48 protein-coding genes and 1 tRNA gene (1 of these 49 running past the window's edge) are annotated in these 57671 nt (G+C 64.4%); 24 read left to right on the forward strand and 25 right to left on the reverse strand.

The window, feature by feature from the left end; genetic code table 11:
- Nucleotides 1-299 precede the first annotated feature (299 nt).
- From HZB53_09020 to HZB53_09065, 10 genes are all read right to left on the reverse strand, one after another.
- Nucleotides 300-1490: a glycosyltransferase gene (locus tag HZB53_09020; protein ID MBI5877779.1), complete on the reverse strand. Its 1191-nt coding sequence runs from the start codon at nt 1488-1490 to the stop codon at nt 300-302.
- A gap of 54 nt (nt 1491-1544) precedes the next feature.
- Nucleotides 1545-2627: a hypothetical protein gene (locus tag HZB53_09025; GenBank protein MBI5877780.1), complete on the reverse strand. Its 1083-nt coding sequence runs from the start codon at nt 2625-2627 to the stop codon at nt 1545-1547.
- 652 nt (nt 2628-3279) lie between these two features.
- The gene (locus HZB53_09030) at nt 3280-4494 is read right to left on the reverse strand and encodes a glycosyltransferase family 39 protein (GenBank protein ID MBI5877781.1); all 1215 of its coding nucleotides are present in this window, start codon (nt 4492-4494) and stop codon (nt 3280-3282) included.
- Nucleotides 4491-5747 (reverse strand): glycosyltransferase family 39 protein, encoded by a 1257-nt coding sequence (locus HZB53_09035; GenBank protein MBI5877782.1) that lies wholly within the window; start codon nt 5745-5747, stop codon nt 4491-4493. The genes HZB53_09030 and HZB53_09035 overlap by 4 nt, the downstream gene beginning before the upstream one ends.
- 6 nt (nt 5748-5753) lie before the next feature.
- The gene (locus tag HZB53_09040; GenBank protein MBI5877783.1) at nt 5754-6947 is read right to left on the reverse strand and encodes a glycosyltransferase; all 1194 of its coding nucleotides are present in this window, start codon (nt 6945-6947) and stop codon (nt 5754-5756) included.
- A gap of 42 nt (nt 6948-6989) precedes the next feature.
- A complete protein-coding gene (locus tag HZB53_09045; protein MBI5877784.1) occupies nt 6990-8195 on the reverse strand; it encodes a glycosyltransferase in 1206 nt (401 codons plus the stop codon).
- Nucleotides 8196-8226: 31 nt separating this feature from the next.
- A complete protein-coding gene (locus tag HZB53_09050) occupies nt 8227-9144 on the reverse strand; it encodes a glycosyltransferase family 2 protein (protein ID MBI5877785.1) in 918 nt (305 codons plus the stop codon).
- On the reverse strand, nt 9137-10633 hold the full coding sequence (locus tag HZB53_09055) for a hypothetical protein (protein ID MBI5877786.1): 1497 nt from the start codon (nt 10631-10633) through the stop codon (nt 9137-9139). The genes HZB53_09050 and HZB53_09055 overlap by 8 nt, the downstream gene beginning before the upstream one ends.
- Nucleotides 10627-11808 (reverse strand): glycosyltransferase, encoded by a 1182-nt coding sequence (locus tag HZB53_09060; GenBank protein ID MBI5877787.1) that lies wholly within the window; start codon nt 11806-11808, stop codon nt 10627-10629. Before HZB53_09060 ends, HZB53_09055 begins: the two co-directional genes overlap by 7 nt.
- Entirely contained in the window at nt 11805-12545 is a 741-nt protein-coding gene (locus tag HZB53_09065) for an acyltransferase (GenBank protein ID MBI5877788.1), read from the reverse strand. Before HZB53_09065 ends, HZB53_09060 begins: the two co-directional genes overlap by 4 nt.
- Before the next feature lie 866 nt (nt 12546-13411).
- On the opposite strand from HZB53_09065, the gene HZB53_09070 reads away from it, so the two are divergent.
- The 13 genes from HZB53_09070 (at nt 13412) to bcp (ending at nt 25233) form a co-directional block, all read left to right on the forward strand.
- Entirely contained in the window at nt 13412-13786 is a 375-nt protein-coding gene (locus HZB53_09070) for a heme-binding domain-containing protein (GenBank protein ID MBI5877789.1), read from the forward strand.
- Between the two features lie 238 nt (nt 13787-14024).
- Nucleotides 14025-15221 carry an extracellular solute-binding protein gene (locus HZB53_09075; GenBank protein MBI5877790.1) on the forward strand — a complete coding sequence of 399 codons (1197 nt, stop codon included), beginning with the start codon at nt 14025-14027 and terminating at the stop codon, nt 15219-15221.
- A 97-nt stretch (nt 15222-15318) separates the two neighbouring features.
- Entirely contained in the window at nt 15319-16332 is a 1014-nt protein-coding gene (locus HZB53_09080; GenBank protein MBI5877791.1) for a sugar ABC transporter permease, read from the forward strand.
- 112 nt (nt 16333-16444) lie between these two features.
- Complete coding sequence (locus HZB53_09085; GenBank protein MBI5877792.1) at nt 16445-17272, forward strand: carbohydrate ABC transporter permease; 828 nt, start codon at nt 16445-16447, stop codon at nt 17270-17272.
- A 128-nt stretch (nt 17273-17400) separates the two neighbouring features.
- Nucleotides 17401-18183, forward strand: a complete 783-nt coding sequence (locus HZB53_09090) for a hypothetical protein (protein ID MBI5877793.1) — start codon at nt 17401-17403, stop codon at nt 18181-18183.
- 54 nt (nt 18184-18237) lie between these two features.
- A complete protein-coding gene (locus HZB53_09095) occupies nt 18238-18579 on the forward strand; it encodes a hypothetical protein (GenBank protein MBI5877794.1) in 342 nt (113 codons plus the stop codon).
- 27 nt (nt 18580-18606) lie between these two features.
- Nucleotides 18607-18804 carry a hypothetical protein gene (locus tag HZB53_09100; GenBank protein MBI5877795.1) on the forward strand — a complete coding sequence of 66 codons (198 nt, stop codon included), beginning with the start codon at nt 18607-18609 and terminating at the stop codon, nt 18802-18804.
- 404 nt (nt 18805-19208) lie between these two features.
- On the forward strand, nt 19209-20795 hold the full coding sequence (locus HZB53_09105; GenBank protein ID MBI5877796.1) for a hydantoinase B/oxoprolinase family protein: 1587 nt from the start codon (nt 19209-19211) through the stop codon (nt 20793-20795).
- A 78-nt stretch (nt 20796-20873) separates the two neighbouring features.
- On the forward strand, nt 20874-22148 hold the full coding sequence (gene kynU, locus HZB53_09110) for a kynureninase (protein MBI5877797.1): 1275 nt from the start codon (nt 20874-20876) through the stop codon (nt 22146-22148).
- Nucleotides 22149-22257: 109 nt separating this feature from the next.
- Nucleotides 22258-22329 (forward strand) — tRNA-Arg (locus tag HZB53_09115).
- A gap of 158 nt (nt 22330-22487) precedes the next feature.
- Complete coding sequence (locus HZB53_09120; protein MBI5877798.1) at nt 22488-23690, forward strand: MFS transporter; 1203 nt, start codon at nt 22488-22490, stop codon at nt 23688-23690.
- Nucleotides 23691-23746: 56 nt separating this feature from the next.
- Nucleotides 23747-24634 carry a hypothetical protein gene (locus HZB53_09125; protein ID MBI5877799.1) on the forward strand — a complete coding sequence of 296 codons (888 nt, stop codon included), beginning with the start codon at nt 23747-23749 and terminating at the stop codon, nt 24632-24634.
- A 17-nt stretch (nt 24635-24651) separates the two neighbouring features.
- Entirely contained in the window at nt 24652-25233 is a 582-nt protein-coding gene (gene bcp, locus HZB53_09130; GenBank protein MBI5877800.1) for a thioredoxin-dependent thiol peroxidase, read from the forward strand.
- A gap of 68 nt (nt 25234-25301) precedes the next feature.
- On the opposite strand, the gene HZB53_09135 is transcribed toward bcp, so the two are convergent.
- The 4 genes from HZB53_09135 to HZB53_09150 all read right to left on the reverse strand — a co-directional run bounded on the left by HZB53_09135 (nt 25302) and on the right by HZB53_09150 (nt 29709).
- Nucleotides 25302-25883, reverse strand: a complete 582-nt coding sequence (locus HZB53_09135; protein MBI5877801.1) for a GNAT family N-acetyltransferase — start codon at nt 25881-25883, stop codon at nt 25302-25304.
- A 75-nt stretch (nt 25884-25958) separates the two neighbouring features.
- Entirely contained in the window at nt 25959-26231 is a 273-nt protein-coding gene (locus HZB53_09140) for a hypothetical protein (protein MBI5877802.1), read from the reverse strand.
- Nucleotides 26232-26241: 10 nt separating this feature from the next.
- Nucleotides 26242-27711 carry a hypothetical protein gene (locus tag HZB53_09145; GenBank protein MBI5877803.1) on the reverse strand — a complete coding sequence of 490 codons (1470 nt, stop codon included), beginning with the start codon at nt 27709-27711 and terminating at the stop codon, nt 26242-26244.
- A 51-nt stretch (nt 27712-27762) separates the two neighbouring features.
- A complete protein-coding gene (locus HZB53_09150; GenBank protein MBI5877804.1) occupies nt 27763-29709 on the reverse strand; it encodes an O-antigen ligase family protein in 1947 nt (648 codons plus the stop codon).
- Between the two features lie 155 nt (nt 29710-29864).
- On the opposite strand from HZB53_09150, the gene HZB53_09155 reads away from it, so the two are divergent.
- Nucleotides 29865-30659, forward strand: coding sequence for a 2,4-dihydroxyhept-2-ene-1,7-dioic acid aldolase (locus HZB53_09155; protein ID MBI5877805.1), 795 nt, complete (start codon nt 29865-29867; stop codon nt 30657-30659).
- Between the two features lie 42 nt (nt 30660-30701).
- Here HZB53_09155 and HZB53_09160 read toward each other — a convergent pair whose 3' ends face one another.
- The 6 genes from HZB53_09160 to HZB53_09185 all read right to left on the reverse strand — a co-directional run bounded on the left by HZB53_09160 (nt 30702) and on the right by HZB53_09185 (nt 41162).
- Nucleotides 30702-31610, reverse strand: coding sequence for a hypothetical protein (locus HZB53_09160; GenBank protein MBI5877806.1), 909 nt, complete (start codon nt 31608-31610; stop codon nt 30702-30704).
- Entirely contained in the window at nt 31607-32866 is a 1260-nt protein-coding gene (locus HZB53_09165) for a Zn-dependent hydrolase (GenBank protein ID MBI5877807.1), read from the reverse strand. Before HZB53_09165 ends, HZB53_09160 begins: the two co-directional genes overlap by 4 nt.
- Before the next feature lie 123 nt (nt 32867-32989).
- Nucleotides 32990-33409 (reverse strand): DUF3830 family protein, encoded by a 420-nt coding sequence (locus HZB53_09170; GenBank protein ID MBI5877808.1) that lies wholly within the window; start codon nt 33407-33409, stop codon nt 32990-32992.
- 266 nt (nt 33410-33675) lie between these two features.
- Nucleotides 33676-36978, reverse strand: coding sequence for an SUMF1/EgtB/PvdO family nonheme iron enzyme (locus HZB53_09175; GenBank protein ID MBI5877809.1), 3303 nt, complete (start codon nt 36976-36978; stop codon nt 33676-33678).
- Between the two features lie 80 nt (nt 36979-37058).
- On the reverse strand, nt 37059-40133 hold the full coding sequence (locus HZB53_09180; protein MBI5877810.1) for a DUF4981 domain-containing protein: 3075 nt from the start codon (nt 40131-40133) through the stop codon (nt 37059-37061).
- 3 nt (nt 40134-40136) lie between these two features.
- Nucleotides 40137-41162: a UDP-glucose--hexose-1-phosphate uridylyltransferase gene (locus HZB53_09185; protein MBI5877811.1), complete on the reverse strand. Its 1026-nt coding sequence runs from the start codon at nt 41160-41162 to the stop codon at nt 40137-40139.
- 435 nt (nt 41163-41597) lie between these two features.
- On the opposite strand from HZB53_09185, the gene nusA reads away from it, so the two are divergent.
- The 9 genes from nusA to HZB53_09230 all read left to right on the forward strand — a co-directional run bounded on the left by nusA (nt 41598) and on the right by HZB53_09230 (nt 52850).
- Nucleotides 41598-43181, forward strand: a complete 1584-nt coding sequence (gene nusA, locus HZB53_09190) for a transcription termination/antitermination protein NusA (protein MBI5877812.1) — start codon at nt 41598-41600, stop codon at nt 43179-43181.
- Nucleotides 43165-43497 carry a YlxR family protein gene (locus tag HZB53_09195; protein ID MBI5877813.1) on the forward strand — a complete coding sequence of 111 codons (333 nt, stop codon included), beginning with the start codon at nt 43165-43167 and terminating at the stop codon, nt 43495-43497. Before nusA ends, HZB53_09195 begins: the two co-directional genes overlap by 17 nt.
- Nucleotides 43498-43791: 294 nt before the next feature.
- Nucleotides 43792-46527 (forward strand): translation initiation factor IF-2, encoded by a 2736-nt coding sequence (gene infB / locus HZB53_09200; GenBank protein ID MBI5877814.1) that lies wholly within the window; start codon nt 43792-43794, stop codon nt 46525-46527.
- Between the two features lie 24 nt (nt 46528-46551).
- Nucleotides 46552-46911 carry a 30S ribosome-binding factor RbfA gene (gene rbfA, locus HZB53_09205; GenBank protein ID MBI5877815.1) on the forward strand — a complete coding sequence of 120 codons (360 nt, stop codon included), beginning with the start codon at nt 46552-46554 and terminating at the stop codon, nt 46909-46911.
- A gap of 81 nt (nt 46912-46992) precedes the next feature.
- Nucleotides 46993-47976 (forward strand): bifunctional oligoribonuclease/PAP phosphatase NrnA, encoded by a 984-nt coding sequence (locus HZB53_09210; GenBank protein ID MBI5877816.1) that lies wholly within the window; start codon nt 46993-46995, stop codon nt 47974-47976.
- A gap of 7 nt (nt 47977-47983) precedes the next feature.
- Entirely contained in the window at nt 47984-48874 is an 891-nt protein-coding gene (gene truB / locus HZB53_09215; protein MBI5877817.1) for a tRNA pseudouridine(55) synthase TruB, read from the forward strand.
- Between the two features lie 18 nt (nt 48875-48892).
- Nucleotides 48893-50068, forward strand: coding sequence for an archease (locus tag HZB53_09220; GenBank protein MBI5877818.1), 1176 nt, complete (start codon nt 48893-48895; stop codon nt 50066-50068).
- A 7-nt stretch (nt 50069-50075) separates the two neighbouring features.
- Nucleotides 50076-51587 (forward strand): hypothetical protein, encoded by a 1512-nt coding sequence (locus HZB53_09225; GenBank protein MBI5877819.1) that lies wholly within the window; start codon nt 50076-50078, stop codon nt 51585-51587.
- A gap of 603 nt (nt 51588-52190) precedes the next feature.
- Nucleotides 52191-52850 (forward strand): metal-dependent transcriptional regulator, encoded by a 660-nt coding sequence (locus HZB53_09230; GenBank protein MBI5877820.1) that lies wholly within the window; start codon nt 52191-52193, stop codon nt 52848-52850.
- A 57-nt stretch (nt 52851-52907) separates the two neighbouring features.
- Here the strand turns inward: HZB53_09230 and HZB53_09235 are convergent, their stop codons facing one another.
- The 5 genes from HZB53_09235 to HZB53_09255 all read right to left on the reverse strand — a co-directional run bounded on the left by HZB53_09235 (nt 52908) and on the right by HZB53_09255 (nt 57236).
- A complete protein-coding gene (locus HZB53_09235; GenBank protein ID MBI5877821.1) occupies nt 52908-53705 on the reverse strand; it encodes a VWA domain-containing protein in 798 nt (265 codons plus the stop codon).
- Between the two features lie 143 nt (nt 53706-53848).
- Nucleotides 53849-54973: an ATP-binding protein gene (locus HZB53_09240; GenBank protein MBI5877822.1), complete on the reverse strand. Its 1125-nt coding sequence runs from the start codon at nt 54971-54973 to the stop codon at nt 53849-53851.
- 94 nt (nt 54974-55067) lie between these two features.
- A complete protein-coding gene (locus tag HZB53_09245) occupies nt 55068-55922 on the reverse strand; it encodes a deoxyribonuclease IV (GenBank protein MBI5877823.1) in 855 nt (284 codons plus the stop codon).
- A 12-nt stretch (nt 55923-55934) separates the two neighbouring features.
- The gene (locus tag HZB53_09250; protein MBI5877824.1) at nt 55935-56363 is read right to left on the reverse strand and encodes a DUF309 domain-containing protein; all 429 of its coding nucleotides are present in this window, start codon (nt 56361-56363) and stop codon (nt 55935-55937) included.
- Between the two features lie 6 nt (nt 56364-56369).
- Entirely contained in the window at nt 56370-57236 is an 867-nt protein-coding gene (locus HZB53_09255) for an MBL fold metallo-hydrolase (protein MBI5877825.1), read from the reverse strand.
- A 215-nt stretch (nt 57237-57451) separates the two neighbouring features.
- On the opposite strand from HZB53_09255, the gene ffh reads away from it, so the two are divergent.
- Nucleotides 57452-57671, forward strand: partial view of a signal recognition particle protein gene (gene ffh / locus HZB53_09260; GenBank protein ID MBI5877826.1) — the beginning only. It continues 1106 nt past the right edge of the window; only the first 220 of its 1326 coding nucleotides appear in the window; its start codon is at nt 57452-57454; the stop codon falls past the right edge of the window.

Below are 57671 nucleotides of genomic sequence, written 5' to 3' on the forward strand. Positions count from 1 at the left end.
CCGGCTTGCTATGAACTGGCCGCTTGGTGCTTATCACGCAAGCTGGCTCGACAAGAAAGCGGCGTTGCCCTCCCCCCGACCCCCTCCCAACAAAGTTGGGAGGGGGCGGGATTCTAAGGGGAGGTGCGCGGCGGCTGCGCCGCCGCGCACCTCCCCGTTAGCTTTTCCCCTGCTCCCCCGCGCGCGCGGGGGAGCAGGGGCCAGGGGATGAGGGGGCAACCTGGTGGCCGACTCCAAAATGAGAATTGCTGCACGCGGACACAGGCCCACACTTGGCTCAGTACGAGCCATCTCCGCGATTATCGCCCGGCCACACACTCCGCGTAGATCGCTTCGAGTGCAGCGATGCTGGCGTACCAGTTGTGCGCGCGCTCCACGTAGGCGCGGCCGGCCTCGCCAATACGGCGCGCCTGAGCATCGTCGGCCAGCAGGCGTAGCACGGCCCGCGCGAACTCCGCCGGCGTGTCGGCGCGCAGGACTTCCGCGCCGTCACTCGCCGCCACGGCGCCGAGTCCGCGCCCGGTGCTCACCACAGGCGTCGCGCACGCCATCGCTTCCAGCACTTTGTTCTGCACCCCTGCGCCGTAGACCACCGGGCAAACAGCCACGGTCGCTTGAGACAGATAGGTCGCCATATCCGGCACGGCGCCGGTCACCGTGATGCGCTCATCGGCGGCGAGTCGCAGCACGGCGGGAGGCGGCGACTGACCGACAATCCAGAGCCGGGTTTGCGGCCGTTCCGCCCAGATCAGCGGCAGAATCTCGCGCACAAAGTGCAAGGCCGCGGTGATATTGGCGTGGTAACTCATCTTGCCGGACAGCACGATGGTATCGCGCTGGCGCGGTTGCCCCGCCGCCGGCGTCACAAGCACTACGCCGTTAGGCACCACCCGAACGGGCGACGGCGCCAGCCCGCTGGCGAGGGCGTCCAGTGCGCGCTTGTCGGCATCCGACGTGACCAGCACGCGGTGAAAGCGAGTGACTAACGCCGCCTCGAAGCGGCGGGTGCGGCCAAGCTCCAGCGTGGTCATCAGACGGCCGCGCCATGTCAGGCTGTACTGCTGCGCTTGCGCAAACAATGCGCTGATGCAATCAACGCTGTCCCACACGGTGGGCAGCCGGGGGGCCAGGGCCAGCGCATAACGCGCACCGCGCAGATGCTCGACGTGCGCGACATCGAACGACCGGCTCTCCACCAACCGGACCAACTGTGCCGCCAGGTGCGGGTGCCACGCGAACGATGCCTGCAGGGGCGCACGGCCAAACACCGCGCGCGCCACGTTGCGCGCAATGCGCGTGCGCGTCAGCCGTTCGGCATGCAGTTCGATGCCCGCGGCGGCCAGCCAGCCGAGCGACTCGTGATCGGCGGCATCCTGCCAGATCGTCGCCAGCGTGACGCGGTGGCCCGCCTGCGCCAGCCCGCACAGGAAGTTGTAGGGTCGCGTGCGGATGACCGTCGGCGCGTACGGTGTGACAAAAAGAATGCGCATTTATGTTTCGACGCAACAGACAGAAGTTGAGGTCTTTATGATGTGAACAAAGGTCTAGTTTTCTGACAACCGAACAACCTGAACACCAGCACGACCGCCAGTTACAGGCCATTCCGAAGTCCGATAGACAACCTCGCCCGACATACATCTCTTGATTTGATAAGCACGACATTGGCTTAGACTATCAGTCCAAGTAATAAGGTAATCGATATGTTCATCATCAACATATTCGTTGATTCTTCCCATACGTTCATATTCATTGAAGAATCGGTAATCGTTCATTAATCCGTCGAGATTTATTATTGGTCGTTCAGAGAAATACGCCCACAAACCTGTATCCCATGCACCAATCCGCGCACTCGCCGGGATATCAGACTGGACCCATCTAGCCAGTTTTACGCCCTCCGTATTCCATGTTGACGTCGTGCTGGTCACCGATAGCTGGTTACTCGTATAAATCACGCCCGCTCCAACAAAAGCGATAACGCATAGCCCGATTCGAAGCAACTGGGGATTCTCTGTGTCCTGCTTGATACCACCGTGTTGCGGTCGTCCCAATACCCACGCAACGACGAGTACGCCAATCAAAATCTGCGGAACCAAGTACCAAGGCGTCCAGGGTACAGTTCGTCGCAGCAACGTAACGTAAAGGCCTGTCTGGATTACGGTAAAAGCAAGTAACGCAACCTCCACCCAAGTGATGCTAGGCACAATTGCTACTCGCCTCATTTCAAGGTGGCCTGAATGCGCCACATCTCGGACAACGAGCGTAAGCGCCGCAACCAATGGAATCCACCATACTAAAATCGCAAGGTTCGGCGAGCCGTTGGGTAACAGAACACTGGTCAAATGCCATTTCATCGTGCCTAGCACTGTACGCAGTGCTCCCAATACATTTGAAAGCATGCGAGCAGACAGGAATCCACCGTCTTGGTTAATTGCTACAATGCCTTGCGACATCTTGACAGTTCCACTGATCTGGAAAGGATACCCGAGAAGGTTGAAGTTAAAAGCCAGATACGCCCCAAAGCCAGCCAGCGTAATGCCGGCTGTAATAAGGGCTGCGCGTGTTATATCCGGTCGGCGCTCACTCCATCCTCGATAAAAGATCAACGCGACCAGTAGTCCAACAAGCATTATCGAATCAGTACGAGACCACGCGGTACACAATGCGACCAACCCTAAGAACAGCGAATTCTGAATGGTTACCCTGGAGCCCAGGTATGTTCGTCGGGCTACCCACAGCAATGTCACCAAGCACACGAAGTATATTACGTTCTCCATCCCGAGTAGAACCCACGTCAAGAATAAACTGGCGTTGAGGCACCAAAACACTTGGGCGGCGAACGCAGATGCTAATCCAAGTAAATCTTTGACATAATAGAAAAGAATCACGCCCGCGAGCGCGCTAAGCAAGGCGTTTAGCGCAAAGGTCGTATACAGTAGGCTCACAGAATCATGTGCAAACGAGGCCGCAACAACTAGTACCATCTGCCACAAGGGATGAAACCCCGTGGTCGCATGGATACCATCGAACGACACACGTCCATTGGTTACTACCGTTCGCGCAACGACTAGATAGTAGTAGGCGTCATCAGCGAAATAGAGGGTCAGCACTTGCATTGGCAAGCACGCTATTACCGCGATGCTGAGCACGAATCCCATCGCAGGTATTAGACAGCCAGTCTTCCAAGAGCTAGACATCATGTGGTTTGAATCCAATCCCGTCGCAATTGCGTAGCCGTAACGCTTGCTTCGTGCCGGTAGAAAGGCGCTTCAGGGCCATTATCTAGAGTCGAATGAATCTGCGTAGCGAAAGCCCGACAAACACCATCAACAGCGCATCGCTCGGCAGGCGATAGCGCGGCGCAGCCCAGGTGGCCAGATGCAACACAGTGTCAAACCCAATGTAAAGATACAACGGCAGGCATGCGCGCCAATTCTTGCGCGACAGCCACAGACCCAGCAGCATGAACGGCAGGTAAAGCGCGAACGAAAACAGTCGCGCCGCATTGCTGATCGGCGAGGACTGGTCAGACGGCACCAGCCAGAAATAGTCCTTGGTGCGATTGAGCGACAACAGCACAAACCGGCCGGGGTCGGCTGCGATCTCATTTAGCCCTTCGCGAAACAGGGCGCGATCGATGGCCGGCTCGCTCAACCCCACGAGCGCGGCCGGAATCGGCGGCGCCGCGCTGGGGTCGAAGTTCGTGCCGTGGATTGGATGATTCGACGCGTAGAACCAGTACCCGCCGTTGGAGTTCAACAGCAGAAAATCGTCATAGGCCAGGTAGTTGCGCACGGTCCACGGCAGGATCATGAGCGCCACGATCACCGCAGCCACAGCAGCGCCGCGCACCAGGTCGCGCGTTAGCCAGGCTGTACGCGGGATACGGGCGCGCCCATCCCAGGCCAGCCAGAGCACGAGCACCGGCGCGAAAAGTATCAACGTCTGCCGGAAGAGCGCGCCCAGCCCGAGCGACAGCCCCAGCCAAACCCACCCGCGCATCGACGGCCGCTCGCGCAACTGAAGCACCGCCAGCAGCGCAGACAACAGGCACATAACATAGAACGTCTGCGTCATCAGCGCGGCATTGAAGAAGATCCAGTACGCGTACAGCGCAAACGCCGCGGCGGCAGCCAGCCCGGTGCGGCGGTCGAACAGCGTCGTGCCGAGGCGATACAGGAGCCAGGCGATGCCGCCGGACAGCAGCGCCTGAATCAGACGCGCCGCCAACGGATGATGCCCGGTGACGGCATACACGGCCGTCAAGTAAAGTGTGTATGCGAACGACCAGTGCGACGTTGGCTCGTTGGCTTTGGTGAACGGATACCAATCCTGGGCGAAGCTATATCCGTGCCCGTCGAGCAGTCTAAGCGCCAGCGTGTCGTAGGATATCTGGTCGTGTGCGCCCGACAGCGGTGCCGCGTTGTCGCCAAGGTACACGGCAGCACCGAGCCGCAGGGCCACAGTAAGCGCGATTACCAAAACCAGTTTTCTCATGATCGATCCGACAGGCTCGCAATTCGGTCTCGGCCTGATCGATTGGGCCACGCCGCACAGGCAAAGATGACCAATGCCGGCGCGACGGGCAGTGCAATGCGACTGCCGCCATAGAAGACGACTGCCATCAGCAGGTACCAGGTGAACAGGCTGGCCAACATGACCGCGCGGAGATTGTCGCGCAACCGCACAAAGCCAGCCAGGGCGGCCACCAGGAATGCGGCAAAGGGAATGTTGATGATCGTCGCCAACGTGCCTGTGTTTCCGCCCGTCTCCCGTTCCAGCGGGGCGATGAACTTGGCGATCTTGCGGGGCACGAGCGCCAGCGCCGCCATCGGCTCAGCCTTTATCCAGTCGAGGGACCGCCGCATGAGCGCGCGGTCAGACTCGACTTCGCTGAGTCCTTCCACGGGATAGACCCAGGCCGATCCGCCATCGGCGCGCGGGTTATTTCCGGCGTACAGGTTCGATCCGCCGCTAGTCGTCAGCAACACCCACGAGCCAAGCTGGATCGTATTACGCACAGCCCACGGCAGCGCCACAGCCAGCGCGATGATCTGCACCGCCATGATCACCCGAAGCCGCCTTGCAGGCCAACGAATCAGCAAAGCCAGGATGAAAAGCAGCGCCGGCCACAACGCCACTTCGGGCCGAATCATCACGGCCACTCCAAGCACCGCGCCGCCTGCGGCTGCGGCCTTCCACGCCGGATAGGCCATGGCGCGCCCGGCCAGCGCCAGCGCAAGCCACAGCACCGTGATGAACAGCGTCTCTGAATACAGCCAGCCGGTCATATAGACGAGCGTCGGATACAGCGCCGTGCTGAGCGCCGCGACGAGCGCACGCTTGGGGCCGGCGAGGTCGCGGGCAATCCGATACACTGGCAGACAGAGCGCCGCGCCGATGGCCGCCTGAACCAGGCGCACGCCGAGCAGCGCTTGACCGATCGTCACGTAGAGCGCGGCCAGAAACAGCGGGTACCCCGGCATGCGATAGGCGGTCGGGGTCGCGCCATCCCACGTGTAGCCGAGCCCGCGCACGAGGTGCACCGCCAGCGCATGATGGTCAACGGCGTCGCCGTGGTATGCGTTGCCGGCCAGGATTGGATCGAAGCGATCGGCGCTCAGGGCCCACGCGCCACGCACGACGAACGCCAGCAGACAGATGGCGGTCAGCGCGCCGTGCGCAGCCAACCAAGTCATGAGCCGGGCAGCCCACGCGCCGCCCGCCGGCGTACCGTTCGCGATCGTCATCACCTGTCAATCGAGTTTGGATTCAGCACGCCGCGCCGTACGCACCCAATCAACCGGCCCGCCCAGGCGCGCGCGCAAACTCAGCCACGTCCGCCAGACAATGAACACGGGACCGAGCAGCATGACCAGATAGGCGCGCGCCGGTGCGCGCTCCAGCGCGAGGCCCCAGAGCGGATACGCGACCAGCACGGCCAGCACAATCCCCCAGAGCAGCGACAGCACCGGCGAAACCATGTTGCCCGCCAGCACGTGCGCTGCAAATACGATGGCTGCCAGCAGCGTCAGCGTGGAATACGACGGCAGCACCGCCTGCGCCGCGCCATCGAGCAGCGCGCTATCGCGCCGCCGCAGCCCTTCGCGCAGCATCTGCATGGCATTCTGGCGGCTGGCCGTGTAGGCGCCGCGCAACCAGCGCGAACGCTGCGCGCGCGCCGCCGCCCACGACACCGGCGCCTCCCCGTAACCGATTGCGCCCGGTTCGTACGCGATGCAAATGCCGTCCAGCAGCAGGCGCTGCCTGAATTTGTAGTCTTCCGTCAGATCCGTGCCCCACCCCAGCCGCTTCAACACATTCGCCCGATAGCAAATGGAGTCACCCATGTTCTTGGCCGACCAGCCCAACACCACGCGTCCGTGATTCTGGATTCGGTTGTCAATCATAAACATTGCCCACGTCAGCGCAGCGAACCATGAGTCGTTGGGGTTCACAATGCGATGGCAACCCTGAATGACTTCAGCACCCTGAGCCAGACGTGCGTCCATCACCGACAGGAACGCCGGATCCACGCGTGTGTCCGCATCGAAAACAACAACCGCATCGTAGCCGGGGGCACTCGCAAACAACCGCTCGAACTGCCAGGCGAGCGCGGCGCCTTTCCCGTGCCGCTCGCCGTCTGTGCGTTCCCAGCATATCGCGCCGGCTATGCGCGCTTCCCCGACGGTCTGGTCTGCACAGTGATCCGCAATCACATGAATATCAAAACGGTCCGGCTGATAGGTCTGCTGCCGCAATTGTCGCACGGTCGCGCCGATAACCGCGGCTTCGTTGTGCGCCGGTACCACCACCGCAAAGCGCGCGCTGCAACTCTGGGAAGGAGTTGTAGTAATCGACTTAGCCGAGGCTACTGCCAAAGTCAACAGGTACGCCAGGCACAGCAACACAACAACCAGTGTGCCCGCCGATAGAGCATTAATCAGCATGCCATCGTCATCCGTTGGGCCTCGAGCCGAAATGCCTGCGGCTCAGTTCGACGCGACACGCTGCAACGCCTTCGCATAGGCGGCCTCGACCGCGGGCAAGGCCACCTGCCAATCGTATTTGGCTTGCACAAGCGCGCGCCCGGCGCTCGCCAGACGGATGCGCAGAGCGGGATCGGCCAGCAGGCGCACAACCTGGGCGGCAAATTCACGGGCATCGTCGGCAATCAGCAAATGGATGTCGTGAACCGCCTCGATGCCTTCGACGCCCATCGTGGTGCTGACGACCGGGATTCCGCGCGAAAGCGCTTCCAAGATGCGCACGCGCATACCGCTCGCAGCGCGCACGGGAACGACCATCACCGCAGCGCGCGACAGCCAGAGGTCTACATCCGGCACATATCCCGTCACGGTAATGCCATCGCGCCCATTCATGCTCACCAGGTCATGCGGCGGACGCGCGCCTATGAGCGTCAAGTCGGCATCCGGCTGCTCACGCCGCACCAGGGGGTAGACATCACGAGCAAACCAGCGCACTCCATCCGCATTGGGCGGGTAGAAGAGCGTGCTGGCCGAAACGATGCTCTTCGCTTCTGGTCGCAGGGTGAGCGGCGGCTGTGCGCCGCAATCGATGGCGATTGGAATCACCGTAATCGACTCCGCGCGCGCGCCCGCCTGCACGAGCTTGGCTTGATCCACTGCGCTGACGGCAAGCACGCCGTCAACCGCGCGGCAAAGCATTCCTTCATAGCGCTGCAATCGGCGCGCCTCCAGGGCGAGCGCAGGACGCACGAGTGGGAAGGCGGTCGTGCGGGCGCGCTCGACAATGGCCCAAACCGCATTGTGCGCATCGAATATGCGGTTGCCGGAGCGCGCCCCCAGTGCATACTGCCCCATCGTCAACTGGTCGGCGTGAACGATGTCGAATGACTGTTCGCTGGTCAGGCGTTGGACGAGATCGTGCATGGCTTGCTTGCTGTCGCGTTCAACGAGGAACGGCGTCCCGCGTGCCAGTGCGCGCAGATAGTCGCGCGCATCGACAAGGCGACTGCGGCGCATCGGCACGGGATAGACGGCGTGGCAGAACTCACGCAGCACGTCCAATCCCTTTTCCTCGCCAGGACGCACGAACGTAGCCAAAGTCACCTGATGCCCACGCGAGGCGAGGTAGCGCAGCACATGATACGTCTTGATGCGCGGCCCCGAATCCGGGGGGTACGGCACGATCTGGGAGAGAAGCAGAACTCGCAAGGGAAGTGACGCCATGACTTGGCGGCCCCTGTCAGACCGGCTCTATGCCAGGCGCCAGCGACATGCGCAAGATGTCCAAGTTCGACCGCAGTTCAGCCGCCGCCCGCACCCGCGTGCGCGGGGCAATCGACACAAGCGCCCAGAAGAGGAGCTTGGCCGCGCTCACCACCGCAAAGAACAGGCGCAAGAGCAGCGTCTGAAACACGCCAAGGTGCTTGTGAAAATAGAGCATGTACCCGCGGTAGACTAGCCGCCGCCGCTTCCATGGTGTCAGACTCCGACCGCCAAAGTGAATGGTCTTTACATCCGGATCATAGCAGATTTGCCAGCCATGCTTGTGCAACCTGTACTGCAAATCGGATTCGTCCGAGTAGATGAAGAATCCTTCGTCAACCAGCCCGACCTGGTCGAGCGCATCGCGTCGGAACAGCATGAACGCCGTGCTGAGCCAGTCCACCGCACGCTCCGGGCCATTAGGGCCGAAAGACGGGTATTCCGGACGAATCAACTGACCTAGTTTTGTGGTCAGCAGTAGTACAATGCCAAACGACGCGAACGGGTAGTGGCTGCTCTGAAAGCTGCCGTCCGGATTCAACAACTGGCCGCCCACGCCACCGGCCTGCGGATGCGCGTCGAGGAACTGGACGACACGGTCAATTGAGTTTGGCAGCACCAGCGTGTCGTTGTTGAGCAGCAACACGTATTTGCCGGACGTGGCCCGAATCCCGAGGTTGTTGCCGCCAGCAATGCCCCGGTTCGTCTCGCTCCGGATCATCGTTATCTCTGGATAGCCGGCGGTCAGGCGCGCCACGCTGTCATCAGTCGATGCGTTGTCAACGACGATGATCTCCGTGTCCACGTTCGGTGCGTTGGCGCGCAGCGAGTCGAGGCACTGCGCGGTATACGCGGGCGTGTTGAAATTGACAATGACAATGGAAAGCTCAGGCATCGGTTTGATCCGGCGCGGGTTGGACGCCATCGATGGAAACCCCAAAGCGGCCCAGACTCACGAGGGTGCCCAGCATCAGCCACGTATACACACTCTGCCTGAAACCCGCCGTGCCCAGGTTGTACACAAACGGCACCAGCCACTCGGCCGACGCCACCGACACAACCGCCATCGCGAACAGGCTGGCAAGCGCGCCCCCGGCGTGCGCCCGTGCAAAGCCTGCGGGCGCAGATTGCGTGGCGCGCCAGCCAACCACCACGATCACGATCAGCAGCCACACAAAAACCAGCGTGCCCAGCAAGCCTGTTTGGGCAAACAGGTCGGCAAAAAAGTTGTGCGACGGCGGCGCATAGTACACGCTGGCGTCGCCGGTGCCGACGTAGCTATTCCCGGTGAGCGGACGCGAAAGCGAAACGAAGTCTGGATTGAACCAGTTCCACTTATAGGTCACCGGACCGAGACCCAGCAACACGTGCCAGACGGAGTCAACCGTCATACGGACCACGTCGAGCCAGATATACGGGCGGAGCAGCGATCCAACACTATCCTTGAAAGCCAGGAAATCGTCCACGCGCGCCCGATTAAACCAGACGAAAATGGCTCCGGCCAGCGTGGCAAATACTGCCAGTCGCCGCGAGCGCAACCACAAGAGTACAGGCAGTGCAACAAGCACCGGCAGCCAACCGCCGGCATAGGTATAGCGAAACGTGAGAAATGTCCCGGCGCCCCACGCCGCCAGCAGCAGCCAGCCCAGCAGTCGCGCACCGTCACTCAGGCGCGTGTTCAGAATGAGTTGTCCGAGCAGCAGGACGGCGCCGATGGACATGGGCGTCGCCGGCGCCAGCGGGCCCATACTTACGAAACCCAGATTGCCGGCCACGACGGCCAGCATGGACATGCCTATGGTCGCCGCCACGCACACACGCAGCGACCGCTCGGTCCATTTCACGCTGGCGGTGAGCAGCAGTGCAACGAATGTCAAAAGGTACAGCGCCACCTGTGTGCCTTGCACCAGCAACGCATTGCCCGGCAGCAGCACGCGCACATCGATCAGCACCAGGTTGGCCGCCCACGACCCGCCGAGAATCAGCAGAAACAGCCCAATCGGGCGGTTCAGGCGCGCGTCGCCGAGCGGCGCGGTACGCCGGCCGATCAGCCACTGCAGTATCCACGCCAGCGCGATCGTTGGCAGCACCAGCATCACGGTCGTGATGTTGGTCTGCGTGCCCGTGCCAAGCGGAATCTCGACAAGCCCGGCGGTCGCGATCAGCAGCACGAGCGCCAGGCGCAGATTGACCACCGCCAGGCCAAACGCCGACAGAATGCCGAAGCCGGCCAACAGTGGCGCGACCGACTGCATGGTGATGCCGCCCACATCGCTGAACTGCGGCGAGCGCAGTCCGATCACGGCGCTGACAAGCACCACTACGAGCGCGACCAGGATGCTTGATAGCGAGGCAGAGCGCGTCGAAAGCCAATTCCCTAGCATTGAGCAACCTGTTCCAGCAGCGACAGAAATTTCGGCGCAATGACCGACCAGTCGTATGTCCCCTCAACCAGTCGCCGCGCGTTCGCGGCCAGTCGATCGCGCAGTTCCTCGTCACGCAACAACCGCACAACCTGGGCGGCAAACTGCTCCGGCGTATCGCCAATCAGCAGATGCTCGCCATCGCGCACCTCAAGCCCTTCGGCGCCCTTGCTGGTCGACACAACCGGCGTACCGAGCACCATCGCCTCCAGAATCTTCAGGCGCGTGCCACCGCCCACCTGAAGCGGCGCAATGCAGACCGCAGCCTCAGCGACGGCCGGCTTGACATCGGCTAGATAGCCGGTGAACAGAACACGCTGAGCAGGCGGCACGCGGTTGCGCGTCGCGTCATCCGTGCGCCCGGTAATCCAAAGTTCGGCGCGCGGCTCCGCTTGCAACACCGCAGGCCAGACTTCGCGCAGGAAATAGTCAACGGCCTGGAAATTGGCGCCGAACGAGAGCGCCCCGTTGAAGATCAACCGATACGGATTCTTGACCGCATTCGCATGGTCAACGGCGGCGCTCACAACATTCGGCACAACGGCGACCGGGCAGCGCCGGGCGTTTCCGAGCATCAGATTGGCGCGCTCCAACTCAGAGGCGACCGTGCACGCGTTGAAGTGCCTCATCAGGCCGGCGATGTAATTCCGCGTCTTCATCCAGGACAGCCAGGCGCGCGCGCGCGGGGGACCAGCGCGCGCCAACGCGACGGCGCCGCGCAGCGGGCCAGTTTCGATCTCTTCAAGCAGTTTTGGAGTGGCCGTGTATCGCAAAGCGTAACGCGCATTGTCATAGTGGCAGACGATCAACAGGTCATAGCGGCCCGTCCGCACTTCAGCGTCAAAGCAGCGCGCCATCTCGGGGCTGTGACCCAGCACGATCGATCGCGGTAGCGGGCTGAGAAGCGCCCGCAGGTTGGCGAGTCGGGACGGCGCCGGGCGCGTGCGTTGCACAATACCGGCAACATGGGCATAGGGCGTCAAACCCGCCTCGTCGATGTTGTCCCCGGTGTCTGCAAACGAAAGCAGCGTAACCTCGTGACGGCTTGCCGCCGCACGCACCAGATTGAACACGCGAATCTTGTTGCCGGTGTCTTGCGGCGACGGGAACCACGACGCCAGCCACAGAATCCTCATACCGAAGGACCTCGATGGCGAATCACGCGTGCCGGCACGCCCGCCGCCACGGCCAACTCCGGGATGTCGCCCGTAACCACGGCGCCCGCCGCGATGACGGCACCGCGGCCGATGTGGGAACCGTCCATGATCATCGCGCCGGTCCCGATCCAAACATCGTTTCCAATTTGAATGCCGCGATATGTTTCCGGCTGCAACCGGATGGGCGTGTCCGGGTCGCTGAATCCGTGATTGTGCGACATGATCGCCACATGCGGTCCGACGAGCGCATCGTCACCGATTACGAGACCACCGTCGCCGTGCAGTATCGAGTACGGCCCCACATAACCGTTACGCCCCATAGTGATGCGCCCGACCGGGCCGGCGTGGGACGCATCGGCGATCAGAAGCACCCTTGGCCCAATCCGGCAGCCGTCCGCCAGCGTGATGCCCAGTCCGGGTTGCGCCTCAAGGATGCAGCCGGCATGCACGTGCACCTCATCGCCCAGCCGTATCCGGCCGGCTCCGCGAATGCCCACACTCGGATGAACGTAGACGTGCTTGCCCGCTGTGCCAAGCCGGAACCAGAGCAAGAGGGCGCGTCGATAGAGGGGCCGAACCCACGATTTCAGCACAGATTCATTCCCTGCCATGTGATGCCCCATTACCTCACAGCCCAGTATTATTCCGGAGTGATCGTGTCCCGTCAAGATTGTCATGATGCGAAGCCCATGCCCGGCGGGCATGCGTAGTTGCATGACAGCCGCGTGGTCGCGGGCGTGCCCCGGCGGGCCACCGGGCACCCGCAAGGGGTGCCCCTACGATCGTCATTCTCGGAATGACAGGCCAATGGAACAATGGAACATTCTCGAGTCGCATCGGTAGTGCGTGATACGCTCACAGCGCCCCGATATGCGCCAAGCCCGATCGGATCGTTCTATTATGCTTGTGCTTGCGCCAAATCCGAAATACGGCGCGATTGGCGCGCGAATCGACATGTGTGCCAACATGCCCCAAAACGCAGCGTTGACGGGCGCTCGCCGGTGTCGGCCTGCGCGTGCAGCAATTCTCATTTTGGAGTCGGCCGCCAGGTTGCCTCCTCATCCCCTGGCCCCTGCTCCCCCGCGCGCGCGGGCGAGCAGGGGAAAAGCTAACGGGGAGGGCAACGCCGCTTTCTTGTCGAGCCAGCATGCGTGACAAGCACCAGGGGGGCCAGTTCATAGCAAGCCGGCAATGGAAAGTACCCGCCCAAGGCCAAAATGAGAATCGCTGCTGCGCGTGCTGGCGATTGCGGCCTGCCGGGTCGCTGGGGTATAATCAGGTTGGATAGGTCTGCAGGCTGGCAAGAAACGAATGGATTGCCGCCGCTGGACGCACTGCTCGGTCTTTCACCTTTGCAGTGCGGCTCCGGCCATGCTATCCATGTTCGCCCCCGCGGCGTTATCCGGCGCAGCTGTTGATGCCGCCGCCGCGCCAGGCTTCAGGTGCATAAAGTCGCGCGGCTGTGCTGCGCGTGTGCATACCCAACCGGCATCCAAAGAGGTCGTCAACCGTGTCACGCACGTCACGGCTCGCCGTCATCGGACTCCTGACCGCCGCTTGCGGCGTGTCGCTAATACTGGCCATGGGTGCTACGCCTGCAAATCCGCCCGTCAAGACCGAGCCACCGTGGGACAGCCCGCAGACACGCACGCAGTTCATGCGCTCCTGCGGCGACTGCCACAGCAACGAGACCGTCTGGCCCTGGTACAGCCGCGTCCCACCCGCGTCGATTCTGGTCGCGCGCGACGTACGCGAAGGACGCCAGAAGCTCAACGCCTCCGAGTGGGACACGCGGCCGCAGGACACGCGCGAACTGTCTGAAGTGATGCAACAAGGCGAGATGCCGCCGGCCATGTATGTGGTGATACATCCGGATGCCGTGCTTTCGAATGCCGACCGGCAGGCATTGCTCAAGGGGTTGACCGCGACGTTCGGCGTTGGACACGGCGGACGGTAGCCCGACCGGATACCGCCCTATCGCGCAGGGCGCGCGCAAACCATCGCGGTTTTGGAACGCCGGCAGGCCTGAACCGGCCAGGGATGCCGCCGGCACCAGCCGTACCGCAAAGCGGCGCAACGATCCAATCACACAGAAAGGAGGAAGCTGCGCACCACACTCAAACTGGTCTCTCACACCTGTTTAGCGTGTCAGGCCTCGTGACACTGCTTTAGTGCTTTAAGGAGGATTCCCAGTCATGAAACGTATTACGATTCTTGTACTTGTGGCGGCCATCCTGCTGATAGCGGCTTGCGGTCCGACATCAACGCCGGCGGCCACTCAGGCTCCAGCCGCCGGCGGAACCGTCAGCGGCGCCATCACGATCTGGAACGGCTACCACTCCGGCGATAATGAGGAGAAGGCGCTCAATCAGCTCCTCGACGGCGCCAAGAAGCAGTTCCCCGATGCCAAAATCACGGTGCTCGAAGTGCCGTTCGAGCAGTTGTTCGCCAAGTTCGAGACCGAAGCCGGCTCCGGCGGCGGCCCCGACATGTTCATCGCCCCGAATGACAGCCTGGGCACCGAAGTGCGCGGCAACCTGCTGGCCCCGCTCGACGACATGCTCAAGGGCAAGCTCGACAGCTTCTCGAAACTGTCGATTGAGGGCGTGACGGTGGGCGGCAAGATCTACGCCGTGCCGATGATCCCGAAGGCGCTGGCGATGTACTACAACAAGACGACGGTGACCGCCGCGCCCAAGACGACGGACGAACTGCTGGCGGCGGTCAAGAGCGGCAAGAAGGTCGGCGTCCCGAACAGCGCTTATCACACGTTCGGGTGGTGGCGCGCCTTTGGCGGCAGCTTGATGGACGCCAGCGGCAAGTGCGTTGCCGACACGAACGGCACAGCGGATGCGTTCACGTACGTGCTCTCGCTGAAGACCGCAGGCGCGCAGATCCGCGCCGACGGCGACCTGGACACGCTGTACCGCGCAGGCAACCTCGATATTTACTTCAACGGCCCGTGGGTGTTGGGCGGCAACGAGGACGCGCTCGGCAAGGACAAGGTCGGCGTGGCGCCGATGCCGAAGGGACCCAAGGGCGATGCCGGCCCGCTGACCGGTATTGACGGCTGGTATGTCAACGCCAACAGCAAGAACAAAGGCGGCGCGGTCGCGCTAGCGCTTTACCTGGCCAGCAAGGATGCACAGACGGTGTATGCCAATGTGGCCGGCGACCCGGCGGCGCGCACCGATGTCACGCCGAGCAACGCCAACGTGAAGGCGTTTGCCGACGCCGCGAACGCCGGCTTTGCCCGACCGCAGACGGCGGAGTTCGGCAACTTCTGGACGCCATTCGGCGATGCGGCGACGAAGATCTTCGAAGGCAAGAGCACGCCTGCCGACGCGATCAAGAGCGCTTGCGACGCCATGAACAAGGCGAACAAGAAGTAGCACGCAGTGCGACTGCAAGCCGGGGCCGGCCGGATACGCGGCCGGCCCCGCGCCCGTCATGTCGCTCGTCCCAATTTGCCGGCCCAAGGACAATCTCATGGCGACCATGCCCATTGCACGCCCCGAGACGCCCAATGCGAAGCGCCAGCACAGCAACTCGCGACTGGCCAACCCGTATGTCTACTTGATTCCCGCCATGCTGATCATGTCGGTGATGACATACTACCCGATGGCATACGGGCTGTGGATGTCGTTCACGGACTACGCCCTCAAAAACCTGCGCATCGATTCGCCGCCCCCGAATTTCGTCGGTCTGCAGAACTTCATCGACATTGCCACCGGCGCGCTGACCATTCCGAATTTCGACTTCGCGTATACCGTCGCCTTCAATTTGTTTTGGACATTTTCCAACGTCACGGTGCACGTCATCATCGGCGTCCTGATTGCCGTGCTGCTCAATGCGCGCGGGCTGTGGTTTCGCGGCGTGTACCGCGCCATCTTCGTGCTGCCGATCGTGATCCCGACGCTCGTCGTCGCGAACGTCTGGCGCAACATGTTCGATCCGGACTTCGGCGCGATCAACCAGGGGCTGGCGGCGTTGGGTGGACTGATCGGTATGCCGGCATCGGCCTTCCATATCCGCTGGATCGAATCGCTGGACCCGCCGATTCCGTTTCTGCCTTTGCCCCTGGCCTATTTTGCGCTCCTCATCACCAACGTGTGGCTAGGCTGGCCGTTCATGACGATCGTCGCGACCGGCGCGCTGCAGAGCATTCCGCGCGACTACTATGAAGCGGCGTCGATGGATGGCGCCTCGCCAACGCAGCAGTTCTTCGGTATTACGGTCCCGCTCCTGCGCCCCGCGATGGTGCCGGCGATCGTGTACGGCATCACGTTGACATTCAACCTGTTCAACCTGATATACTTCGTCTCCGGCGGCGGCCCGTTGCGCCAGACCGAAATCCTGGTGACCACGGCGTTCCGCCTCGTCAATCAGGAGCGACTGTACGGCATTGCCGCCGCCTTCGCCGTGTATACGGCGATCATCCTGCTCGTCATCACGCTGATTACCAATCGCGTCTCGCGCGCAACGGAGAGCTACGATGCCTAAGCCGATGCAACGCATGCTCCGGTGGTTGGACCGCCTGGTCGCACCGGAAGAGGAAACGCACATCGTCGGCCAGAAGACGACGCTGGCCAAGCAGCTTGTCTACCAGGCGCTCTTGGTGCTTATTACGCTGAGCGTATTGTTTCCGATCCTGTGGGTCGTCAGCATGTCGTTCGATCCGCGCGCGGACATCATGCGCCCGACGACGCTGAACCTGGTCCCGCCGGGCTTTTCGCTGAAGGCGTATCTCGACATCATTGAAAAGCCATCGGCCAACCCGGTCAGCCTGCCCGTGCTGACGATGAACAGCGTCTTGCTGGCGGGCGGATCGGCGCTGGCGTCGGTCATGATCGCCGTCTTCGCCGGATACGCCTTCTCGCGTTTCCGCTTTGCCGGACGGCAGACGCTGATGATCGCCGTGCTGGCCGTCTTGATCCTCCCGACGGTGGCCACGCTGGCCCCTCTGTTCGTGCTGCTGAACCGAGTCGTGATCGGCGACTTCAATCTGCGCAATTCGCTGCCCGGCGTCGGCCTGGCTTTGCTGTCCAGCTTGCTGCCGTTCGCGATCTGGAACTTAAAGGGCTACATCGACACCATCCCGAAGGAACTGGAAGAGGCCGCGCTGATCGACGGCGCATCACCGAACCAGACGTTCTTTTACATCATGCTGCCTCTATCGACGCCTGCCATTGCGATCACAGCATTCCTGGGGTTCCTGTCGGGCTGGACCGAGTTCTCCATTTCGTGGCAGTTCTTAACCGACCCGCAGAACTTCACGCTCGCGATGACGCTTTACAACATGACCGGCCAGTATGCCAGCTCGACACCGTGGTCGCACTTCTCCGCGATGTCGGTGATCATCGCCCTGCCTGTTTCGCTGGTCTATCTCGCCTTGCAGAAATATATGAGCGGCGGGCTGACGATCGGCGGCGTCAAGGGCTGAAAGCGGCGTTTGGTTGCCCGGGGTCCTGCGGCACGGCAGCCTTGGTGCTGCCGGCCCGGCAACGGTGCATCGCTGGCAGAACGCCGCAATGGCTCCGCGTGCCAAACGCGCGGAGCACGGAGGTACCTGTGCACAACCATACCCTCCTCGCGCTCCGTGTCGCCGGAGTGCTCCTGCTGCTTGTGCTGGGCGGCGCCTGCGCGCCGACGCCACCAGCCGCAACCCCCACGTCGCCGGCGCCGACCGCCGTGCCGCCCACGGCGATTCCTACGGTTGCGCCCACCAGTACGCGTGCGCCGACCAGCCTGCCGCCGACGGCGATTCCCACCAGCGCGCCCGTGTTCACACCCCCGCCGCCAATCACCGGTGTCGGCAAGCCGCCGGATGGCAAATATCTGTTCGTCGAGATCGTCTATTCCACCGACGGGAGTGGAAAACTGCCGCAGTTGATGATCGACTTCCCGGCGTACCGCTTCGATATTCAAACGGGCACACTGTCTCCATTCTCAACGTACGATGCGCGGAAGTTCCAACTCCTGCCGACTGACTGGGGCTTCATCGGCCGCACCAGTTGGCGGCGCGGCGCGGCGGGCGGCGGCGGCGCCGGCACCATCACCGTCGTACCCGGCATGCTCGTGACGTTCACGGTGCCGATCCCGCTCGGCACGGCGAACGCCGATGGCATGGACCAGACGCGCGGCGCACCAGGCCAATTGCTGGCCGTTGCGGCCGACGGAACCGCTGAATTGACGATCGACGGCGAGCGCGTGGTGCTAGCGCCGGGCCGCGAGTGGACGCGCACGGCCGAGTTCGATCTGGCGGTCAAGACTTACAACGGTCGCTACAAGTTGACCGCGCTGGTGCGCAACAACGGCTGGCTGGAACGCGCGAAACTGCGCACGCAACCGTAGAAGGCGATGCCTGTGGCTGCCCCTCCAACATTTCTGATTGGTCGCGAACGAACGATGCGGACGATTCCGTTCGCGACGCTGGAGCGCCATCTCGCGCAGTCTTCGCTGCCACCGGGTGAGCGCATCGCCTGGATGACCGCCGACCACCGGCGCGTCCGCGAATACGTCGTGAGCGAACTGCTGCACGCAGGCATCCCGCTGTCGCTGCAGGCGATTGCAAGCGCGCTGGCCCTGCCGCCCGATCGCGTATCCGACCTGCTGAGCGACCTTGAGCGGCGGCTGACCTTCCTCGTGCGCGATGCGCACGGCGCGGTCGAGTGGGCCTTCCCGGTCACTACCGCGCAGACACCGCATCGGCTGACCTTCGACAGCGGCGAGCGGCTGTACGGCGCTTGAGCGGAAGACGCCGTCGTGGCGCCCTTCGTGCAAGGGCAACTGTGGCGAAGGTTTCTCCGAGCGACGATCGAGTCGGCGTGTGCACACTGCGGCCAGCCGCTCACGCTGGAGGTGGACAGCGCCGTGCATGCCGTATGCCGCACCGCCGGGGCGGCCCCGCTGGTATTCATGCCCGACGTGGACTGGGCCTCGTTCGCGGAACCGACCATCCTCGACGCCTACTGACGGCAGACCGTCTTCTTCTGGTCAGAAGAGCATGCGCGCGAACATCGCGCAGCGGTCGGCGGGCCGACGGGGACATACCTCACGCTGGCGCAGATGCAGATCGTGGGACCCGTGGGGCAATCCAGCCTGTTTGGTTTTTCATACAGCAACGCGCAGAAGTAGCCGGCACGCTCGACCACTGCACGGTACACAGGATTTCAACACAAAGTCACAAAGGCACAAAGCAAAACCTCGCAGGTGTGCTTGGTGTCTTTGGGCTTTGTGTTTGATCCGATCAATCGTCAGGGCTTGCCAGGTGCCGAGTCGGTTGTTTCTGAAACCCGCTTTTCGACGCCGCACCCGTATCCACACCGAACGCCACGCGCCGTTTGCCACCGCGCACGCACCTGTGCCATAATCACAGCATGTCCGTCAACGTCGATCCTGTCACGCTGGAGATTTTCCGGCATCTGTTCGCATCCGCCGCCGAGGAGATGGGCGTCACGCTGCGGCGTACCGCGTACTCGCCGAACATCAAGGAGCGCCTCGACTTTTCGTGCGCGGCCTTCGACGGCGCCGGCCGCCTGCTGGCGCAGGCCGACCATATCCCGGCGCATCTCGGCGCCATGCCGGGCTCGGTCGAAGCGGTGCTCGCGCGCTTCGACAGCTGGTCCGACGGCGATATCGTCATCCTGAACGACCCGTACGCCGGCGGCAATCACCTGCCCGACATCACGATGGTGTCGCCGGTGTTCATCGTGGAGGCGGGCAGCCAGCCGGCATTCTTCGTCGCTTCGCGCGCGCACCACGCCGACGTGGGCGGCATGTCGCCCGGCTCGATGCCGCTGTCGGTTGAGTTGATACAGGAAGGGATCATCATCCCGCCGGTCAAGCTGTACGAGGCCGGACGGCTCAACGCCCCGCTGCTCGATATGGTCTGCCGCAACGTCCGCACGCCCGACGAGCGGCGCGGCGACCTCAACGCGCAGATGGCCGCGCACCGCATCGGCGCGCGCCGCCTGCAGGAGATCGTCAGCCGCTACGGCTTCGCGCAGGCGCAGGCCTACGGTGCAGCGCTGATCGCCTACGCGGAGCGCATCACGCGCCAGACGATCGCCGCCATCCCCGACGGAACGTACGCGTTTGCCGATTACCTGGACGACCCGAATGGGACGGGCGCGCCGGTGAAGATCGCCGTGACGATCACTGTGCACGGCGACGGTATGACCGTGGACTTTGCCGGCACCGCGCCGGAGATGTACGGGTCGCTGAACGCCGTGCCGCAGATCGCGCATTCGGCGGTCCGCTACTGCGTGCGGTCGCTGATCGAGGAGGACGTGCCGACGAATCACGGCACATTCGCGCCGGTCAAGATCATCTGCCCGTTCGGCAGCGTGCTCAACCCGCATTACGGCCGCGCCGTCGCCGGCGGCAACGTCGAAACGTCGCAGCGCATTGTGGACACGGTGCTTGGCGCGCTGGCGCAGGCGCTGCCCGACCGCGTGCCCGCCGCGTCGCAGGGCTCGATGAACAACCTGACCATGGGCGGCGATGATCCGTTCCGCAACAAGCCGTACGCCTACTATGAGACGATGGGCGGCGGCATGGGTGCGGCCGCGCAGGGCAACGGCCTGAGCGGCGTGCACGTCCACATGAGCAATACGCTCAACACGCCGATCGAGGCGTTGGAGATGGCGTTCCCGTTCCGGCTGACCCGCTACGCGCTGCGTAAAGACAGCAGCGGCGACGGCCGGCATCGCGGCGGCGAGGGTCTGGTGCGCGAGGTTGAGTTCCTGGCCCCGGCGACGGTAACGATGCTGAGCGAGCGGCGGCGGCTGGCGCCGTACGGCGCACAGGGCGGCCAGCCCGGCGGCATCGGGCGCAATACGCTGCGGCACGCCGACGGCACGACCGAAGACCTCGGCGGCAAGTTCTCGCGCCGCCTCGACGCCGGCGATGTGTTGACGATTGAAACCCCCGGCGGCGGCGGGTACGGGGCGCCGCTAACCTAACCACCCGGTCGCAGAGCCGAAATCAAATGGCACGATCTTGTTAGCCCGATGAATCACTCACCGACGGAGATCCAATTCATGGTCAACCACTTCCAGCCAGGCGCCGCGTTCGCGCACCAGATGGACGACAGCGATCCGCTCAAATCGTTCCGGGACGAGTTTGTCATCAGCGACCCCGACCTGATCTACCTGGACGGCAACTCGCTCGGCCGAATGCCGAAAGCCACCGCTGAGCGTATACGCACCGTCGTCGATCAGGAATGGGGCGACGGCCTCATTCGTGGCTGGAACGCCGGCTGGTGGAGCGCGCCGGCGCGCATCGGCGCCAAGATCGCGCAGATCGTCGGCGCGAAACCGCACGAGATCATCGTCTGCGACTCGACCTCGGTCGATCTCTTCAAGCTGGCCATCTCGGCGCTGCGCGCGCAGGAAGGCCGCACCCGTGTCGTCAGCGACGTGTTCAACTTCCCGTCTGACCTGTATATCCTGCAGGGCGCGATCGACCTGCTCGGCAACAAGCATACGCTCTCGCTGGTCGGCACGCGCGACACGATTACGCCCGATCTCGGCGAACTCGCCGATCTGCTCGACAGCCAGACCGCGCTCGTCGAGCTCTCGCACGTCGTCTTCAAGTCCGGCTACCTGTATGACATGAAGGCGGTCACCGAGCAGATCCACGCGGCCGGCGCGCTCGTCATCTGGGACCTGTGCCACTCGGTCGGCGCGGTGCCGGTGGAATTGAACGCCTGCCACGCCGATCTGGCGATCGGCTGCACCTACAAATATCTGAACGCCGGGCCCGGCGCGAACGCCTTCCTGTACGTGCGCGAAGACCTTCAAGAAAAGTTGCGCTCGCCGATCTGGGGCTGGCTGGGCCAGCGCGATCCGTTCGCCTTCGATCTGCAGTACAAATCGGCCGACGGCATGGCACGCTTCCTGGCCGGCTCAGTCAACGTGCTCTCGACATCAGCGGTGGAGCCAGCCGTGGACATGATCGAGCGGGCCGGCATGGCGCGCATCCGCGTCAAGTCGATCATGCTGACGGAGTACATGACCTACCTGTACGACCAGCACCTCGCCGCGCGCGGGTTCACGTTCGGATCGCCGCGCGAGGCGAGCCGGCGCGGATCGCACATCTCGATTCGCCACCCGGAAGCGTATCGCATCTGCCGCGCGATGACCGACGTGCTGAACGTCATACCCGATTTCCGCGCGCCGGACAATATCCGTATCGGCCTGGTGCCGCTCTACACGACTTTCGGCGATATCCACGAGGCGGTCATGCGCATCTGCCGCATCATGGACGAGCGGATCTATGAGCGCTTCGGCGCCGAGCGCGCCGCGGTGACCTAGACACTGCCGAAGGCCGTCTCGAAACGGCCAATATGACACCGACACAATCGTCGTAGCGCCCGCCGAGATTTCGGGCGCGCCAGTGAATGTGCTATACTCCTTTGTGCTTGCCCCCGTAGCTCAGTGGATAGAGCAGCGGCCTCCGGAGCCGTGTGCGGGCGTTCGAGTCGCCCCGGGGGCACAGTTGTCTTCTCCGCCGGTTCCCTTCATTGCCTTGTTCGTGCTGGAGTGAGGTTCTGTGCCTTCTTGCATGCATAGCGTGCGATTTGCACTTGCGCCGCGCTTGTTCTCGCGCTAAACTCTCTCTTCGGGGTGTGCCGCCAGGCAGCCCCGACCGCCATGAAAACCTCTCTTCGCGCCGACCCGCTCATTCTGCCGGTCTACGCACCCTCACTTCTGCTGTCGTTCGCGCGCGGATTGCTGGTCCCAGTGCTTCCGCTTTACGCGCGCGCCTTCGAGAACAACTACGAGCTCGTCGGCATCGCGCTGGCGGCGCAGAGCCTCGGCATGCTGGCCGGCGACGTGCCGTCCGGCGTCGTCATGGCCCGGCTCGGTCGCCGCCGCGCGATGATTCTCGCGGTGATCGTGATCGCATCCATGGGGTTCGCCACCGCCGCGGCGCAATCGCTCTGGCAACTGGTCATCTTCGGGGTGCTCGGCGGCCTTGGCGACGCGCTGTGGAACGTCTCGCGCCACGCGTACATCAGTGAGGCGGCGGCGGTGGATCGCCGCGGCCGCGCCATCGCGGTGTACGGCGGCATCATGCGCTCCGGTCGGTTCGTCGGTCCCGCGATTGGCGGCGTGGTCGCGGCCGTGTTCGGACTGCGCGCGCCGTTTGTGCTGTGCGCCGTGCTGTGCGCATTGACCGGCATCTTCCCCCTGCTGTTCGTCAGCGCGTCGCGGTCGGCGGCGGTCACGCGCGGCGGCATCGGCGGGCACGCGCGACACGTGCGCGGCCTGCTCACCGGGCACGCCGGCGTGTGGGCGACGGCGGGCACCGGCCAGTTGCTTGCTCAGATGGTGCGCTCCGGCCGCGATGTAATCGTCACGCTGTACGCTGCCGACATCCTCGGCCTGAGCGTCGACCGGATCGGTCTGATCGCCAGCATGGGCTCGCTCTTCGACGTGCTGATGTTCATCCCGGCCGGCATCATCATGGACCGCTGGGGTCGCAAGTGGGCTTACGTGCCCAGCATTGGCATCCTGGCGCTCGGCATCGCGCTCGTTCCGTTTACCGTCGATTTCGTCACGCTGATGATTGTCAATATCATCATCGGTTTTGGTAACGGAATCGGCTCCGGCACCATGATGACGCTTGGCGCCGATCTGGCCCCGCGCCAGTCGGTCGGGGAGTTTCTCGGCATCTGGAACCTGATCGGCGACGTGGGGGGGAGCGCCGGCCCGCTCGCCATCGGCGCGGTGGCCGGCTCGCTGAGCCTGGTGCCGGCCATCTTCGTGATCGCCGGCGTCGGCGCCGCTGGGTCGGTCATCCTCGGCTGGCTGGTGCCGGAGACCTTGCGCGTGCGGCGCGCCCTAACATGACTTTCGACAAGGCCGGCGCTGGCCGGCTGCCATTCAACCATTCACGGGAGGGACTGATGAATCAATCGCCGGTCGCCGGTCTGCGGGTTGTCTCGTTCAACGTGCTGCCCCCGATGTACAATATCGTGTCGCGCTGGGCCGAGATGTCCGGCGCCAAACTCGTGCTCGTCGTTACCACTCCCGGGCCCGCATCACGACCGATGCCGTCGTTCCGCGAGGTGGCCGCGTTGGCCGGCAACGATAAGCGCGAGGTGCTCGTCACAACCCGCCTGCGGACCGTGGCGACGCCGCTCATCCGCGAATTGCAGCCCGACATTATTCTCTCAGCCTCGTTCCCGTATCTGCTGCCGCCGGAAGTCCTGTCGCTGGCGAAAATCGCGGCGGTCAACATGCACCCGACGCCGCTCCCCCACTACCGCGGGCCGAACCCGATGCGGCTGTTCTACGACGGTTTCCCGACCATCGGCGCAACCCTGCACTACACCGCTGCCGAGTTCGATACCGGCGCGATTCTCGCCCAACACACCGCGCCCGCGCCGCAGCCGCTGACGCAGGAGGCGATCCTCTCCATCTGGCCCGGGCTGATGATGAAATGCTTGATGGAGGGCGTCGCCAAGGCCGCGATGCGCGCGCCGGGCATGCCGCAGGACGACAGCAAGGCATCCTATGCAGCGCAATTCACCGAGGAAGACAAGTGGATGAACTGGTCGGAGTCTGGTGCGGTGCTTCAGCGCAAGGTTACGGCACTGAACTTGACCGGGCAGCCGTCGGCGAAAGCCAATATCAACGGCCAGCCGCACAGCCTGCTGAAGATTGAACCGCTGGCCGGCGATAGCCGGATCGCCGCGCCCGGCACCGTCATCGAGAGCGGTGCCGAGTCACTCGTCGTGGCCGTCGGTGATGGCGTCGCGCGCGTGTTCGCGAAGCCGCTGGCCAGCGCGTAGCACGGACGGAGCAACGTATGATCAAGATAGGAGATCGCATACCGGCGTTCAGCCTGCTGACGGATGACGGTCGGGTCGTGTCGCGCGAGTCGCTGCGCGGCCAGCGCGTCGTGCTCTACTTCTATCCAAAAGACGACACGCCGGGCTGCACCGTCGAGGCGTGCACGTTTCGCGACAACCTGCCCGCATTCGATGCGCTGGGCGTGCCAGTTTACGGCATCAGTCCCGACGACGCGCGCGCCCATGGGCGTTTCAAGGGCAAGCACGGGTTGAACTTCACACTGCTATCCGATCCCGACCGGCAGTTGATCGAGGGCGCCGGCCTATGGGTCGAGAAGAGCATGTACGGCCGCCAGTACATGGGCGTCCAGCGCAGCACGCTGGTTGTCGCGCCCGACGGGCGCGTCGAACACGTCTGGGAGAAGGTGAAGCCGGAGGCGCATGCAGCCGAGGTGCTGGCGCACCTGCAGGGCGGCGAGCCCGCGCCCGCCGCGCCGAAACCGGCAGCACGCAAGAAGCCGGTCGCCGGCGAGACTCCGAAATCCAAAAAGCCCGCCGCGCGCAAGCCGGTGAGCAAGACGCCAAAGACCAAACAGTAGAAAACCAAGGCCCCGCAACACGACATGGTTGCGGGGTCTTGCTCTTGACGTTGCGGTCGCGCGCCGCCTCAGCCTTTGAACTCCTCGCGCAGCATGCCGAACACGAACGTGTCGCGCAACTGGCCGTTCGTCTCCCGACCATTATGGCGCAGGGTGGCTTCCAGTGTATATCCGGCGCGGCGCGCGACCGCCGCGCTGCGCACGTTGGCTGTCGAGCAACGAATCTCCATGCGTTCGGCGGCCAGCACCTCGAACGCGAAGCGGGTCACGCCGCGCACTGCCTCCGTCACGTAGCCCTGCCCCTCCAGACTCTGGCGCACCCAGTAGCCGGTCTCGAAGCACGGCACGCTCCAGTCGATTCGGTGCAGCCCGGTGCCGCCGACGAACGCACCGCTATCTCGCCGCCATACAAACAGCAGCAGATCCTCGCGCGTAATCCAGTTCGCGCGCGCGCGGCGCACGACCTCTTCTTCGATCTCGATTGTCGGCGTAGCCATCGCCCACGGCATCCACGGCCGCAGATTGTCGAGGCTCTCCATAACGGCGTCGTACAGCGCCGCGCCGTCGCCCACCTGCGGTGGGCGGATGATCAGACGTTCCGTTTCGATCGTGTCCGGGAAGTCTCGGAGAATCGGTTTCACTATATGCATAGCGTTGGTTCTTAATGATGGTGCGATGGCGTGGAGGGCTGTGCCTCGTGCCACAGCTCTCCTGCGAGACGACGCCTATCGTCTGATGATGGGCAGCGCCTGCATCCAGCCCGGTATGACGCCGCACCAGAATCCGATGCATACCGTACGCGCGGGTGTCTGCGTTGTGCCTACGACCGGCTGCCCGATGGACACGTCGACCGTGGTGGCGCCCGCCACACTGTGCTGGCCGCCGGAGTCATTGACGTACCAGTCGACGCTGGGCCCGCCGCCGCCAGCCTGCGCGATGCCTGTTACGAGCACGCCGAGCAGGATGCCCACGCAAAAAAGTATTGTGAGTCGTCGCATGCCTACCTCCTTAGTGCAGGATAACAAAGACCGGCATCAATCCTGTCTTCGGATCTACCGGCCCGGCGGCCTTGCCGATCAGCGCCGGCGTCATGCCCGACACTTCAGCAGCGCGCGCGACCGTGCCACCGGATGAGACCGCCAGCCAGTCGCCGATGGCCGGAGCACTGGTCGCCGCTCCCACATTGACCATCGCCAGACCACTCGTCACCACACTGACGTAACCGCCGTTGGCCGCTGGGCTGTTCGTCAACTGCAAGTCAAACGACGGCGCACCAGCTACGACTTCTTTCTGCTCGCCACGCAGCGTCTGCCCGACGACGCCAACAACCGCCGAGGCCGTCGTCGTGTCCACCTTACGTACCGAGAGCACCATCTGGTTTGTGCCAGGCACAGTCGACACGCCCGCGATCGCGACCACATCGCCCGGCGCCAGCGACTCCGCCCCGCCATTCACCGCAATCGTGCTGGCGCCCGCCATACTAAAGATACCGCCTGCCGAATAGATTCCACCCGTACCGGGGAAATAGGCATCATAATATCCGGCGAAACTCTGGGCATACAAGCCGCGATAGTTTTCACCGACAAAGATGCCCCCATAACCGTCATACGAGGAACTGCCGCTGCCGCGCCCCGTTACACCGGCTCGCCCCTCGAACACACCGCCATAAGCCGGCCACGTCGCTCCAGTGCTCTTGCCATACACGCCGGCTCCATTGGCGCTCTTGCCGTACACCCCCGGCGCGTACATGTTCGTGTAATACGATCCGGCGTTAGACTGGCCGAAGACGCCAACGCCGCTTGCGCTGTAGAAGTAGCCACCATAGCCGCGCGCATTGGTGATGCCGGTTGACGAGCCGTACACGCCCATGCCATAGGCCGTCGTGCCGTAGACACCCGTGCCATCGGGCACATTGCCCATCACGCCCGAACCGGTCGACGCCACGGCGTAGATTGCGCTACCGCTCGGGTAGTAACCGGCCACGATCACACTCAGGGCCGACCCGTCAAAGCTCAAGGGGTCGCCATAGATCTGCGCGCCGGGTTTGAGGCTGTACGCGTACGGCACCGGGCGCACCTCGTCGCAGTTAATGACAAATGCGCCAACCGTCAGGCGCACATAGAGCGCCTGGCCGTAGGCCGATGTCGATGGCAGGTCAATGGCCACGCTGAACAGGCCGTTGTTCACAGACACTGACGAGATAACCTGATTGTAGATGGAGACTCCAGAGCAGGTGTTATTCGTGAAGAAATCGAATGTGAGGTTGCGATTGCCCGTAACGGGCGCGCCATTCTCCTTGAGCACGCCCTGGTAGTTGATCCGGCCCGGCACCGGGGTTGGCGGGCCGCCCCCTCCGGCCGGTTGCTTATCGCCCACAGGCCCCTGGGCGAGCGCCGTGTTGACCGCCCACACCAGGACCAGCAAGAGTGCGGTGGCGACAATGGATGGCAGGCTGCTGCGAATTCCGTGCTTGGTCATCTTCGTCTCCTCGTGCGAATCCAGCAATAAGCTGCGGCTGCCGGCGCGCATTCAACGCTGTGCGCACGGCAGTTGCGAAAGATATGACCCTCCCCAACGAGCCGCCAATTGATACGCCTGCTGCGCGCGCGGTTCATCACCCGCGTGGCGGTACAGTGCGCCCAGGTAACAGTATGCGACGTAGTCGGTCGCATCCAAATCGACCGCCCGCGCAAATGCCTGCATCGCGATCGGTAGTTGGCCCTGGCGCGCGAGAACAATGCCTATCTGTGTATGCACGCCCGCGATGGTCGGCGCCAGCATTGCCGCGCGGCTCAAGATGGCCGCCGCCATGCCATCGCGCTCCGGGCTGCCGTTCGACCAGATGGCAACCAGCGAGCCCCGTTGGATGATATTACGCACATCGCCGGGATTTTGTTGCCCGGCTGCGTCCAGTTCGGCGTCGGCCTCGGCCACCCGGCCGGCTTCGAGCAGCGCGGCCGCGTGGCCCATGCGATATTCCGGTTCAAGCGGCCACAGCGACACCGCGTTCGCTGCAAACGCCAGCCGCGCGTCGATGGGCGCGCCGCGCTGATGCGACTGCCAGTAAGCGGCATCGGCCAGTACGGGACGAACACAGACGCTCCAGATCAGCCAAAGCCCCAGTGCGGCCGACAGTCCCATCCACAACGTCAGTCGCTTATTGGTCGCCACGGGCAAGGCTGGCGCAGCCTCATCGACGCGTGCCAGGCCGGATGCAAGCGCCAGCACCAGCCAGAATGTCACGGACGATGCCGTCAGATCGAAGGTGAACTGCATGTCGGCTATGTGTGCTGCCACAGCCGCCGCCAGCGCCGTCCATGCCAGCGGGTTCGCGTTCCAGTAACGGTGAAGCAGGATCGTGAATGCGATTAGCACCCATGCGAACGCAAACAGGCCGACGACGCCGGAAGACAGGGCCGCATCGAGCCAGAGATTGTGCGCGCGATCGACGGCGGCCTGCCGTCCCTGGTAATACACCAACTGGGGCGGGTAGACCCGGGCGAACACCGAACGAAACGTTTCCGGCCCGTAGCCGCTGGCCGGCCGCGCCGCCACCAGGGGCATCGCGGCATCCCAGATCGTCAAGCGTGCCGCGGTCGAGCCGCCATCGGCGCGCACCACGGCAGGCCAACTACCGTGCATCGCCAGACCGGCAAGCGGCGTGCCGAACGCAGCCATGAGCACGACAGCCGGCACCGCCAGCGGCGCACGCCGAGGCGCCAGCCATGCCAATATGCCAACGAGCGCGGCGACGGCCAGCCCGAGCCATGCGGCGCGGGCATCGGTGAGCAGCAGCACCAGGAGTTGACCAGCCAGTAGAGGGCGCGGCCACCAGCGTCGCCAGCCAACCGCCCGCTGCAACGATGCCGCGTGCCAAAGTGTCAGCGGCATGACCAGAACGAGGTAGGAGCCGAGCAGATTCGAGCGGCCAATCGTTGCCAGAAGCGCTGAGCGCGAGTCGGTCTGCCAGGGAAGCGGGTCCAGATGTGCGGCCTGAATCAACCCATAGGCTACGACAAGCACGGAGCCGCCGACCAGTGCCGCTCGCAGACGATCAACCGCGTCGGGCGTGCGCATCGATGCCGCTGCCGCGAGAAACACCATGAGGTAGGCCAACAGCGTGATCAGCCCCTGCTGGCGCTCGTAAAGGCCCAGCAGGCTGACACGCGTATCAACCGAGGAGAACGTTGAAAACAGCGCCGCAGCGCCCAATGCCAGCGCGGGTGCAGCGAGCGGCGGCAGTTTGGGAAAGCGTGTCAGACCAGACACCAGGGCGGGCAGGCCGAGCACGATGAGCACAAGCGCGGCGGCGCGTACAAACGCGGCCTTGGGGAGTTCGAACGCGCTGCCACCCCACGGATTGATCAAGACGGGTACGACGATCGCCGTTAGCAGGCAGACACCTTCCGCCAGTTGAGCATGCCGTGAGAACGCTCCCACTGCGGTTGCCGGCCAACCAGGTTGGTGCTCCGTCACGATCTGTGACCTCCGTACAGAGCCATTGTACTCCATTTTGGCGGGATCCGCAGGCGCATGGCCGTCATGCCAGGATCTGTGCCATTTCGGCATTGACAGCGCTCGCGCACGCAGAGTAGAATCAGGGTGCAGACCAATCCCGACAGGAGAACCCTATGCGCCCCAACAAGCTTCGTGAACTGCTCAAAGCCGGCAAGCCGACGCTCGGCACGCATCTGTTCAGCACGTGGCCCACCACGGTCGAGGTCGTCGGCCATTCGGACATGTTCGACTACGTCGAGTTTTGCGCCGAGTACGCGCCGTTCAACCTCTACACTCTCGACGACTTCTGCCGCGCCGCCGAGCTTTACAACCTCGGCGCCATGATCAAGGTGGACCAGGAGCCGCGCGGGTTCATCACCCAGCGCGCAATCGGCTCCGGTTTCCAGTCGGTCCTGTTCGCCGACATCCGTTCGGTGGAGGATGCGCGCGCCGCGGTGCGCTCCGCGCGCCCGGAGACGCCCACCGACGACGGTACCTACGGCGTCGCCATGCGCCGCAATGCGATGATGTCGTACGGCGGCACTGAGGAGTACGTCCAGGCGCTGCGCGATGTGGTCGTGGTCTTCATGATCGAAAAGAAGAGCGCCGTGGATCACCTCGAAGAAATCCTTTCGGTCGGCGGCGTGGACATGGTGCAGTGGGGCCCGGCCGACTACAGCATGTCGAGCGGGCGCATCGGCGGATTTCTGCGCAATGACCCGGAGATCAAGGCCGCGGAGAAACGAGTCATCGAGGCCTGCCTGCGCCTCGGCATCCCGCCACGCGCGGAGATCAACACGCCCGACCAGGCGCAAGCCTACCTCGATATGGGCGTCCGGCACTTCTGCATCGGCTGGGACCTGACGGTATTGTACAGTTGGATGCGCGGTAACGGCGAAGCGATGCGCAAGATTCTGGAAAAGGTATAACACCAAGACCCGAAGGGTCGCAATGACCCTTCGGGGTTGTTGTCACTGCTGCTCGTACGCCTCCATCGGCGTCTGCTGCTGGCCGCCCCAGTCCCAGAACCAGTAGGCCAGCATCTTATATGCGCCCCACCGGCCAAAGACCGCTTCGACCTCTTTGGGGCCGACCGGCTTGCCAGCATAGAAACCTTTGGATACGTTGCTCACCGCTTCGGTGTCCACGCCGATGTAATCGTACCGTCCGAGGATGCCGAGCATCATCGCCGCCGCATACGGACCGATGCCGGGCAACACCAGCAGTGATTTGCGCACCTGCTCGGTCGGCCGAGCGCGGTCGGCCAGCGAGTCGAGATCGATTGCACCCGCAGTCACACCGCGCGCGAGTTGTAGCAGATACGGCGCGCGGTAGCCGATGCCGAGCTTGCGCAGCGTGGTCTCGCGCGAGCGCGCGATCGTCGCAGGAAGCGGAAACGCCTTGCGCGCCGGGTCGGACGCCAGCGGCGCGCCATACCGATCAACCAGCGCCGTCACTAGCCGTTTCGTCCCGCCCCACTGGATGTTGGTCGTCATCATCACCTTGACGATATCCTCCCAGATCGACGGCGAGCGCAAGTAGCGCCCCTGTGCCTTGACGCGGCAGTGCGCCAGTTTCGGCTCGCGATCGGTCAGCGCGTAGAACTCGCTGAAGTCGGCGTCGAGCATCAGCATCCAAGTCGCGCGCGCGGCGATCTCACGCTGGGCAGCCTGCGCCATCCGCCCGGCCGACTCGACCTCAACGCCATCGCCCAACGCGCGCACTTGTAGCGCCACCACCCGCGCGTCGGAAAGCCGATCAACCACGTGCAGCGTCTGCGCCTCCGGGTCGAAGCGCCATGGCGCCAACTGGTACCATCCGTGTGAATGGACAACCGAGTGGAAGTTGAACGGTTGCCGTGCGGACAGTTGCAGCTTCATGCGGTGAACCCCGTGCGCGCCACGCGTTCCGCGGCCAGCCGTGTCGCATGATAGAGCGCCTGCGCCGCCAAGCCGATATCGGACGGCTCGACGTACTCGGCCGGCGAGTGGCTGACGCCGCCGCGGCAGCGCACAAACAGCATGGCCGGTTCGGTGATGCGCGCCATGATCTGCGCGTCGTGCCCTGCCCCGCTCGGCAGGCGCACAGCCGGCGCGCCCGCCATCTCACATGCCGTGGATACCAATTCGATCATGTCCGGCGCGATCGGCACCGGTGCGGCGCGCAGCCGGTCGCTGATGCTGACCATCAGCCCGCGCAACGAGGCGATGCGTTCAATTTCGTGGCGGAGCGACGTCTCGGTCAGGTCCCGCGTTTCGATCTGGATGTCGCGCACGTCGAAGTGCATCGTCACCTCGCCCGCGATCACGTTGCTCACGTTGGGCGACACGGCGATATGTCCAACAGTGGCGACGGCGGTCGGCGAGCAGGCGCGCGCGATCCGCTCGGCGGCGAGGATCATCTGCGCCGCGCCCGCCAGCGCGTCACGCCGCGCCTCGCCCATCGGTGTCGCCCCGGCGTGGTCGGCGCGGCCGCTGATCTGCACGCGCAGGCCAAGCGTCCCGGCGATGCCGGTCACCGCCCCCAACGCCACACCGCGCCCTTCGAGCACCGCTCCCTGCTCGATGTGCAGTTCGAGGTATGCGCCAATCTCGCCAGGCTGGCGTGCCGCGCCCGGCAGACGCGCTGGATCAAGCCCATAGGCGCGCAGCGCGTCGGGGACCGTCACCCCATCGTCATCACCGCGGTCCAGAAACTCCGGGTCGAGCGTGCCGGTCATGTTCCAACTGCCAAAGAAGCCACCTTTGAACCGCGCGCCGTCCTCGTCGGTGAACGAGACGACCTCCAGGGCTGGCAGCAGTTCGACGCCGTCCTCGCGCAGGGCGTGCGCGACCTCGATGCCGGCCAGCACGCCGAGCGCGCCGTCGTAGCGGCCGCCGTTGACGACCGTGTCGATGTGCGAGCCGAGCATGACGCACGGCATTCCCATCGCCAGGCTTTCGCGCCGCCCGATGATGTTGGCCGCCGCGTCCAGGCGCGTGGTAAGCCCCGCCTCCTCCATCCAGCCGCGCACCAGCGTTTCGGCGGCGCGCAGTTCGGGCGTAAACGCCAAACGCGTGACGCCGCCGTCGGCCGTCGCGCCGACTTCGGCGAGGCGCATGACGTGCGCCATCAGGCGATCTAGATTAATTGGCACGCTTCCTCCGGAAGAAATCTCAAATCCCAAATCCCAACCGCATATGCGCTACGTCCCTATGACAATGGAGCAGGATATGGGAGTCGAAGTTTGGGATTTGGGGCTTGGGATTTGTGATTTGCTTTAGCTGTCTTCCAACTCAAATACGATATCCTGCGCCCCTTCCCATAGCACCCGGCGCCCGGCCTCCTTGAGACGATCCTGCCCTGCGACGATCGTCAGAAAGTGGTTGCCCGCCAGTTGGCCGAGCTTGCTGGCGAACTGTGTCGCGCCGTACGGGAATAGGATCTCCGTCTCGCTGTACCCGCCCGGGTAGAACAAAATCTCGCCCGGCGCGGGATAGCTCGTCGCGTTCTCGAACCCGACCCCGAGCTTGAAATCGCCGAGCGGAATCCACGCCGATTCTCCGCTCCAGCGCGCCTGAATCAGCTTGCTCTTGAACGGCAGAATGGCCTTGAACGCGGCGCACGTCTGCGGCGCGGCGGCTTCTTCCATGCGCGCCTTGAATGTCAAATCAGCGACCTGGATACGAATGGTGGTCATCAGTTCTGTTCCTTTTTGGTGATAGCTGGTGGGTGGGTACAATGCGTCGCATCGTGTGCCATGCGCATGAGCATCACGTCACGCGCAGTAGGGGCGCATCGTGATGCGCCCGCCGCATTCGCGCACCATACAACATTTCAGGCCATCGGGGAGACTGCCTGGTTGCCGGCTTGCGCCGGCATGACGTTGTGTCTCGCCGGTATGGGCGCTACGCAACTCGACCAAATGCAGGGCATCGTATGGACGCGATCCCAGCGCAACAGCTTTCAGAGGCGAGAAGAATGGGCGCGCACCACCACCCGCAAGCCGAGGACGTCGTTGTTGAGGTCGGGCAGGGGGTTGTAGCGGTACGCGCAGCGGACGAGCCTCTGATTGTCGCCGAACGACCCGCCGCGAATCACACGCGTCTCCAGGCCGCCAATCTCATTCAACGCATCTGAACGATAGTTATTATAGTCAGCCTGCCATTTTGTCAAGCACCACTCCCACACATTGCCAGACAGTTCTTCACAACCATAGGGGCTCGCGCCGGTCGGAAAGCAGCCGACCGCGCTGGTCGTGCCAATGGCGGTGTCGCTATAGTTCGCCCGGTTGGCATCCGGCGCGTTGCCCCACGGATAGACGCGCGCGCGCTGCGGGTTGGCGGCCATGGCCGGGCGCGTGAAGTCGCCCAATGCGGTCGGCTCGACAAGCCGATGCGCTCCTGCGCTCGGAATCCGATGTCCGCCACGCGCCGCTTTTTCCCATTCCTCTTCGCTTGGCAGTGCGGCCTCCAATCCGCGCGATCGCAACGCCAACGCGTCGGTCAGCCAGCGCGTAAACGCCAGCGCCTCGTACCAGCCGATGCCAACCACCGGGTGGTTCGGCAGATCGTACGGCGTGCCGTAGCCGCGCGGGCCGTCAAACCACTCAAGCTGATCGCGCTTCACTTTGCCTTGGTCGTCCAGCACATACCAACCTTTGCCGGCGCGGCCGTCACGCCAGAGGCCGGCAGCCTCGGCCTCGAACCAGTACGCCCGGTTCGCGTAGCCGCCCGCCGTACAGAATTGCGCGTACTGCGCATTGGTGACCGGGAAGCGGCCAATCCAGTAGTCGTGCGGAATGTCCACGCTGCGGCGCGGGTACTCGTCGCCATAGGACAGTTCGTCTTCGCCTTTGTTGGTACCGCGCTCGAATGGGCCGCTCGGCACCAGGCAGAACGGCATCGCCTCGACAGTCAAGACCTCGCGGCGCAGGTCGCCGAGGCGCGCCAGTGCGCGCCCGGCTTCGGCGCGCTCCTGCGCCGGGAACGACGACGCGGTCAGCGACTCCAACAGGCGCTGCGGCAGGCGCGCCAGAAAGGGTTGGCCGCCCTGCACACGTTCGTCGGCCGCCGAAACGGTGTCCTTCGCCCAATCGTCCGGCTCCACCAGCGAGACGACGTGGCTCGCCCAGAGCGTCTCGCGTCGCGCCGCATTGTTGGCCGGCGCGTCCGGGGGACAGAGATGATATGCCAGGTCACGCAGCACCCACTTCTCGGTATCGTTGCTGAACCGAAAAGCTTCGAGGCCCATGCGCGCCGCTTCGGCCCAGAAGTCGTCATCGGCCTGCGCCTTGGACCGGTAGGTGTGAATGCGTCCCGCATCGCGCGCGTCGGGAAACACCATCTGGCAGCCGGCCAGATATTCCTGAAACTGGCGGTGCGGGAAACTGTAGGTTTGCTCAAGCCGGTCCGTGCTGTCACCGTGGCCAACGAGCAGTCCCGCGAACTGATCGACATAGTCGAGGAATTCGCCCGCCAGCGTGTCGTCGACGATCGTGGACGTTTCGCGCAGGATGCGCACAATCGCGCGACCCGGCAGATCGGCGGGCGCCCGGTCGGCCTCACGGTCGCGCCGCGCAGTGCGGTCGCGCGCCTGTTGCTCGTGCGCAACGTAGGCCACCGCTCGCAAACCTTTCAGCAGCCGGTCATCCTCCTGCAAGAGCTTTTTAAGGGCATCGGAAGCCTTCCGCTGTTTGGTTTCCTGCCAGCGCTTCAACAGCACCTCGATCGCTTTGGCAAAAAGGCGCACGCGCTGCTTGGGGAGCGTCGTCTGGTCCTGATGTACAATCGCCATGATGGTCAAGAGCATCGGATTCTCGGCCAACTCGCGCAGATCGTGGTCGAGCGCGGCGTCGGCCAGATCGCGGCCCCTGGCCTCCGCCTCGGGATCGCTAAAGCGCAGAATCGGCTCGCGCGCCTGGCAGGCATACCAGAGTTGCGCGAAGCGCCTGATCTGGGCCGGGGTGAATGGGGCCAGCGTGTGCGGGCTGAAGCCGGGGAAATGCGCTTCGTCGTAGGAACGGATGCGGCAGGTAATGAGCATGCGCCGCACGTTGGCGTACGCCCCGCGCACGGCCGCCACGGTTTCCCGCACCAGCGGACGCAGTTCGCCCGCCACCTCGTCCCAGCCGTCGAATATCAACCAGACGTCGCCGGCGACCAGCAGATCGTTCAACTCATCGGCGAAACCGGGCGCGCGCAACGCGCTCAATTCGGCGCGCCAGTGATCCCACAGTGCATCGACCAGTCGGCGCTCACGCGTTTCGGCGGACAGGCCGCGCAGGTCGAGCGCCTCCAGCGTCGGCGCCAGCCGGCGCAGCGTGGTCAACACAGGCAGCGGCGCCGACGACAACGCGGCCGGCAGGGGGCATTCGCGCAGACGCACGCCGGCCAGCGTCGCGGTCAGTTGATTGACGAACGCGCTCTTGCCCGCGCCCGGCGCGCCGCGCAGGACGAGCCGCTCTTCGCGCGCGGCGACTTCGAGCGCGGAAAGCCGCGCCTCGCGCTCCATGAGCGCCTGCACGTCGGCCTCGCGTGCGCGTTTCTCGCGCTCCTTCGCCGTCGTCGTGTCGAGGTCGATGTAGACGCGGTCGAGCGTCAGTGGGTGCTTATCATCATCGGCGCCCTCGCGCCCGCCGAGCGGACCGAGGCGCAGGCGGTTGCACTGGTTGCGCAGTTGGACCAGATACTGGCTGATCTTGCTGGCGCGCACTTCGCCATAGGTGACGTGCAGATGCTCGATGAACACGCCACCCTGATTGATGCGCGCGTTGTCGCCGGTGCTGATGATGCCGCTGTTCTGCAGCGCCACCACGGCGCGAGCGGTCGCCTCGATGTGCACGGCGACGCCGGTTTGCTGTGCGTCGGTTCGCAGAGCTTCGACGAAGCGTGTCCGCTCATCCGGCGCGAGCAACTTGGCGGTTTCGGCAATCACCTCGAGTTTGTCCAGCATGGCGTCGAGCGCGGTAAGGATTTCGGGGTCGCGCGTCGCGTCGGCGGCGGCCGCCAGGGCCGATGCATCGCGCGCCTGCTGGGCCATGTTAGCGAGCAGATTGCCGCCGACGACGCCGCCCAGCGTCGTCGCCGCGCCGATCATCTGGGCGGGGTCGCCGGTGCGGAACGCTTCGGCCACCGGGCTGAGCGCCAGCCCGCACAACAGGCCATACGCCGTCACCGGCGTACCGCGCAGCGCCAATTGCGTGCGCACGGACGCGCTGCGGAGCGAGTCGGCGATTTTGCGCTTCCAAAGATCAAGGTCGAATGGCATAGGTCGCCTGGCCGTCAACGGGCCGAAATTACAGGCCCGGATAAATTAATTCGGGATGCCGGGGCACGTTTAACGTGCCCCTACCGCTGCATCGGATCGTCGCGTGCCGCATCGAACGCGCGCAGACGCAGGCTGAACTGCATCGGGCGCGGGTCAATCTGGTAGCATGCCAGCGGCGCCGGACCGCACGCCTCGCTGCCCAGCCCGGCCTGCAGGTAATCCACATGCACAATCGTCTCGTCGCGCCGCACCAGTTCGTGGGCGTGTTTGGCCCGCGTGAAGTCCTCGGGCGTATAGTGATGCGCGCTGAGATTGATCAGCGGCTGCCCCACGACGAGCAAGCCCACGCCGCCCACATCGGTAATCGCCGCCCAGCGCACGTCGGACTTGTTACCGTTCTCCTGCGGCTTGATGTACGGCACATACTGCTCCTGCACCGTCCCCCGGTACACACCGACCCGCACGCTCTCGCGGCGGTCGGGATACGACTCGTGCGGCCCCAGGCCGTACCACGCCACCTGATCGTACCGGCTCGGCAGGCGTAGCTGCACGCCGACACGCGGCAGCGCCGGCAGCGCCGACAGCGGCGTGAATTCTACTTCCAGTCGCACGTCGCCATCGCCACGAATCGTATAACGATAGACACAACGCGCGGCCGGCGGCAGCGCATACCCGGCCAGCACGACGCTGGTCGCAACTTGTACCGCGCCATCCGTCTCATCAATGACAAATGACTCTGTACGATGCTGAAGCCGGTCGAGGCCATGTTTGCGCCACGCGACCGCAATCTGCACGTCGTTGTCCGTCGGCGCGCGCCAGAGATTGAGCCGTGGCCCTTGCGTGAGCAACGGCTGGCCGCGCTGCTCCCACGCGGCCAGCATGCCATGCGAATCAAAGCTTAGCGCAAAACCGTCGCCGACGACATTCGACGTGCGTCGCTCGCGGTCGTGACTTATGGTCAGGTTCGTGTGGTGTGCGGGGATAGTTGATTGCCTACGCGTCACCGACAGCGCGAACTGTGCCCACGCCACCTCATGGCCCCGCCACGCCCATGGTTCGTCACTGGCGAGCGTGAACGAGATGTTCAGCCAGCAGTCGCCGTAGTCCGTTTCAGTCAGTTTGTACGGAACGGTAACTTCGCGGCACTCGCCGGCGGGCACGTCAAGCCCAGCGAGATCGCCCGCTTGCACAACCGCACTATCGCGCATCACGTTCCAGTTCGCGCGCAGGTGCGACAGCGTACGAAATGCATAACGGTTGGTGATCCGCACACGCCCGGAGACCAAATCGAGCGCCTCGACAAGCACTGGCTCGAGTACCTTCTTGTATTCGAGCAATCCCGTATGCGGGATGCGGTCCGGGAAGTTCAGGCCGTCTATGCAGAACGTGCCGTCATTCGGCTCGTCGCCGAAGTCGCCGCCATACGCGAACCACGGCCTGCCGTCGGCGGTCTGCTGCCGGATGCCGTGATCGGCCCACTCCCACACGCAGCCGCCGATCAGGCGCGGGTACGTGCGAATCGCTTCCCAGTATTCCTTGAGATTGCCAGGCCCGTTGCCCATCGCGTGCGCATACTCGCACATGAAGACCGGGCGCTTCTCGCGCGGCGTCTGCGCCAATTCGATCAGCTTGTCCACGCTCGGGTACATCACGCTGACCAGGTCGATGTGCGGCGCATCGGCCGCGCCCTGATAGACCGGCCAGCCGGTCGCGCTCTCCATGTGGATCGGGCGCGTCGGATCGATCCCGACGATCCACTCCGCCATCGCGCGGTGATTGGCCCCGTAGCCGGCCTCGTTGCCCAGCGACCAGATGATGATCGATGGATGGTTCTGATCACGGTACACCATGCGCTCGGCGCGGTCGAGAAACGCCGCGCGCCATTCGGAGCCTTCGTTCAATACATTCGGGCCGTAATTGCCGAGGCCATGCGTCTCCAGGTCGGCCTCGTCAATGACGTACAGCCCGAACCGGTCGCACAGGTCGAGCCAGTACGGGTCGGGCGGGTAGTGCGCGCAGCGCGCCGTGTTGACGTTGTGCTGCTTCATAAGCACAATATCGCGTTCGAGCGCCTCGCGCGGCACGGCGTACCCGGTGTCGGGATGCGTATCGTGGCGGTTGACGCCCTGCAGTTTGACCGGAACGCCGTTGACCAGCAACTGCCCGTCGCGAATCTCCACCTGCCGGAAGCCGACCACGAACCGCAAGGCCTCGGTCACGTTGCCGTCGGCGTCGTGCAGGGTCAGCAGCAGCATGTACAGATTCGGCAACTCGGACGACCAGTGCTGCGGCGATTTGATGATGATGGACGCACCGCGCGCCGCAACGCCCAGCGCGGTCACGGTCACCATTTCGCCCACCGCCATTTCGGCGGCTAACGCACCCTGCGGGTCGAGCAGACGTGCGCGCACGCGCGCCGCGGCCGGCGCGCCCTCATTCGCCAATTCCACGCGCAGCGCCAGCGTGCCATCGCGAATTCCAAGATCGAAATAGGTGCGCACCTGCACGTCGCGAATCCGCAGCGCCGGGCGCGCCAGCAGATAAACGTCACGGAAGATGCCGGACATGCGCCACATATCCTGATCTTCCAAATACGTTCCGTCCGACCACTGGTATACTTTCACGGCCAGCGTGTTCACACCGGCGCGCAGAACCGACGTCAGACGGAACTCGCCCGGCATGTGGCTGCCTTTACTGAAGCCAACGCGCTGACCGTTCACCCACAGCTCGAACGCCGACGCCACCGCCTCGAAGACGATGAATACCGGTTGACCATCCCACTCATCGGGCACGGTGAACTGGCGCCGGTAGACGCCGACCGGGTTCGCGTCAGGCACATACGGCGGGTCCATCGGGATGACGTAGTTGATGTTCGAGTAGACCGGCTTGCCATAGCCCTGCATCTGCCAGCAACCAGGCACCGCGATCTCGGCCCACGCCGACGCGTCAAAGTCGGCGCGCTCGAAACCGGGCGGCACGTCATCCGGCGACTGGCCGTAGTGGAAACGCCAGCGGCCGTTCAGCAACCGGAAGCGCGGCGACGCAGCGCGATCGCCGTCCCGTGCGCCGGATTCATCGGCAAACGGCACAAACGAAGCGCGCGGCGGCTCGCGGTTGATATGCAGGCATGCCGGGTTCTCCCAGTCACGCAGCATGGCTCACGCTCCGCTTGATATGGCGCGCAGGCGCTCGGCGGCGCTTTCCGCCGTCAGATCGCGCTGCGGCGAGCCCAGCATTTCAAAGCCGACCATGAACTTCCGCACCGTGGCCGAGCGCAACAGCGGCGGGTAGTAGTGCGCGTGCAGGTGCGCCTCGGCGTGCGCGTGCCCGTCGAACGGCGCCTGGTGAAAGCCCATGGAGTAGGGGAAGGAGACGCCAAACAGCGCGTCGTAGGTGGAAGTCAGCCGCCGGATCGCGTCGGCCAGCGCGTCGCGCTCGCTATCGTGCAGACCGGGCAGCGACACGACATGCCGCCGGGGCAGCAACAGCACTTCGAACGGCCAGACCGCCCAGAACGGCACGAGCGCGACCCAGTGCGCATTCTCCAGCACCAGCCGCTCGCCCAGCGCCAGTTCGAGCGCCACGTAGTCGCACAACATGCAGCGCGCCCGCGATTCGTGGTAGCGCGCCAGGTGGTGCATCTCCCTGGCTGGCTCGGTCGGCACGCTCTCGCTCGCCCAGATCTGGCCGTGCGGGTGCGGGTTGCTCGCGCCCATCATGGCGCCCTTGTTTTCGAAGACCTGCACGTGCCGGATATCGTCGCGCGCGCCAAGCTCCTCGGTCTGCGTCGCCCACACATCCACCACGCGCTGCACGTCGGGCAGCGACATGTCCGGCAGCGTCAGGTCGTGACGCGGCGAGAAGCAGACGACGCGGCAGAGACCGCGTTCCGATTCCGCGCGCAACAGCCCGCCGGTGTCGATCTGGCCGCCTTCGCTGTCGGGGCGCAGTGCCGCAAAGTCATTGTCGAACACGAACGTCGATTCGTAAGCGGGGTTGCGCACCCCGCCCGCGCGCGCGTTGCCGGGGCACAGGTAGCAGGCCGGGTCATGCGTCGGCGCGCTCACTGGCGGCAGCGTCTCCACCTGCCCAAGCCACGGGCGCTGCGTGCGCTGCGGAGATACGAGCACCCAGTCACCCGTCAGCGGGTTGTAGCGGCGGTGGGGACGCGAAAGGAGATCCATAGATGGAACGATGCACTCCGGAAAGGGTGACTGGATTATACAACGGTTCACGCCGTGCAGCCGGGCGTGCGAGGCGTATCGACGTCCGTGCAGTCCGTATCGACCGGTCAGCGGTGGAACCCGGTGGCGCATCAGCCGCGTCACCGGCGCGGAAACTGGCGCGGGCACTGCGTTGTGCCTCGTTCATCATTCTACTCCCGTCCAGGCTGATTGCTCAAGGCGCGCGCCGTGTTCACGCGCGATCCCCCATATTTCATGCGTCCGGCTGTCAGTTGCGGTTATCCGGTGTTTTGACACCGACAAGCAGACGATGTTATACTAAAGACCGTCGTATCCAGCCGTCGCGAAAGTGGGTGCAGGTCTACCCACTTTTGTTGTTGTATGGGGGTTGTCTTATTCGTGCCGGGCAAGTGAGAGGATACTGGCAACAATATTATGAAAAGCGAATTTCAGGCCGCGATTAATCAGGTAGCAAACGACCGTAATTTGCCGCGCGAGGTTATTATCGACGCCATTCGCATGGCGCTCGTTTCGGCCTACAAGCGCGATTTTGGCAGCTTGGCCAATCTGGTCGCCTCGCTCGATCCGAACACGGGCAATGCGCGCATTTTCGCAGAAAAGCAGGTGGTCGAGGTCATCGATGATCCGAACCTGCAGATTCTCTACGATGAAGCGCTCACGATCGATCCGGAGGTCATCGTCGGCAGCATCGTGAAAGTGGATATCACGCCGAGTAACTTCGGCCGCATTGCCGCGCAGACCGCGAAGCAGGTCATCCTGCAGCGCATTCGCGAGGCCAAGCGTGACCACCTGTTCACGAACTACGCCGAGCGCGAAGGAGAGATGGTCACCGGGGTCGTGAGCTACGTCGGTCCGGCGGGTGTCACGCTCAACCTGGGCGATGAAGCGGAAGCAACGCTGCCCTCCGAAGAGATGATCAAGGGCGAGTATTACCGCCGCGATCAGCGTGTGCGCGCCTACATTTATAAAGTAGAGAAGGTACAGCGCGGACCGCAGATCCTGGTCAGCCGCACGCACAAGAAGATGCTGTTGCGCCTGCTCGAGATGGAAGTGCCGGAAATCGCCAACGGCGTCGTGGAAGTGCGCGCCATTGCGCGCGAGCCCGGCCAGCGCTCCAAGGTGGCCGTCAGCGCCCAGCAACCGGGCATCGACCCGGTCGGTGCGTGCGTCGGCATGCGCGGCGGGCGCATCCAGCACATCGTGGAGGAATTGAGCGGCGAAAAGATCGACATCGTGCCGTGGAGCGCGGATACGGCGCAGTTCATTGCCAACGCCCTCAGCCCGGCCAAGGTCACATCGGTCACGCTCGGCGACGGCAAGACGGCGACGGTCATCGTGCCGGACAAGATGCTGTCGCTCGCGATTGGCAAGGAAGGCCAGAATGCGCGCCTGGCGGCGAAGCTGACCGGCTGGCGCATCGACATCGTCAATCAGACCGATGCCGCGACGCGCGCTCTGCGCTTTGCCGAGGAAGAAGCGGTGCGCGTTGAGCAGGATCGCCGCCGCCGCGAAGACGAGGAACGCCGGCGCGCAGACGCGGCGGCGCTGCTGGCCGAAGCCGAAGTCGGGTTGGACACGCTCGATACGGTCCAGAGCGCAGTCACGTCCGTGAGCGAGTCAACGGAGACGGAACTGGTGCTGGCCGCGTTGCCCGCCGAGGGCGCCGTGGACGAGTTGGAAGCGGCCGAGTCGGTTGGCGATATTGACCTCGCCGAGGTCGCGATCGAGGTGCCGGCCGATGCCTCCACCGAGGAAGACGACGGCGGGCAGCCCGCGATGAAGGGGCAGAAGAAAGCCAAGAAGGGCAAGCGCGAAATCGCGCTCGAGCAGCGGCAGGCCGCCGAGCGCAAGAAGAAGGCCGCCGCCGCGCCGCGCCACCCTGTGGCGGACGACGATCTGGATTGGCAGCACTTGCGGAACGTCAAGGCCGATGAGATTTTGAAGGAAGAAGAAATCCCGGCGCCGGCCACGGAACAGAAAGGTGAGCCTGAAGAGTAACCGACCGCCCCGCCGCCAGCCGCAGCGCACCTGTGTGGTTTGCCACACAACGTCCGACAAACGGGCGCTGGTGCGGATCGTGCGCCTGGCCGCGGGCGGTGTGCAAGTGGACGAGCGCGGCAAGTTGCCGGGGCGCGGCGCGTACCTCTGCCAGCAGGCATCCTGTTGGCAGACGGCGCTGCACACGCCCGTTTTGCAGCACGCGCTCAACACACAGTTGTCCGAATCAGAACGCAGCCAACTGGAAGAGTATGCCAGACGGTTCGTTGTCAACGACAGTACGCCAGTGGAGAACACGCGGCAGCGGCAACGCTGACGGGTGTGACGAGCGATGCATGCTTCAGTGAATTCGCCCGCGGGGGATCATATGAGATAGGATGCCTGGTCGTTCTGCCTCCTCTTTCATTCCCCGGCAGTATCTCCCAACCTTATAGCCGGTTGCGCGCGGGCAACCGCGCGGATGCCGGCCGCGTATGTGACACCGACCTAGAATGGCATTGACCCGGCCACGCGCCGGGTTTGCGCGCACGCACGCGCGTCGCCGGTAATACCGGCCAAATCCGGACCGATTGACGCGCAGCCGCGTCGTACCATAGGGAAGGTGTTGCCCATGACTGAAATGAATAGCGCCGAAGAACCGAAGAACGCCGAGGCCGCGCCGGTCGAGACGCCCGCCGCGCCGGCCAAGGAGAAGAAGCCATCCCGGGCCAAGAAGCCAGAAAGCGCACCCGCACCCGCGCCGGCTCGTCCGTCAGCGCGCCCGTCGATCTACGACGTGATCTCGGCGACTGCGAAACGAGCCGAAGAGGACAAGGCTGCTAAAGCGGCGGCGCACAAGGAGCGCGCCCAGGCGCAGGACAAAGCCGCGGCGGCCAAACCTCCAGCCTCGCCCGCGGCGGCCAGGCTCGGCGCCAAGAAGCCGGCCAGCCCATTCCTGGCGGCATCGATCGTGCGGCCTGCCGTTTCGAAAGTGCCGACCATGGCGCCCGAGTCGGAACTCCCGACCGCGCCGGAAACCCAGGACACGGCACCGGTCGACGCGAAGCTGGTTGAAGCGGCGCCCGTCGCTGAAATCACGGCGCCACCGTCCGATCTGGCTGCGCCGCTCGCCCCACCGTTGGTACAGTCACCGGCGGAGCCCAAGCTCGTTGCCCCGACCGCCGAAACGCCGGCCAAGCCGGCCGAAGCGCGCGCCGAACATCCGAAACACCCGGGCACTACTGCGGTTGCGCCAAAGTCGGCTGAGGCGCGCGTCGACCAGACCCGGCCGGCACCGAGGCCGCAACAACGCATGGGACAGGGCCAGCAGGGCCAGGGTCAGCACCAACAGCGGCCGCGTCAGGGCGGACAAGGCGTTCAGGGCGCACCGCGTCCACAATCGGGCGCGCCGTCCACTACCCAGTCGCGTCCCGGACAGGGCACGGGCAACCGCCCGCCGGGCAGTTCCACACAGGGCCAGCGGCCGGGTGGACCAGGTCGCGGCTTCCAGCAGCCGCCGCCATCGCGTCGCCCGGTTGCGCCGCGCTCACAGCGCCGCGCCGCCATCGCGGCCGCGCCGGTTGCGCCGCCGCCGCCCGCTCCGGCCAAGCCGGCCGGCCCCATCGTGCTGCCGCCGATCGTGACGGTGCGCGAACTGGCGGAAACACTGAATGTGCCGGTTGGCGAGATGCTGAAGAAGTTGCTCAAGATCAAGATTCTGGCGACCATCAATCAGACGCTGGACTACAATACCGCGTCGCTGATCGCTGAAGAGTTCGACCTCAAGACGAAGGCTTTGGACCAGGCGGACTCCAAAGTCGAAGCCAAGACCGTTGACCTGCGTTCCGTCGCGGACAAAGGCGCCGGGCATTCCCGCCCGCCCGTGGTCACCGTGCTCGGCCATGTCGACCACGGCAAGACCTCCCTGCTCGATGCCATTCGCAACACGAGCGTGGCCGCCGGCGAAGCGGGCGGCATCACGCAGCACATCGGCGCTTATCAGATCGAGAAGCAGGGACGGCTGATCACGTTCCTCGACACGCCCGGCCACGAGGCCTTCACAGCGATGCGCGCGCGCGGCGCCCAGTTGACGGACGTGGCCGTGCTGGTGGTGGCCGCCGACGACGGCGTGATGCCGCAGACGGTCGAGGCCATCAACCACGCGCGCGCGGCCAACGTGCCGATTGTCGTCGCGCTGAACAAGGTCGACCGCGAGTCGGCCGATCCGGCGCGCGTTATGCGCCAGCTGTCCGACCACGAACTGGTCGTCGAAGAGTGGGGCGGCACCGTACCGATGGTGAAAGTATCGGCGCGCAAGAACACCGGTATCGAGGAACTGCTCGATATGATCTTACTGGTGGCCGACCTTGAAGAGCATCGCGCCGACCCGCTGGCGTCGGCCGTCGGCACCGTCGTCGAAGCCGAAGTGGATCGCAGCCGCGGTCCCGTGGCGACCTTGCTGGTGCAAAACGGTACGCTGCACCAGAGCGACTATCTTGTGGTAGGCCAGGTCTGGGGGCGCGTGCGCGCCATGTTTGACGACCACGGCGCGCGCATTGCCGAGGCCCTGCCGTCCAAGCCCGTGCTGGTGCTCGGCCTGCCGACCGTGCCGGAAGCCGGCAGCACCTTCCAGGTGGTGAGCGACGAGCGCACGGCGCGCGATCTGGCGGGCCAGCGCGCGGTCGAACTGCAGAACGCCGGGGAGTTGAAGACCGCCAAGGCGCTGAGCCTGGACGACCTGTATGCGCAGATGCAGGCCGGCCGGATGCACGAATTGAACCTGATCCTGAAAGCCGATGTGAACGGCTCGCTCGAACCGATCCGCAATTCGCTCGAGCGCCTGAGCACGGACGCGTTGCACGTGCGCATTCTGCACCAGGGTCTGGGCAACGTGAGCGAATCGGATGTCAGCCTCGCGCTGGCGTCGGCGGCGATCGTCATCGCCTTCAACGTCGAGGTCGACAGCGCCGCCAAGCGCGTCGCCGCCGGCGAGGGCGTCGATGTCCGCCAATACTCGATCATCTACAAGTTGATCGAAGATGTGGACAAAGCGCTCAAGGGCCTGCTGGAGCCGACGTTCAAGGAAGTCATATCCGGGCGCGCCGAGGTGCGCGCGCTCTTCAAAGTGTCGAAGAAGCTAGTGGCGGGCTGTTTCATCACCGAGGGCAAGGCTGTGCGCAGCGGGCAGGTACGCCTCATGCGCGGCGGCAAGCAGATCTGGGACGGCCGCGTCGCCGGCCTGAAGCGATTTACCGAGGACGTGCGCGAAGTGCTGACCAACTTCGAGTGCGGCATCATGCTGGAAAACTACGAGGAGTTCAAGCCGGGCGATCTGCTCGTCTTCTATCACAAGGAAAAGGAAGCGTAGCGGCCGCCGCCGCGCGCGGTAGCGATGGCAACGACGAAGCGCCAGCAGCGCGTAAATCACCTGATCCAGCAGGAGATCAGCAAGCTAATTGAATACGAGATGGAAGACCCGCGCCTGAACAATATTACCGTCAGCGGCGTCGAGGTCTCGCCCGACCTGCGGCATGCCCGCGTCTATGTGGTCGGCTTCACCGATCCGGCGCGCGAGAAGGATGTGCGCGCCGGTCTGGCGCGCGCGGTGCCGTTCCTGCGCCGCGAACTGGGCCGCCGCGTGCAGTTGCGGCTGGTGCCGGAGCTTTCGTTTACTTTTGATCACTCGATCGACCGGGGCGCCCGAATCGAGGAACTGTTGCGCGAGGCCGGCGATACGCAATCCGAGGCCTAGCCGCAACCAAGAAAGAACATTCGCGAGGGCGAAGCGCCGGCCATCTGCGCCGCTGCGACTTCGCCCTCGCGCCCGTTAATTATGACCACACGATTTGTCGATAACATCACTGCGCGCGAGGCGTTGGACCTGATCCGCAACGCCGGGCGCTGCTACATCAGCGCGCATGTTGCCCCCGACGGCGATGCATTGGGCTCGGCGCTCGGCCTGTACTGGGCGCTCACCCAGATGGGCAAAACGGTGCGCGTGGCCTGCGCCGACCCGGTGCCGGAGATGTTCGACTACCTGCCGGGCGCGCATATCGTGCGCCGCCAGAAGCCGGACGCCGACGAGTTGCTGCTGTTGCTCGATTCGAGCGATCTCCAGCGGCTTGGCTCGCTGTACGACGAGACGCTCTTTCGCGACCGCCCGATCGTCAACATTGATCACCATGTGACCAACGTGCGTTTTGGGACGGTCAACTGGGTCGAGCCGGCTGCCGCCTCGACCGCCGAGATCATCACCGAGCTTGTGCGCGCACTGGACGCGCCGCTGGACCCGCGCGTCGCCACTTGCCTGCTGACCGGCATGGCAACTGACACGCTCGGCTTTCGCACATCCAGCACCTCACCCGCATTGATGGAGACCGCCGCGGAGCTCATGCGCGCCGGCGCGCCGTTGAGCGAGATCATCGAGCGGTCGTTCAATACGCGCGACCTGTCCGACCTGCGCCTGCAGGGGCATGTGCTGGCCGCCATGCAGGTCGAAGACGGCGTCATCTGGTCGGACTGCACGCTGCAGATGCGGCGCGAGTCGGGCTCGACCGAAAACGGCTCCGGCGGGCTGGCCAACATGCTGTTGAGCGTGCGCGGGGCCAAGGTCGCCGTGATGTTCATCGAAAAAGACCGCGAGAAAGTCGAAATTTCGCTGCGCGCCCGCCCGGGCCACAATATCTCCGGCGTGGCTTTCAATCTGGGCGGCGGCGGCCACCCGCAGGCGGCCGGCGCCACGCTGTCGCTGTCGATGGCCGATGCCCATCACAAGGTGCTGCCGCTGGTGCGCGCAGCGCTCGACCCGCTGCGCTGAATTCGGCATGCTGACGGGACTGTTCAACCTTAACAAACCGGTCGGGCCGACCTCGTTCCAGATGATTCACCGCCTGCGACGCCTGACCGGCGTGCGCAAGATCGGCCATGCCGGCACGCTCGACCCGCTGGCCGGCGGCGTGCTGCCGATCTGCATCGGCCGCGCCGTGCGCCTGAGCGAGTACCTCATGGGCGACGTGAAGGTGTACCGCGCTGAGATCACGTTCGGCATCCGCACGACCACCGACGACCGCGAGGGCGAGGTTATCGCGCGCCAGGCCGTTGCGCTCGACCGCGCCGAACTGGAAGCGATGCTGCCACCGTTCACCGGCGACATCGAACAGGTCCCGCCGCAGTACGCCGCGATCAAGGTCGATGGCCGCCCGATGTACGAGCTGGCGCGGCGCGGCCAGACGGTGGACGCGGCCGCGCGCGCCGTGCATGTCGAGCGGCTGACCCTGCTCGACTGGCAGTCGCCGGTGGCGGAGATCGAAATCGAGTGCGGCAAGGGCACCTACGTGCGCGCGCTGGCGCGCGACCTGGGTGAGTTGGCCGGTTGCGGAGCGTACCTGACCGGGCTGACACGCACGCGTTGCGGCGCCTTCGATATCGCCGAAGCCGTGTCGCTCGATGTGCTCGAGCAATCGCCCGACTGGCGCGCGCACCTGCTGCCGATGGAGTTTGGCTTGCGCGGCTGGACACGGGTGGACGTCGACGATGCACAGGCGGCGCGCGTGCTGAACGGCATGACGGTGCCGTGGCCGCTGCCGGAAGCGGGACCCGCGCTCGTCCGCGCGCACGGCCCGGATGGGAATTTCTTTGCCATCATGCGTGCCGACAGCGCGCACGCATGCCTGCGTCCGGAAAAAGTGTTCAAGGATACCGACGCCGACGAGTAGGACGGTCGCTCTGCTGCCATGGAGATTTACTACGGGCTGCCCGATGCGCCGCTGGACGGCGACTCCACCATCACCATCGGCGTGTTCGATGGCGTGCATCGCGGCCATACCGCGCTGATCGGCCGCGCCATCGAGCGCGCGCAAGAATCCGGGCATCGCGCCGGGGTGGTCACGTTCGACCCGCATCCGGTGGAGGTTTTGTCGCCGGGCGCTCGCCTCGGCTACCTGACGAGCATTCCGGAACGCGCACGCCTGATCGAATCGCTCGGCGCCGACTTCATGCTGGTGCTCGGCTTCACGCATGAGTTGTCGCAGACAAGCGCGCGCGACTTTGTCCGCCCCCTCTTTGAGAAGCTGCGCATGCGCCGGCTCGTCATTGGCCACGACTTCACGCTGGGCCATAAGCGACAGGGCAACGCAGCGTTCCTGTCCGCTCTCGGCGCCGAGTGGGGCTTCGAGGTAGAGGCGATCCGGGCCGTCCGGCTTGAGGACACTGTATCGAGCAGCACGCGCATCCGGCAGCTCATTGGCGCGGGGCAGATCACCGCCGCCAACCTGCTGCTGGCGCGCGAGTACACGCTGGACGGCGCACTCGGCGATGACGGCGTTATGCGCGTGCCGGGCCGCCGCCAGATACCCGCGGACGGATACTACCAGTGTCTCATGTCCGCGGCCGGTCGCGAGCTGCCGTGCGCGGCGCAGGTGGAGCATGCGAACATTCGCATTCTGCGCGGCGGGCTGCCGCCGGGCGACGTGTCGCTGGCTTTCCGGCGCGATGTCACGGCAGCACTGGAAGGTTCCACCGAGATCGAGCACACCGCCGACGTGGCGCTGCGCGTTGAAGCGGCGTCGTTTCCGGAGTTGCTGCGCCAGGCCGCACTCGGCATGTTCGCGCTGATGTGCGAGGCCACGGGTATCGTTGCCGACGGCACCACGCCCGTAAGCGTGCAGGGAGTCGACCGCGAGACGGTGCTTGTCAACTGGCTGAACGAACTGCTGTACCTGCACGAGATGAACCGCGTGATCTTTACCGACGTCTTCCCAATCGGCGCCGGCAATGACCATGCAACCGGCACCACCTTCGGCGGCCCCGCCGGCGAAATCCGCAAAGCGATCAAGGCGGTGACGTTCCATGACCTACACGTTGTAGAGCGCGACGGCCGGCTGGAAGCCACCATCGTTTTCGACATCTGAGGCGCGCATGACCTTGCGGCGTTTCCGGTCGGCGTGGTTCGCGAGCTTCGAGCCGTGGTACGCCATATTGGCGCTGTCGCTGATCGCCGGTGCGGCGCTGCACCTCGTCAACAACCGCTGGATTGGAGATTTCTGGGAGCACGCGGCGGTGGTCCGCGAGCTGGCCACGCACCCCATCACCCCTCGCCACCCCGAACTGTTGCTGGACGCTCCGCACGCGTTCTTCTCGCCATACGCCGTCCTCCTGGGTTGGCTATCACGGCTGACGGGCATCGACGCCGTGAGCACACTGAGCATCGCCGCCATCGCCAACCTGCTGCTCCTGCTCGCCGTCCTGCCGCGCGCCATCCACTCCCTGCTGAACGTCGAACTGCAATCGCGCACAGCCTTCTACGCCCTGCTGTTCATGCTGGCGCTCTGGACGGCCAAGCCGTGGGCGTATAGCGGCTTCTTCCATCTCGGCGTGATCTTTTACGTCCTGCCCTATCCATCGACCATCGCATTCGTCGTTGCGTTGGGCATCTGGATTTTTAGTTCGCACTATGCAAAAACCGGTTCGCGGCGGGATTGGGCTACACTGGTCGTCTTGATTGGGTTTAACCTGCTCACCCACCTGCCAACTGCCGCGATCACCATCGCCGGCATGGTCGCTCTGATTATCGCGCAGCGTACGCCCGTGCGGCGCGCTGCCTGCATCGGCGCCACCCTGCCCGTCGCCTTCGCAGTCGCAGCGGCATGGCCGTTCTATCCGTTTGTCGCCCTGCTGCTTCAAGGCGGCGTCTACGATGCTTCCAATATCGCAATGTACCAGGATGTCGCCGGACAGGTCGGCCTGTTCATCGCCGGGGCAGCCGCGCTGCTCTGGCGGGCGCGGCGAGACCGGCGCGACTGGCTGGTGTGGACGGCGACCGCTCTCGCCGGAATCTATGCCGTTGGATTCGTTCGGGAATCGTGGTCGCTTGGCCGCGTGCTGGGCCCGCTGAGCGCGCTGCTCCAGTGGGCGTGTGCCTCATGGGTGGCGCAGTGCGGCGAAGGGCTGCTTGGCCGCGCCTGGCCGCGGCGCGGCGTGGTTTTCGCCGCGGCCGTTCTGCTCATCGCCAACGGCCTCCTGGCATGGGGCGGCGGCAAGTCGCTGGCTCCCGTTCAACGCGAGAGCTATGCGTTCCAGCACATGCTGGCGGAACGCATAGGTCAGTACGATGTGGTGCTGACCGACGTGAGCACCGGGGTTCAAATCCCGGCGTTCAGCGGCAAGGTCATCGTGACCGATCAGCCTCTGGCCTTTGTGCCCGATCTGGATGAGCGAGATGCCGATGTGGCACGCTTTTTCGACATGCCGCTGACCGCGACCGACCGCAGAGTGCTGCTGGCGAAATACACTGTGCGCTGGGTGCTCGTCAATCGCGGCCAGGTCGCTAACCCAGCAGCCCATCTGCAGTCGCTCGCGGCCTTGGCCGACGTGGTCTACGACGATGGGCGCATGACGCTGTTGCAAGTGCGTGACGACCTGACGCGCTGAATTGGAACCCCGTCCGACGATGGTGCACCACGCCGCCACGTAAAGTCACGCCAGCGCACGTTGTGCGGTTCGGTTTGAGAATATCCCATTGATCTGTCATGCATATCCTGTGCACGGTGGTTTCGCCGCCATCCGCCACTCTGCGGCGGGCACAGGACGAAGCGCGAAGATCAGGTTACAGGCTTATGATTAGCTTTGCACACGAAGCATCTCAATTGCTGCGCGATTGATGCTTCACGCGCCTTGTGCAGTTTGCGAAACAATCCGACATAGCGTCGCACAGGGCTGTGCACCGCATGTAGGGACAGGCCTTTGGCCTGTCCGACGGGCAGGTCAAAGACCTGCCCCTACGCGGCGAGCCGCATGGCGTGCCCGATGTTTATGCAAGATGGCCTAGCGAAGTAGCTGACAGCGACCTTGCCTCCGCGCTCAGCATAACACTTTGATTGGGACAACATCAAGTGTTATCGGCATAACATTATGCCGGCATGACGGACTTGTGAGTTCCGAAAGTTTGCCGCTTTGCCCGTGACGCCGGGGCGCTTTTCAACCGGCATGGTCGGCGTGCTATAATCGACGAACATCCTTCACTGATAGAATCCTATGCCAGAGACAACCGCGACCGCCGAGGAATACCTCGAAGCCATATACATGCTGACCGATGAGGGCCAGACCGTGATCGGCGCGCGACTGGCCGAGCTTCTGCACGTCTCGGCGCCCACCGTGACAGCCACGCTGCGCCGCATGACACGCGACGGTTTGGTACGCTACGGCGAGCGCAAGCAGATCGTGCTGACGCCCAAGGGCCGCGACAAGGCCGAGGTGCTGATGCGCCGCCACCGGCTGGTCGAGCGCTGGCTGACGGACGTGCTTGGCATGGGCTGGGCCAGCGCAGACGCCGAGGCGCACCGCCTTGAGCACGCCCTATCGGCGGAAGTCGAAGCGCTGCTGAACAAGCATCTTGGCTACCCGTCCACCTGCCCGCACGGCAACCCGATTCCAGGCAACCCGCCGCCGGACGATGCACATTGGCGTCCGCTGACAACGTGCGCGGCAGGGCAGCGCTTCGAGATCAAGCGCGTGGCCGAGCCGATCGAGAACGCCGTCGACGTGCTACATTACGTGGAAGCGCGCGCGTTGATACCGGGAGCCAGCGGCCTGGTGCTTGACCGCGCGCCAAGTGAAGGTCCGCTCACCGTCCAGATTGGCGAGCGGGCCGTCTCGGTCAGCCACTACATCGCATCGAACATCTACGTCGTATAGACGCCAAAAGGGCCCGGCGACTGCCGGGCCCTTCGCTGGTTCGTAACCGCGCCGGGGCTACTTCTTCTCGGCGCTCATGAAGTTCAGTTCGCCCCGCACGGTCTCCAGGATCTCTTCCGCCTTCAACTGCCGCAGTGTGTAGACCTCGCCGCCCAGCGAGCGCGCCAGCCCGGCGGCCAGGCCGCGGTCGAACGCCTCGTGCTCGGTGTTGATCACCACGGAGCGGATACCGCTCTCCTTCAGCAGGCGCGCGATGCGGTGCGCCTCTTCCTGCGGCGGCAGATCGGTCATCGACACGTTGCCCGCGCCGTCGGTCAGGATGATCATGAGCGGCATCACTTCCGGGTGGCGGCGCAGTTCGCGCGTCATCGTCTCGTGCGCCAGCAGCAGTCCGGCCGAGAGCGGCGTCTTGCCGCCCACCGGGATGTTGCGCAGCGCCTCCTGGGCCAACTCCACCGAGTTCGTTGGCGGCAGGATCAGGTGCGCCGATTCCTTCTGGAACGTCAGCAGGCCGACGTGGTCGCGCTTCTGGTATGCGTCGTTCAGCAGCGAGAGCACGGCGCCCTTCGTGGCGATCATGCGCTCGGCCGCCGCCATCGACCAGGATGCGTCCACCACGAACATGATCAGGTTGGCGGCGCGGCGCACGCGCACCTTCTTCTGCAGGTCCGACATTTCGATGGCGACCGCCATGTCGGAGGTGTCTTTGCGCGCCAACTGGTGTGGCGCGGCGGCGCGGAACGTCGCGTCAAATGCAATGTCGGTGGAGCCGTCGGCCGGGCGGGCGGCGATGTACCGCCCGCGCTTGCGTGTCGTCTTCGTGTATGACCGCTTACCACCCTGAGAGCGGGTCATGCGGTCGAGGCCGGTCTGCAGTTTCTTCGGGGCGAACGCCTGGCCAACCGTCACGTTCTTGTCGCGATGCTGGCCAGGCGTCGGGGGTTGCGGTGTGTCGGGCGTGTCCTGGAACGTCGGCTCGCCCGCTTCCTCCGAAGGCTCTAGCGGCGAGTCGCTGGCTTCGGGGTTGTTTTTTTTTCCTGCGACGCCTGCGCTTCGCCCTTGTCTTCCGACTGGCGCGCTTCGTCCTCGGCGGCTTCGGCGCGTGCCTGCTCGAGTTTCCGCTCCAACTGCTGGAACTGCAGCTCGGTGTCCTGGAACGGCCGGCGCTTCAAGCGGTGCGGCAGCGCCAGTTCGGCCGCGGCCAGGATGTCGATCGAGCGGATCTTGTCGCGACCGCTCAAGGCGGCGTGCGCCGTCGCCGTCTTCAGAATGACAATGTCGGCGCGGTGGCCGTCGACTTCCATCTGCGACGTCAGTTCGGCGATCTGGTACAGGTCGTTTTCGGTGTAGCGCACGCTCGAAACGAGATCGCGGGCGCGGGCAATCAACTCCGACTGCTCGTGCTCCTTCGCGTGCCACGACTCAATGAAGATGGACGGGTCGCGCTCGAATTCGATGCGGCGCGACAGGATCTGCGTGCGCTGCGTCGGATCGCTGATGCCGTGGATTTCCACGCACAGGCCGAAGCGGTCGAGCAGTTGCGGGCGCAGTTCGCCTTCCTCGGGGTTCATCGTGCCCACGAGCACGAACTGGGCCGGGTGCGAGAACGAGATACCTTCACGCTCGACGAAGTTCACGCCCATCGCCGCGGCGTCGAGCAGCAGGTCGACGACATGATCGTCAAGCAGGTTGACCTCGTCGACGTATAGGATGCCGCGATTGGCGGCCGCCATCACGCCCGGGTCAAAGTGCTTCTCGCCGCGCTTGATCGCCTTCTCGATATCCAGTGTACCGACCACGCGATCTTCGGTCGCGCTGACCGGCAAGTCCACCATCGAAACCTTGCGCTTGATGGATTTCAACTCTTCGCCGCGGCGCATGCGCGCCATGCAATCATCGCAAAACGTGTCCGGACGTTTCGGGTTACAGCCAAAGTGGCAGCCTTCGACAACGTCCATCAACGGCAGCAACTCGGCCAGCGCGCGCGCCGCCGTGGACTTGGCGGTGCCGCGCTCGCCGCGCACCAACACGCCGCCAATCTGCGTATTGATGGCGTTGAGCACCAGCGCCAGCTTCATCTTGTCTTGACCCACGATGGCAGTAAACGGGAATATGGAAGGCATCCAAGCGCTCCTAAGAGAAGTAAGAAACGTCCAAGCAGTGATTGTAAAGACAATCACAAGGTCTGTCAAAAATCTAAGTACATAGTTCGCCGCACTAAGTGGGGGTGTCGGCGAGCTTCCGAAGCAGCCGCAGGTCGTCGCCGCCTTTCTCCGTCAATTCCGGCGTCTCGATGATCTTCGGCACTTTGGACAGGCGGCGATCGCGCATGATCAGCCGGAACGCCTCGCGCCCGATCTTGCCGAGCCCGATCCGTTCGTGGCGATCCTTGCGTGAGGCAAGCTCAAACTTGGCATCGTTGAGGTGGAAGCACTTCAGCCGCTCAAAGCCGATCAACTCCTTGAACGTGCTCATCGTCTTGCGATACGCCGCCACATCGCGGATATCGTAGCCGGCCGCAAAGAGATGGCAGGTGTCCAGACAGACACCGAGCCGCTCGTTTTCGCGCACGGTGTGCAGTACCGTGGATAGGTGCTCCAGTTTGTAACCCAGGTTGGTGCCCTGCCCTGCCGTCGCTTCCAGCAAGATCTGTACCTTGTAGCCGCGCAGGTCGGCGTGGATCGCATCAATCGACGCGGCCAGCACCGCCAGCCCCGTATCGTCGCCCTGGCCCATGTGGCTGCCCATGTGCGTCACCAGATACGGGATCTCCAGCCGCTCGCAGCGTTCCAGTTCGTCTCGGAAGGCATTGCGCGACTTCGCGCGGATCGCATCGTCGGGCGATGCCAGATTGATCAGGTACGAATCGTGCGCGGTGACGACCTTGACGCCCGATTCCTTTCCCGCAGCGATGAAACGCGAAACCTCGTCGTCGGACAGCGTGCGCGCCGCCCACTGGTTCGGGCTCTTCGTGAAGACCTGCATCGCCGTGCAGTCCCAATCATTCGCCCAGGTGTATGCGTTGAACATACCGCCGGCGGCGGGCACGTGCGCGCCCAGTAATGGTGCCATCGGTTCCTCCCCCTATTCCCCCGTTAGATAGACCCGGCAGACCAGCGACCGGTCAAACTCGTGCATGCGCGCCGGTCCCAATTCGCGCAGGTATGTCAGCGTGCGCTGTGTGTCGCCGATCAGCCGCGACACGTCAACGCCCATACACTGCGGCTGGAACGCGTGCAGCCAGCGGCAACCAGACTCGAGTTTCACGGTCGCACCGTGATAGTTGTGGCGATCGAGCAGATGATGAAAGCCGACACCAATCTGCAGGATGCCTTTGTACAGCGAACGCACCTCGTCGCGCTCAGCGATCCACAACTGTTCGAGCGTCTCGTGCTGAGCGAAGAACTCGCCCCGGTTGAACTGCTCAAGGCCGCGCAAGAACTCGGCGCATGGTACATCGGCGCAGCGCGCGCACTCCGAAGCATCCTTGAACGCTGGGTAGCGCCGGTTCATGCGCGCCTACAGCACGAACTCCTGCAACTCGTCCACGACGTGAAAGCCGAGCGCTTCCAGATCGTGCCGCTGCGCCGAGTCGGCGTCCTGCACCGGGTTCGTATGGTTCAGGTGCGTGAACGCGATATGGCGACTGGCAGTCAAATCGGCCAGGCGCTCCATCGTCTCCGAGATCAGTGGGTGCGGCACGGTCGACATGTCGCGGCCAGGCAACTCGTCACCGGAGAAGAACGTGCCATCCAGCAGGGCGATGTCGCAGCCGGACACGGCCTCGTGAACGTCGCGCACCCAGTCCGACCAGCGGTCGATATCAGTGATATAAATCAGCTTTTGCGACGGCCCCTCGATCTCGATGCCAAGCGTGTCCGACCATTCCTGGCGGTGCGGCACGCGGAACGGCCGCACAGTCAGGTTGTCCGTGAGGAACAGTTCGGCCTGCTCGTCGAACACGCGCAGCGTGATGTGCCCGTCGCGCACGAGCTGCGCCCACGGGCCATTATGAATGAGGAAGTCCGACATGGCGACGGTGCAGTAGACCGGCAGACCGTGCGTGGCCAATACTTCCTTGCCGAACTGGACGAGGCCGGTGTAGTGGCCGATGTGCGCGTGGGTCAGAATCAGTGCGTCGACCGGGTTGCGGTCGCTGCGCGCCGGCATATCGGGATGCGCCGCCAGCGCATCGAGTTGGCCGCGCACATCCGGCGTCGCGTCGATCAGGTAGCTGCGGCGCGCCTCCGTGTCGATGATGGCGAGGCAGGCCACGCGCCGCGCAAACGCCAGGTCGCGGCGCGCGCGCGCGCAGTACGGCGCGCGGCAGCCGAGGTGCGGCACGCCGCCATCTTGCGCGGTGCCGAGTACGATGACTTTGATCATGCCAGGTCGCTCCCTATCGTGATAAGTCCTCGTCGGATTATAGCACAGGGCGCCCGTGTCGCAGCGCTAAGATTGTTTGCGGTGCCCCATTTTTGACGAAGTTCCGCAGTTCCTATACAATTGACTATCAGACCAGCCGGCGCGTCGGGGGAGACCCCGATGTTTTTGTGTGGGATAACGGCTCGCCTACCGCCGCGACGGTATCGCGACACATTATGTTTGATAGTCTCAGCGACAAACTCCAAAACGTATTCCGGCGTATCCAGTCCAAGGGCGTGGTGCGCACCGAGGACGTCGAGTTGGCGCTCAAAGAAGTGCGCATGGCGTTGCTCGAAGCCGACGTCAACTTTCAGGTCGTCAAAACGTTCATCGCCAGCATCCGCGAGCGCGCCATCGGCGCGGAGGTGCTGGAAAGCCTGACGCCCGCCCAGCAGG

This window comes from Chloroflexota bacterium (assembly GCA_016235055.1).
Lineage (GTDB): Bacteria > Chloroflexota > Anaerolineae > JACRMK01 > JACRMK01 > JACRMK01.

What these genes read in the sequence shown, in the direction of transcription:
- HZB53_09020 (MBI5877779.1), bottom strand. Translation starts at nt 1,490, where the DNA reads ATGCGCATTCTTTTTGTCACACCGTACGCGCCGACGGTCATCCGCACG.
- HZB53_09025 (MBI5877780.1), bottom strand. Translation starts at nt 2,627, where the DNA reads ATGCTTGTTGGACTACTGGTCGCGTTGATCTTTTATCGAGGATGGAGT.
- HZB53_09030 (MBI5877781.1), bottom strand. Translation starts at nt 4,494, where the DNA reads ATGAGAAAACTGGTTTTGGTAATCGCGCTTACTGTGGCCCTGCGGCTC.
- HZB53_09035 (MBI5877782.1), bottom strand. Translation starts at nt 5,747, where the DNA reads ATGACGATCGCGAACGGTACGCCGGCGGGCGGCGCGTGGGCTGCCCGG.
- HZB53_09040 (MBI5877783.1), bottom strand. Translation starts at nt 6,947, where the DNA reads ATGCTGATTAATGCTCTATCGGCGGGCACACTGGTTGTTGTGTTGCTG.
- HZB53_09050 (MBI5877785.1), bottom strand. Translation starts at nt 9,144, where the DNA reads ATGCCTGAGCTTTCCATTGTCATTGTCAATTTCAACACGCCCGCGTAT.
- HZB53_09055 (MBI5877786.1), bottom strand. Translation starts at nt 10,633, where the DNA reads ATGCTAGGGAATTGGCTTTCGACGCGCTCTGCCTCGCTATCAAGCATC.
- HZB53_09060 (MBI5877787.1), bottom strand. Translation starts at nt 11,808, where the DNA reads ATGAGGATTCTGTGGCTGGCGTCGTGGTTCCCGTCGCCGCAAGACACC.
- HZB53_09065 (MBI5877788.1), bottom strand. Translation starts at nt 12,545, where the DNA reads ATGCAACTACGCATGCCCGCCGGGCATGGGCTTCGCATCATGACAATC.
- HZB53_09070 (MBI5877789.1), top strand. Translation starts at nt 13,412, where the DNA reads ATGGGTGCTACGCCTGCAAATCCGCCCGTCAAGACCGAGCCACCGTGG.
- HZB53_09075 (MBI5877790.1), top strand. Translation starts at nt 14,025, where the DNA reads ATGAAACGTATTACGATTCTTGTACTTGTGGCGGCCATCCTGCTGATA.
- HZB53_09080 (MBI5877791.1), top strand. Translation starts at nt 15,319, where the DNA reads ATGGCGACCATGCCCATTGCACGCCCCGAGACGCCCAATGCGAAGCGC.
- HZB53_09095 (MBI5877794.1), top strand. Translation starts at nt 18,238, where the DNA reads ATGCGGACGATTCCGTTCGCGACGCTGGAGCGCCATCTCGCGCAGTCT.
- HZB53_09105 (MBI5877796.1), top strand. Translation starts at nt 19,209, where the DNA reads ATGTCCGTCAACGTCGATCCTGTCACGCTGGAGATTTTCCGGCATCTG.
- kynU (MBI5877797.1), top strand. Translation starts at nt 20,874, where the DNA reads ATGGTCAACCACTTCCAGCCAGGCGCCGCGTTCGCGCACCAGATGGAC.
- HZB53_09120 (MBI5877798.1), top strand. Translation starts at nt 22,488, where the DNA reads ATGAAAACCTCTCTTCGCGCCGACCCGCTCATTCTGCCGGTCTACGCA.
- HZB53_09125 (MBI5877799.1), top strand. Translation starts at nt 23,747, where the DNA reads ATGAATCAATCGCCGGTCGCCGGTCTGCGGGTTGTCTCGTTCAACGTG.
- bcp (MBI5877800.1), top strand. Translation starts at nt 24,652, where the DNA reads ATGATCAAGATAGGAGATCGCATACCGGCGTTCAGCCTGCTGACGGAT.
- HZB53_09135 (MBI5877801.1), bottom strand. Translation starts at nt 25,883, where the DNA reads ATGCATATAGTGAAACCGATTCTCCGAGACTTCCCGGACACGATCGAA.
- HZB53_09140 (MBI5877802.1), bottom strand. Translation starts at nt 26,231, where the DNA reads ATGCGACGACTCACAATACTTTTTTGCGTGGGCATCCTGCTCGGCGTG.
- HZB53_09145 (MBI5877803.1), bottom strand. Translation starts at nt 27,711, where the DNA reads ATGACCAAGCACGGAATTCGCAGCAGCCTGCCATCCATTGTCGCCACC.
- HZB53_09155 (MBI5877805.1), top strand. Translation starts at nt 29,865, where the DNA reads ATGCGCCCCAACAAGCTTCGTGAACTGCTCAAAGCCGGCAAGCCGACG.
- HZB53_09160 (MBI5877806.1), bottom strand. Translation starts at nt 31,610, where the DNA reads ATGAAGCTGCAACTGTCCGCACGGCAACCGTTCAACTTCCACTCGGTT.
- HZB53_09170 (MBI5877808.1), bottom strand. Translation starts at nt 33,409, where the DNA reads ATGACCACCATTCGTATCCAGGTCGCTGATTTGACATTCAAGGCGCGC.
- HZB53_09175 (MBI5877809.1), bottom strand. Translation starts at nt 36,978, where the DNA reads ATGCCATTCGACCTTGATCTTTGGAAGCGCAAAATCGCCGACTCGCTC.
- HZB53_09180 (MBI5877810.1), bottom strand. Translation starts at nt 40,133, where the DNA reads ATGCTGCGTGACTGGGAGAACCCGGCATGCCTGCATATCAACCGCGAG.
- HZB53_09185 (MBI5877811.1), bottom strand. Translation starts at nt 41,162, where the DNA reads ATGGATCTCCTTTCGCGTCCCCACCGCCGCTACAACCCGCTGACGGGT.
- nusA (MBI5877812.1), top strand. Translation starts at nt 41,598, where the DNA reads ATGAAAAGCGAATTTCAGGCCGCGATTAATCAGGTAGCAAACGACCGT.
- infB (MBI5877814.1), top strand. Translation starts at nt 43,792, where the DNA reads ATGACTGAAATGAATAGCGCCGAAGAACCGAAGAACGCCGAGGCCGCG.
- rbfA (MBI5877815.1), top strand. Translation starts at nt 46,552, where the DNA reads ATGGCAACGACGAAGCGCCAGCAGCGCGTAAATCACCTGATCCAGCAG.
- HZB53_09210 (MBI5877816.1), top strand. Translation starts at nt 46,993, where the DNA reads ATGACCACACGATTTGTCGATAACATCACTGCGCGCGAGGCGTTGGAC.
- truB (MBI5877817.1), top strand. Translation starts at nt 47,984, where the DNA reads ATGCTGACGGGACTGTTCAACCTTAACAAACCGGTCGGGCCGACCTCG.
- HZB53_09220 (MBI5877818.1), top strand. Translation starts at nt 48,893, where the DNA reads ATGGAGATTTACTACGGGCTGCCCGATGCGCCGCTGGACGGCGACTCC.
- HZB53_09225 (MBI5877819.1), top strand. Translation starts at nt 50,076, where the DNA reads ATGACCTTGCGGCGTTTCCGGTCGGCGTGGTTCGCGAGCTTCGAGCCG.
- HZB53_09230 (MBI5877820.1), top strand. Translation starts at nt 52,191, where the DNA reads ATGCCAGAGACAACCGCGACCGCCGAGGAATACCTCGAAGCCATATAC.
- HZB53_09235 (MBI5877821.1), bottom strand. Translation starts at nt 53,705, where the DNA reads ATGACCCGCTCTCAGGGTGGTAAGCGGTCATACACGAAGACGACACGC.
- HZB53_09240 (MBI5877822.1), bottom strand. Translation starts at nt 54,973, where the DNA reads ATGCCTTCCATATTCCCGTTTACTGCCATCGTGGGTCAAGACAAGATG.
- HZB53_09245 (MBI5877823.1), bottom strand. Translation starts at nt 55,922, where the DNA reads ATGGCACCATTACTGGGCGCGCACGTGCCCGCCGCCGGCGGTATGTTC.
- HZB53_09250 (MBI5877824.1), bottom strand. Translation starts at nt 56,363, where the DNA reads ATGAACCGGCGCTACCCAGCGTTCAAGGATGCTTCGGAGTGCGCGCGC.
- HZB53_09255 (MBI5877825.1), bottom strand. Translation starts at nt 57,236, where the DNA reads ATGATCAAAGTCATCGTACTCGGCACCGCGCAAGATGGCGGCGTGCCG.